Consider the following 57,671-nt stretch of genomic DNA (forward strand, 5'->3'; position numbering starts at 1 on the left):
TGTATGCCATTCAGGAAAAGATTTTCAAACAGAGCCTGCCCGATATATCCCTTGTCTGCACATAGTTTTCCTTTGATGTTTTCCAGAAACTTACCTTGCTTCAACGGTTCCCGGTCATCCACGTTTTCAGGCGTGAACATGAAATTGAGGATCTCTCCTTTATCATTGATTATCAGATGCAGCTTGAATCCGAAGAACCATCCCATTGAACATCTTCCACGCTCGGCAAGTCCCTCAAATGTCTTATGAGTAAGGATTCTTTGGTTACGACAAACACGTAAGGGAGTGGAGTCGACAAAACTGATGCCGGTACAGGTTCCCTGCAGGACTTTCTTGATGAAGATGGTCAGTGGAAGCAGTACTTCCTTCTCCAGTTCCATAAAACGGTTATAAGAAACCTGACGCGGAAAAAGGTGTTTCAGATGTTTACAGACATATTCCTTATAGTAATGCTTGAAACTGCGGAAACCACCGGAGTGAAACAGGATGAGAATAACCATAATCTCAGCATCACTCATACGGTTGGGGTTGTTACGATGATTGGTCTTCTTATCCTTAATCATATATTTTTCCTGTGAAATGTAAATTCCTTGCAAAAATCATCGGCTATACAATAAATCTCTGTAACTTTAGACTCTGGAAACATAGCGGTAATCGTTTAAATGTTATAATTGGACACTATAAATTTAATGACTTTTATCGCTATGTTTCTAATTATAAGTGAAATATATTTATTCTTATATCGAACTCACGTTAATTAGCCCCCCTCATTAAATATTCTGGCGCACAGTTTGCGCATTTTGAATAAAAACCGTATATTTGCACGCAATAAATTTTAAACGCATAGCCCTATGTCATTTATTGCTGATAAGATTGTAATGGACGGGTTGACTTACGACGACGTATTGTTGATCCCTGCTTATTCTGAAGTTTTACCGCGCACTGTCGATCTCTCGACAAAGTTTTCAAAAAACATTGAGTTAAAAATTCCTTTTGTGACGGCTGCCATGGATACGGTTACCGAAGCGAAAATGGCTATTGCCATTGCTCGTGAGGGGGGTATCGGAGTGATTCACAAAAATATGTCTATCGAAGAACAGGCAAGACAAGTTGCCATTGTGAAGCGTGCCGAGAATGGTATGATTTATGACCCTGTAACGATTAAAAGAGGCTCTACCGTTCAAGACGCTTTGGACATTATGGCAGAATACAAGATTGGTGGTATCCCTGTGGTAGATGACGAAGGCTATTTGGTAGGTATTGTTACCAACAGAGACTTACGTTTCGAAAGAGATATGACTAAGCATATCGATCTTGTCATGACTCCGAAAGAAAAATTGGTGACTACTAACCAGTCTACTGACTTGGAGTCTGCTGCCCAGATTCTTCAGAAGCATAAGATTGAGAAACTTCCGATTGTCGGAATGGATGGAAAGTTGATCGGTCTGGTTACTTATAAAGACATTACAAAAGCAAAAGACAAACCGATGGCTTGTAAAGATGCCAAAGGTCGTTTGCGTGTAGCTGCCGGTGTGGGGGTTACTGCCGATACGTTGGACCGTATGCAGGCTTTGGTAGATGCAGGTGCGGATGCTATTGTCATTGATACGGCTCACGGACATTCGATGTACGTGATTGAGAAACTGAAAGAAGCTAAGAAACGCTTCCCTGATATTGATATTGTAGTAGGTAATATTGCTACCGGAGAAGCTGCGAAAGCATTGGTGGAAGCAGGTGCCGATGCGGTGAAGGTCGGTATCGGTCCGGGTTCTATCTGTACTACTCGTGTGGTTGCAGGCGTAGGCGTTCCGCAGTTGTCGGCTGTATATGATGTAGCGAAAGCCTTGAAAGGTACAGGTATTCCTTTGATTGCCGATGGTGGTTTGCGTTATTCGGGTGATGTGGTAAAAGCGTTGGCTGCCGGTGGATATTGTGTGATGATCGGATCATTGGTTGCCGGAACGGAAGAGTCTCCAGGTGATACAATCATCTTCAATGGTCGTAAATTCAAATCCTATCGAGGCATGGGCTCATTGGAAGCAATGGAGAATGGCTCAAAAGACCGTTATTTCCAAAGTGGAACGGCTGACGTAAAGAAATTGGTTCCGGAAGGCATTGCTGCCCGTGTTCCCTATAAAGGTACGCTTTTCGAAGTGGTTTATCAATTGACAGGTGGTTTACGTGCAGGTATGGGATACTGTGGCGCTGCTAATATTGAAAAACTTCATGACGCGAAGTTTACCCGTATTACCAATGCAGGGGTAATGGAAAGCCATCCGCATGATGTGACGATTACCAGTGAATCGCCTAATTATAGTCGTCCGGAATAATAAATATAAACGGTGAACTGTTAACGGTGAACGGTGAACAGGCTGTATGAATCAGCAGATGTTCGCTGCTCACCGTTTATTGTTTGTAAAATGAGAATTGATGATGAAAAGATGTTTGTTGCCGCTATGTGCCTGTCTCTTTGGAATTCTGGCTTTTGCGCAGGAAGATCCTGTGCTGATGCGTGTTAACGGGAGAGGGGTTTCCCGTTCGGAATTTGAATATTCGTATCATCATTATAGGGCAGGTGGGGGGAGGGATCTTTCCCCTAAAGAATATGCACTGCTGTTTTCTCAGGCAATACAGAAAGTTGAAGCTGCTAAGGCTATCAGACTTGATACAACTGCTGCCTTTCGCAAACAACACGAAGAGAATCGGATTAAGTTGATGGAGGATTGTCTGGTTGATAAACAGACGGTAGATAGCTGCGTTCGTGTTTCCTATCAGAAAATGGCACTGAAAGCACGTACTGGGCAAGTGCAAGTAATGCAGATTTTTAAGTATTTACCACAGACAATAACTTCCCGACATTTGGAAGAAGAAAAAGCTCGGATGGACTCTATTTATCAGGCTATCCGGAATCAGCCCGGATTGGATTTCTCTGCTTTGGTGGAATGTTATTCGGATGATAGGCAAAGCCGTTGGATTGGAGGATTGCAAACTACTGTTGAGTTTGAAAATATTGCTTTTGCTTTGTCGAAGGGAGAAATCTCCGAACCGTTTTTTACTCCTGCGGGAATCCATATTCTGAAGGTCATGGATAGGAAGGAGTTGCCTGTGTATGAGGACGTAGTCGATGGAATTGTACAGCGCATATTGCATAAGGAAATTCGGAATCAGGGGATCGGAAAAGTAATAGAGCGACTGAAAAGGGAGTGGAGGTATACTCCGAATCAGACAGGTATAGAGGAACTGTTGACAAAAGGAGATACGGAACGGACATTGTTTGCTATTGATGGGCAGGAGTATACAGGAGGTCGGTTCAAACAATTTGCTGCTTCCCATCCTATGACTGTGAAACGTCAACTTGAGGAATTTGTAGCAAAGTCTCTATTGGACTATGAAAGTAGAAATTTAGATAAAAAATATCCGGAGGCTCGGTACGCATTGCAAAAGGCGGATGAAGATTATCTTATAAAGGAAATGACACGGCAGAAAGTGGAGTTGCCTGCAATGAATGATCGGGTCGGATTGGCTACTTACTTTAAATTTCATTCATCTGATTACCACTGGGATAACCCTCGCTACAAAGGTGTTGTTCTTCACTGTGCCGATAAAAAGATTGCGAAGCGGGCAAAAAAGATGTTGAAGAAGTTACCTGCCGATGAATGGATGGATAAGCTCCGGCAAACTTTTAATACATCCGGAGCGGAAAAGATACAGATTGAACAGGGAACGTTTGCCGACGGAGAGAATAAATATGTCAATAAACTGGTTTTTAAGAGCGGAGATTTTGAACCTTTATTGTCTTATCCTTTTACTATAGTTGTCGGCAAAAAGCAGAAAGGTCCGGATGATTATCGGGAAGTAATAGACCGGGTGCGGAAGGATTATAGAACCTATCTTGACACGTGCTGGACGCGGGAATTGAGGGAGTCTGGTAAGGTTGAAATAAACCAAGAGGTTTTAAAAACAGTTAATAATAACTGATGTAACCGATTATTCACTATCTTCGTACCTTAAATAAGTAGATTTCAGTTGACAATGCGAATATTAGTCCTCTTACTGATTACCCTTCTCGGTTGTGGGGCGTGCAAGGAACAGCGCGACCACAAAGGAAAGACTCCTTTGGTAGAGGTGGACGGTAACTTTTTGTATAAAGAAGATTTGATGTCCGTGCTTCCTGTCGGGTTGTCAAAAGATGATAGTATTCTCTTCACCGAGCATTATATTCGTAGCTGGACGGAAGAAATCTTATTGTATGAAAAAGCGGCAAACAATATTCCGGACAATGTCGATGTGGACAAACTGGTGGAAAATTATCGGAAAGCGTTGATTATGCATACTTATCAGCAAGAATTGATAAACCAGAAGTTGACGAATGATATCTCCGAACAAGAAATTACGGATTATTACGGACAGAACAAGGAACTGTTCAAATTGGAGAATCCGTTGATTAAGGGGTTGTTTATCAAAGTGCCGTTGACGGCTCCCCAACTGAATAATGTGCGCAGGTGGTATAAATCTGATAAACAGGATGCTATTGAAAGTCTTGAAAAATATAGTTTGCAGAATGCGGTGAAATATGAGTACTTTTACGACAAATGGGTATCCGTGACGGATGTGTTGGATATGATTCCGTTGAAAGTGGAAGCTCCGGAAGAATATGTGAATAAACACCGTCAGATAGAATTGAAAGATACGGCATTCTGTTATTTCCTGAATGTGAGTGATTATCGTGGAGCGGGAGAGGAAAAACCGTATGAGTTTGCCCGTCCGGAAGTGAAAGACCTGCTGGTCAATCAAAAGCGGGTAGATTTTATGGAACGAGTGAAGAATGATCTCTATCAGCAGGCAGTAAGCAAGAAGAAGATTATATATAATTATTAAATACAAAGAATGAAGAAGTTTGTGAACTTTAGATTTGTTGTTACCCTTGTCTTGGCAGTATTTGCTAATGTGGCAACTTATGCTCAGGATAATGTGGTTGATGAAGTAGTTTGGGTAGTAGGTGACGAAGCTATTTTGAAATCAGATGTAGAAGAGGCTCGTATGGATGCCCTGTATAATGGACGCAGATTCGAAGGCGATCCGTATTGTGTGATTCCTGAAGAGATTGCCGTGCAGAAGTTATTTTTGCATCAAGCTAAGTTGGATAGTATTGAGGTTTCCGAAGCGGAGATCATCCAGCGTGTAGATATGATGACCAATATGTATATCCAGCAGATCGGTTCAAAAGAAAAAATGGAGGAATACTTCAATAAGACTTCGACACAGATTCGCGAAACTTTGCGTGATAATGCGCGTGACGGGTTGACAGTGCAGAAGATGCAGCAGAAATTGGTGGGAGAGATCAAGGTGACTCCGGCGGAAGTACGCCGTTACTTCAAAGATCTTCCGCAGGATAGCATTCCTTATATCCCGACACAGGTGGAAGTGCAGATTATCACGTTGCAACCGAAGATTCCTATCTCGGAAATTGAAGATGTGAAGAAGAAATTGCGTGACTACACAGACCGTGTGACAAAAGGGGAAATTGACTTCTCTACATTGGCGCGTTTGTATTCTGAGGATAAAGCTTCTGCCATCAAAGGTGGTGAGTGTGGATTTATGGGACGCGGTATGATGGATCCGGCCTATGCGAATGTAGCATTCAGCTTGCAGGATCCGAAGAAGGTTTCCAAGATCGTGGAGTCGGAATTTGGTTATCACATCATTCAGTTGATTGAAAAGCGCGGTGACCGTGTGAATACCCGCCACATCCTGTTGCGTCCGAAAGTATCGGAGAAGGAACTGACCGAAGCTTGCGCACGTCTGGATTCTATTGCTGACGATATCCGTGCGAACAAATTTTCTTTTGATGAAGCAGCAGCCGTTATCTCACAAGATAAGGATACCCGTAACAACCATGGTATCATGGTGAATGTTAATGAGCACTCGGGTATTACTACTTCTAAGTTCCAGATGCAGGATCTTCCACAGGACGTTGCCAAAGTTGTGGACAAGATGAATGTGGGAGAAATTTCAAAAGCCTTTACAATGATAAACGAGAAGGATGGAAAAGAAGTTTGTGCAATCGTGAAGTTGAAAACAAAGATCAATGGTCATAAGGCTACCATTGCGGAAGACTATCAGGACTTGAAAGAAATTGTAATGGATAAGCGTCGTGAAGAGATGTTACAAAAATGGATTCTGGACAAACAGAAACATACCTATGTACGTATCAACGAAAACTGGCAGAAGTGTGACTTCAAATACCCGGGTTGGGTGAAGAAGGATTGATGTTTAACAGCTTGATTTTATATGCTGAAACGAAATAAGAAAGATAAACAACAAGACAGGCATAGATGGCTCCTTATAGGCTTTCTATGCCTGTTTGGCGTATGTCTTGTGGCGCAAAATCCCAAGAAACCGGCAGACAAGAAACAACAACCGGCGAATAAGCAACAGTCGGAAAGTAAGAAGCAGCCGGAAAATAAAAAGACAAAGGTTTATTTGCTTCATGCGGATGAGGGACAGGCGGATAAACTGTCTCGTCCGGACGTGCAAGTACTGATCGGTAATGTGAAAATGCGCCATGACAGTATGTATATGTATTGTGACAGTGCGCTGATTTTTGAGAAAACCAATTCTGTAGAGGCTTTCAGTAATGTTCGTATGGAGCAGGGAGACACCTTATTCATCTACGGTGATTATCTATATTACGACGGAATGACGCAGATTGCGCAACTCCGTGAAAACGTGAAAATGATTAACCGTAATACGACTTTGCTGACGGATAGCTTGAATTATGACCGTCTTTATGATCTCGGGTATTACTTCGAGGGAGGAACTTTGATGGATGAAGAGAATGTGCTGACTTCCGACTGGGGGGAGTATAGTCCTGCTACCAAACAGTCGGTGTTTAATCATGACGTGAAATTGGTTAACCCGAAGTTTGTATTGACTTCCGATACATTAAGGTATAATACAGAGAACAAAATCGCAGTTATTCTCGGTCCTTCAAACATCGTTAGTGACAATAACCATATCTACTCCGAGCGTGGATTCTATAATACATTGACCGAGCAAGCCGAACTGTTGGACCGTTCCATTCTGACCAATCAAGGAAAGAAATTGGTGGGCGACAGTCTGTTCTACGACCGTGTTGCCGGTTATGGGGAAGCGTTCGACAATGTGAAGATGACGGATGCCATCAATAAGAATATGCTGACAGGAGATTATTGTTTCTACAATGAATTGACTGACTCCGCCTTCGCAACAAAACGGGCTGTGGCTATCGACTACTCACAGGGGGATAGCCTCTTTATGCACGGAGATACTTTGCAGCTGGTGTCTTACAATCTGAATACCGACTCGTTGTATCGTTTAATGAAAGCTTATCATAAAGTACGTATGTATCGTACAGACGTGCAAGGAGTATGCGATTCACTGGTTTATAATTCGAAAGATTCTTGTATGACCATGTATACCGATCCGATTCTGTGGAATGACGGTCAGCAGTTATTAGGTGAGGAAATCAAGATTTATATGAACGACAGTACTATTGATTGGGCACATATCATCAATCAGGCATTAACGGTGGAGATGAAGGATTCCATTCACTATAATCAAGTGTCCGGAAAGGAGATGAAGGCTTATTTCATAAATGGTGATATGCGTCATATCGAGGTAGTCGGTAATGTGCAAACGGCTTTCTATCCGGAAGAGAAAGACAGTACCATGACGGGATTTAACTGTTTGGAGGGCAGCGTGCTCCATCTTTATATGAAGGATAAGAAAATGGAAAAAGGGCTGTTTGTCGGCAAATCTAACGGAACGATGTATCCGATGGACCAAATCCCTCCTGACAAACTGCGTCTCCCTACTTTTTCCTGGTTTGACTATGTCCGTCCGTTGAATAAAGACGATATTTTCAACTGGCGTGGCAAACGTGCGGGAGAAACGTTGAAACCGACTACCGACAGGCGTCCAAAGACAGATAAGCGTAACTTAATTAATATGTAGCAGTATGGGAATGTTTAATTCGATGAGGAAACCCCGTGGCTTTAATCATCAATACATTTATGTAGACGAGCGTAAAGAGAAACTCGCCAAGATGGAAGAGAACGCTAAACGCGACTTGGGGATGTTGCCGGAGAAAGAATTTAATCCGGAAGATATCCGTGGTAAGTTTATCGAAGGAACTACCCACTTGAAAAGAAGAAAAGCAAGTGGTCGCAAGCCGATCTCTTTCGGAATCATATTGATTATCATTGCCTTTCTTCTTTATCTGTGGCATTATTTAGCAACAGGAAGCTGGAGTTTTTAATTTACGAAGTATGAGCGATATTATTCATTTGTTGCCGGATTCGGTAGCCAATCAGATTGCTGCCGGTGAAGTGATACAACGTCCGGCGTCTGTAGTCAAAGAGCTAGTGGAGAATGCAATTGATGCGGAGGCGCAAAATATACATGTGCTGGTGACTGATGCGGGAAAAACGAGTATTCAGGTTATTGATGATGGAAAGGGAATGTCCGAAACGGATGCCCGTCTTTCTTTCGAACGCCATGCTACATCCAAAATACGTGAGGCTTCCGATTTGTTTGCTTTGCGCACGATGGGATTTCGAGGAGAAGCTTTGGCTTCCATAGCCGCAGTGGCGCAGGTGGAGTTGAAGACACGTCCGGAATCAGAAGAGCTAGGGACAAAGCTGCTGATAGCGGGCTCTACAGTGGAGAGTCAGGAAGCTGTTTCCTGTTCTAAAGGAAGCAATTTCTCTATAAAGAATCTGTTCTTTAATGTGCCGGCCCGGCGTAAGTTTCTGAAAGCTAATTCCACCGAACTGAGCAATATCCTTGCTGAATTTGAACGGATCGCTCTCGTTCATCCGGAAGTTGCCTTCTCGCTTTACAGTAATGATTCCGAACTTTTCAATCTTCCCGTATCTCCGTTGCGCCAGCGTATCATGGCTATTTTCGGTAAAAAGCTTAATCAGCAACTGCTGAATATAGAGGTGAATACTACGATGGTGAAAATCTCCGGATACGTAGCTAAGCCGGAGACTGCCCGCAAGAAAGGTGCACATCAGTATTTCTTTGTCAATGGACGTTATATGCGCCATCCTTACTTTCACAAGGCGGTGATGGAAGCTTATGAGCAGTTGATTCCCGCCGGTGAACAGATCTCCTACTTCATTTATTTTGAAGTAGATCCGGCTAATATCGATGTGAATATCCATCCGACAAAAACAGAAATCAAGTTTGAGAATGAACAGGCTATTTGGCAGATTCTTTCGGCTTCTGTCAAAGAATCATTGGGTAAGTTCAGCGCTATTCCTTCTATTGATTTTGATACGGAAGACATGCCCGATATTCCGGCATTTGAGCAGAGCACCTCTTCCGAACCTCCTAAAGTTCATTATAATTCAGATTATAATCCGTTCAAGGTTTCGGCTGGAGGCAGTGGTGGCGGTTCATATAGTCGCTCCAAAGTGGAATGGGAAGATTTATACGGGGGATTGACAAAGGCTAGCAAAATGAATAATCCGATGCCCGAGCCTGAGACAGATTGGGAAAACCCTTTTAGTGGTGAACAACAATCGTTTGTCACGGAGAAAGAGGGAGAAACGCTGACATCCATAGCTTCGACCTTGTATGGCGATGAGCCTGTGGTGGAGAAAGGAAACCAACATTTGCAATTTAAAGGGCGCTTCATTCTGACTTCTGTGAAATCCGGTTTGATGCTTATTGATCAGCACCGGGCACATATCCGAGTACTTTTCGACCGTTATATGGAACAGATCCGGCAGAAACAAGGAGTATCTCAAGGCGTTCTCTTCCCGGAGATATTGCAGTTGCCGGCTTCGGAAGCAGCCGTGTTGCAAGGTATCATGGATGATTTGGCGGCGGTAGGTTTCGATTTGAGTAATTTAGGTGGCGGAAGTTATGCTATAAATGGCATTCCATCGGGTATCGAAGGATTGAATCCGGTTGAATTGGTGCGTAATATGCTGCATACGGCAATGGAAAAAGGAAACGATGTAAAGGAAGAAATCCAAAATATATTGGCTTTAACATTGGCGCGTGCGGCGGCAATCGTTTACGGGCAAGTATTGAGCAATGAAGAGATGGTAAGCCTTGTCGATAATCTTTTTGCCTGTCCTTCACCGAATTACACCCCGGATGGGAAAACAGTGTTGACAACGATCAAAGAGGAAGATATCGAACGTTTATTCAAATAAAACAAATTATTTTTTCTATTCATAAAACCTTTTAGTTCGGTTCGTGTTATTTAATTAGTTAAACAAAGAAAAAGATTTAAATAACCACTTAACTATTAGGTATATGAAAAAGATTCTGATGTTGCTGGCTTTTGCCGGCGTTGCGTCTGTCGCTTCTGCGCAGCAGACTATGACGGTAACTGAATACGAAGTGATTCAGGTACAGGATAAATATCAAGTAATAACCAATCCATTCTGGAGCAACTGGTTCTTCTCTGTAGGAGGTGGTGCTCAGGTGCTGTATGGCAACAATGACCATATCGGCAAATTCCGAGATCGTGTCGCTCCTACGTTTAATGTATCTGTCGGCAAATGGGTGACTCCGGGTTTGGGTGTACGTTTGCAATACAGCGGACTGCAAGCTAAGGGATTCACAATGAATGAAACGGCCGATTATGTAGTCGGTGGTCCGAGAGAAGATGGTTCTTACAAACAGAGATGGGATTATATGAACCTTCACGGTGATTTGATGATTAACTTAAATGCATTATTCGGTGGATATAATCCGGATCGTATTTATGAGATCATACCTTATATCGGTGCAGGTTGGGCTCACTCCTATACTCGTCCTCATACCAATTCGGCTACTTTCAATGCAGGTATCATCAACCGTTTCCGCTTGTCGAATGCTGTCGATTTGAATCTGGAATTGAGTGCAACAGGGCTGGAAGGTAAGTTTGACGGTGAACACGGAGGTAAACGTGACTATGACGGTATCTTAGGTGCTACTGTAGGTGTAACCTATTATTTCCCGACTCGTGGATTCCAACGTCCTGTACCACAGATTATCTCTGAAATCGAATTAAGTCAGATGCGTGATCAGATGAATGCGATGGCTGCCGCTAATCTGCAGTTGCAACAGCAGTTGGCTAACGCACAACAACCGGTGGAAATAGAAGACACTGAAGAAGTTGTGATTGCAGATACCAACATTGCCCCACGTACTGTATTCTTCAAGATTGGCTCTGATAAGTTGTCTCCGCAAGAAGAAATGAACTTGTCATACCTTGCTAATAAGATAAAAGAGTTTCCGAATACTACGTACACAATCAATGGATATGCAGACTCTGCAACCGGTACTCCGGCTTTCAACCAGAAGTTGAGTCTGGAACGTGCACAAGTTGTTAAAGATTTGCTCGTTAAGAAGTATGGCATTTCTGCCGATAGACTGAAAGTTGCTGCCGGTGGTGGTGTCGATAAATTCGGTCAACCGATCCTGAACCGTGTAGTATTGGTAGAATCAGCACAGTAACGAAATGATTTCAGCATTCAACGATTCTTTATAGTCGCTTGCTGAAAAAAGAAAAACGGCTGAAAGCGAAACCTGAAAGTAGGTGTTCTCGCTTTCAGCCGTCTTTTTATTAGTTCTCCTGTTGAATACAGTTTTATTTTTCTCTCCTATATTTTTCTTTTAGTTGAATATCGGCAGTGAAACTTTTAGGTTCGGATACAGGTCGCCTAGTTGTTTCAAAAAATCATTTGCTATGATAATGGCTTCTATTGTCTTTTGGGGATTCGTTGGTATTTCTGCAATATTGGTAAAAATCAAGCAGGAGTAGATGATGAGTACGACAGGTTTGTCATCAGTCTGTAGTGATAACTTATAAGCTTTTATGTTATTTCCGCGAGCTTGAGCCTGTGCCTGTACCGAACCGGTCAGTGGAAGTTCGGTAAGTCTGGAATTCTCAAGACGTGCTGCATCGAAGATAAAGTGCCGATCGATCTCACCGTCCGTATCTGTGTCGAATAAATGTAAGTTTTTTCCGCTTAGTACGAGATATTTAGGTGTTTGCACTGTGGTGAAACGTACTGCTCCCAAAGTTGCCATTCCTTTTAATTTATCTTTTACTCCGTCTTTGAGGGCAGAAGCTACCCCATATTCATTGCTGGCATAGTTGAAAGCATCAATCTTTTCCTGTTCCATCGCTTTCTTTAAGAAAGGTAGTTCGGAAGTCAGGAAGTGGTTTTTATACTTCTCGGCATTTGCAAATTCTGCTTTGAAATCAGTGTTGCTGACAATTTGAGCTTGTTGTGAGTTCTTGTTCTTTATATAGAACCAATACCCTAAATATAGGGCGATAAAAACGATGGGAATGAGTGTGTAAATTGACATAATTTATCTTTTTAAGTTATTGACTTAGGCGCAAATATATAAAAAAGTTAAGCAAAAACCATACAATTGTTTGGTTTTTTGCTTAACTTTCTGTCAATGTACACTTTATCAGTGGCTTATCATTTCAGTAATGAGTAAATATAACGGAAATTTTCAGCAAGAAGATCGACATCCAATCCGTTTAAGAATGATTGCTCATAAGACAGACCGAAATACATTTGACGGAACATGGTTGCCGCCTTCTTCACATCTGTATCAGGACGTATTTCTCCACTATCTTTTGCTTGTTGTATAATGGTAGTCCACAAATGATAATCTTGTTCATAAAACTTGGGTATCTGTTTCCGGATATTGGGATAGTACATCCTGACCTGTGTGAAGAAGTGAAAATAGTAAAAATTGGGACAAGAATCATAAGGATTGTTGCCGTCATCTATTAATTCCACCAATCGCTTCATGGTAGCGGTTACACCTTTCAAATACAGTTCGATAAAATCTTTTAAGGTACATTCTTTTACATCGAACTTATTATTCGGATGATGGATTTGAAATACAAATTTGTCTACTACTGCTACAAATAAATCTAATTTGTATGGAAAGTAGTGGATGATGCCTGCCCTTGATAGTCCGCAGGCTTTCGCAATCTCTGTAAAGCTGGCTTTCTCGTAGTTCATTTTGACAAATACCTTAAAGGCCTTTTCCAGCACTTCTTCCCGATTGGTAATCATACTTTTTGTAGGTTTTATGTTTTTATTACGAAGATACAGAATTTTTCAAATTGCTCCTTATTTTTATTGGATAGAGTTTGTTAATTAGCTTTATTCAATTTTTGTATGACTATGGTGAGAAATGTAATACTTAAGACTTACGAAGGTGTAATGAATGATTCTGTTTCTTTTTGAACCAAATAATAAAGCCGGTGACAGGTAACGATGCTCCGATTAGTGCACATACGAATACAATGATTTCCCCGAAGATACCCAAAATTCTTCCATCGTGAATTTCAAGATTCATCCGTCTTAGTTTGTCGGCAGGTGATGCTTCTGTGTATTTTCCGGCATAAGCTCCTGAGCCTTGTAAGGGAGCAAGTGTATATTGATCGAAGAATAAGTTGTCGGTTTTATAATAAGAGCCTCTTTCATGAACTACGCTGACACGTATTACCTCTTCCTTTTTCTGTGGCAGGGCAAAATAAAATGTGGCGGCGTTGGGAGATTCTTCTTTTAATTTCTTAAAGAGGACATTCAGACTGGCTTTTCCTGCTTCGATATGTAAAGTGCCCGATTGCGGAAGTACATAAGGTTTCAGTTCTTTTCCTCCGGAAGTGATGCAATATGTTGCCTTGCTGAACCAATTAAAACTCCATACTAGTCCGGTAGCAGAGAGGACGAACAATACGATGGCGGCATATCCGCCTAAAACATTATGCAGGTCATAATTGAGCCGTGCAAAAGGAGCTTTGATTTTCAGTGTGAAATTACGGAGGGCAGTTTTCTTATTCCATTTCCGGGGATACCAGAGTACAAGCCCTGTTATTAATGTAATTACGAATATTACAACGCTGTACCCGATCATTAATTTTCCCGCCTTGCCGGGTATCCATAATGTTCTGTGACCTTTCAATATAAAGGAGAAAAAATCCGTTTCTCTGGGTTCTTTGCAGACACTGTGAATGACTTTTCCCGTATAAGGATTGATAAAGACAGTGTAGGAAGTCATATAATCAACGAATACCGCATCTGTCGTTTCACCGTAAGTGATAGCGGTGGGAGCATTTTTGCCCGTATGGTTATTGGCAATTTTCAAAATCTCTTCCGGCATTAATAGGGGGAGGGCTCCGGTGATACGAATTTCCAAGGCTGGGTTGCATCGTTGAACTCATCCTTAAAGGCGTAAAGGCACCCGGTGATACATACGATAAATACGACGATACCCGAAAGCAAGCCCAACCACAGGTGGAGTCGCAGACAGAACTTTCTGAAGTTTTTGTGGATGAGATTCATTGTTGTTAATTATTCATTCAAAACACAGGTTATCATGGATTGTTTTTAATCTCTACATAAACCTGCGATAATCTGAGTTTTGATATAGCTGTTAGTTCATTTTAAAAGTGGCAGAGACGAAGTTGCTTGCAACTTTAGCTCCACGTTCGGCAGTCGCATTGTTGATATCGACCTTGTAGAAATAGAGTGCGCCGTCTGTAGCAAGCGGTATATAGAAACAGCCATTCTCAATTACTCCGCTCATTCGCTGACTGCCATCGCCATCATGAACAGGAATTTGAGGAATATCTTTTACCGTTTTCTCTTTTACGTCAATAATACAGGCTTTCAATTCTTTATCTGCCCATCTGGTCATTTCTTCCGATTGCAATGTACTTACTTGAGCAAAGAACTTACCGTTACCCAAATATTGCAAATGAACGGGTTTCAGACCTCTGGCTGCGGTTTCAACGTCAAAGTAATAGTCATCGAATTGGGTTGTTCCTTTCGGGATATGTAAGAATGCGGCTTTCTTTGTACTGTTCTCTGTAAAACCGTTAGCTATGGATGTATTTGAGAACGTGTACATGTCACCTGATTCGGTTTGGAAGATCCCATTGTAAGCATTCCATGAACCGGCTATGGCTGCACGTTTATCTTCCATTGTCGTGATATATTCCAGTTCAGGATAAGAGTATACGGCTACATACGCTTTGTTGATGTAACGTGTCACACTCGGCTTTTTTGTTTCGTCTGTCAAGTAATATGTGATATAAATCTTGTTGTCACTGACAGTCATACCGGTAAGGCGGGGCCAGTCCGAAGTTGACAGTTCATTCACAGGCTTTGTCACCTTTCGAACAAGGTAGCATTCCATCGTGTATATTTGGCCATCCATCCCAGACCAAGTATTGCTTGTCAATACTCTGAGGAACTTTATTGTATTCGTTGGCAGGATCTTCTACATCGGACACTTTGCGTGTCAGTCCGGAGTAGACATGATTTAGTGATAAAGTGTGATACTGATTGAATGTATAGTTCAGACTGGTATTTGTTCTCCATTCTTTGTTATTGATATGGAGTTGTGAGCGCAATCTTTCGCCTGAACTGGTGGAAGCGTTTGGCACCCATTCGCCCTGCCAGTTGTATCGTCTTGGGACAGTATCCGTACTGTTATTGTCAACGTCACTGTAAGAACCGTAAAAAGAAAGTCCCAACCCTTCTATGAACAGGTCTGATACCGACAAATACCATTTAAACATACTTTTTTTCTTTCTTTTCATATCAATCGTTATCCTGAATAGTTTGCGGTGCAAAAGTAGATAAACGGGATATGCCTGGCAATCGTTATATTGGGGTATTTGTATGGCTGCTGTTTGTCGGAGGATTTACGCAATCATTATTTATTGGTATATTTGGAAACCATAGTTTGGAATTTATTCATAGAAATAAAAAGTCCGGGCAAATGAGTCCGGACTTTTTTAGTTGTAGGAGAGTCTGCTAAAACGCAGATTAATCTCTTATTCCTGAGAGAAGCGTTTTACCTGTTCTTTGATCAGTTCTTTATCATCGAAGTAATTGATCTTCATTGCTTTCTTTACATCAGCCAATGTCTCGGCTGCGGTAGCTCTTGCCACTTCGCATCCTTTTCGGAGCATTTCGTAGACAGCAGGAATATCTTTGCTGAATTCTTTGCGGCGATTGCGAATCGGTTCCAGCGTCTCCTGCATGATGGAATTCAGGAAGCGTTTTACTTTTACATCCCCCAATCCGCCGCGTTGGTAGTGAGCTTTCAATTCAGCCAGATTCGGGTAATCCGGTAAATAACGTTCAAAATGTTCCGGACGGCAGAAAGCATCGAGATATGTGAACACGGTATTGCCTTCGATTTTTCCCGGATCCTGCACACGGAGATGTCCCGGGTCGGTGTACATACTCATGATTTTTTTCTGTATTTCCTCCGGCTCTTCCGAAAGGTAGATACAGTTCCCAAGTGATTTGCTCATTTTTGCCTTACCGTCAGTTCCCGGCAAACGCAGGCAAGCGGCATTGTCAGGCAACAGGATTTCCGGCTCTACCAATGTCTCACCATAAATATAATTAAAACGACGGACAATCTCGCGTGCCTGTTCAAGCATTGGTTCCTGGTCCTCACCTACGGGAACAGTCGTAGCACGGAAAGCAGTGATATCCGCAGCCTGGCTGATAGGATAAGTGAAGAAGCCTACGGGGATACTTGCTTCGAAATTACGCATCTGGATTTCCGCTTTAACCGTCGGATTACGTTGCAGACGCGATACACTTACAAGGTCCATGTAATAGAAACTAAGTTCGCACAATTCCGGTATTTGCGACTGAATAAAGATGGTCGCTTTGGAAGGATCGATTCCGCAAGCCAGATAGTCGAGGGCAACCTCAATAACATTCTGACGTACTTTCTCCGGATTGTCTATATTGTCTGTCAATGCCTGCGAATCGGCAATGAAGATAAACATCTTGCTATAATCACCCGCGTCTTGTAACTCCACTCTGCGTTTCAACGAACCTACATAATGGCCGATATGAAGTCTGCCGGTAGGACGGTCGCCCGTCAATATTATTTTTTCTTTTCCCATTGTTATTACCTTATTAATATCTATTTAGCGACAAAGATACGGATAAAAACTGAAAGATGTATCAAAATGGGAACACTTCACTGTAAAAAAGTAGACGTTTCTTTTTGCCATTTGCAAAATATGTCGTTACTTTGCACAAATTTTGGAACCGACAATGAATCAACAGGAAATCAGAAGTAAGTATTATCTACATTCGGATGTTTTGCACCCGGAAACGGCAGGCTTCTTCTTTTTTCTCCAAAAACGATATTTTAGTTCTTTGGTAATGCGTTAATCCTTTTTTGAGGGTAACGCATTTTTTTTTATGGACGAACTTAGAAATAACAACTTATTATAACAACAAAAGAAATGGAAAAGGAAATCAAGAAAGTTCTCGTTTTGGGTTCTGGAGCACTCAAAATCGGACAAGCCGGAGAGTTCGACTACTCAGGCTCACAAGCACTGAAAGCTTTGAAAGAAGAAGGTATCAGCTCAGTATTGGTAAACCCGAACATCGCAACCATTCAGACTTCTGAAGGCATTGCCGATAAAGTGTATTTCCTTCCCGTAACTACTTATTTCGTAGAAGAGATTATCAAGAAGGAACGTCCGGACGGTATTCTGTTGGCATTTGGCGGACAGACCGCGTTGAACTGTGGTGCAGAACTCTATACACAGGGTATTCTTGATAAATATGGAGTAAAAGTGCTTGGTACGTCTGTTGAGGCTATCATGTATACTGAAGACCGCGATCTGTTCGTGAAGAAGCTCGATGAAATCAGTATGAAAACTCCTGTCAGCCAAGCTGTAGAAAGTATGGAAGACGCGATTGCTGCTGCCCGTAAGATTGGCTATCCGGTTATGGTGCGCTCGGCTTATGCGCTGGGAGGCCTTGGTAGCGGTATTTGCGCTAATGAGGAAGAATTTCTGAAGTTGGCTGAAAGTTCATTTGCGTTCTCTAAACAAATTCTTGTTGAAGAGTCTTTGAAGGGCTGGAAAGAAATAGAGTTTGAGGTAATCCGTGACGCTAATGACCACTGTTTTACAGTAGCGAGCATGGAAAACTTCGACCCTCTGGGCATTCATACCGGTGAGTCTATCGTTGTTGCTCCGACTTGCTCACTGGACGACAAGGAACTGAAAATGTTGCAGGAGCTTTCTACAAAATGTATCCGCCATTTAGGTATCGTAGGTGAATGTAATATTCAGTATGCTTTCAACTCTGATACGGATGATTACCGTGTGATTGAAGTAAACGCTCGTTTGAGCCGTTCTTCCGCTTTGGCTTCTAAGGCTACCGGTTATCCGTTGGCATTTGTCGCAGCCAAAATTGCTTTGGGTTACTCGCTCGACCAGATTGGCGAGATGGGAACTCCTAACTCTGCATATGTTGCTCCTCAGCTTGACTATTATATCTGTAAGATCCCTCGTTGGGACTTGACGAAGTTTGCCGGTGTATCTCGTGAAATCGGTTCGAGCATGAAGTCGGTAGGTGAGATCATGTCTATCGGGCGCTCTTTCGAAGAAATCATTCAGAAAGGTCTTCGTATGATTGGGCAGGGTATGCATGGTTTCGTAGGTAATGACGAACTCCATTTCGACGATCTCGATAAGGAACTTTCACGTCCGACTGACTTGCGTATCTTCTCCATTGCGCAGGCTATGGAAGAAGGCTACACTATCGAACGTATCCATGATCTGACAAAGATTGATCCTTGGTTCCTCGGCAAACTAAAAAATATTGTTGATTATAAAGCTAAGTTATCTACTTATAATAAGGTAGAAGATATTCCGGCTGATGTAATGCGTGAAGCAAAGATTTTAGGCTTCTCTGACTTCCAGATCGCACGTTTTGTTCTGAATCCGACAGGAAATATGGAGAAAGAAAACTTGGCGGTACGTGCTCATCGTAAATCTATGGGTATCCTTCCGGCTGTAAAACGTATCAATACAGTTGCTTCCGAACATCCGGAACTGACCAACTATCTGTATATGACATATGCAGTGGAAGGTTATGATGTGAACTATTATAAGAACGAAAAATCAGTAGTCGTGTTGGGCTCGGGTGCTTATCGCATCGGTAGCTCGGTTGAGTTTGACTGGTGTTCGGTGAATGCAGTTCAGACCGCTCGTAAGCTGGGCTATAAATCAATTATGATTAACTACAACCCGGAAACAGTTTCTACAGACTATGATATGTGCGACCGTCTGTACTTCGACGAACTTTCTTTTGAACGTGTGCTTGACGTAATCGATCTTGAACAGCCTCGTGGTGTGATTGTTTCCGTAGGTGGACAGATCCCGAACAACCTGGCCATGAAACTTTACCGTCAGTCGGTTCCTGTATTGGGTACTTCTCCAATCTCGATCGACCGCGCCGAGAATCGTAACAAATTCTCCGCTATGCTTGATCAACTGGGTATCGACCAGCCGGCTTGGCAAGAGCTGACGAGCCTTGAGGATGTCAAAGGATTCGTAGAAAAAGTAGGCTATCCGGTATTGGTTCGTCCTTCTTACGTGCTTTCGGGAGCTGCAATGAATGTTTGCTATGATGACGAGGAGCTGGAGAATTTCTTGAAGATGGCTGCCGAAGTTTCTAAAGAATATCCGGTGGTTGTTTCTCAATTCCTTGAAAATACAAAAGAGATTGAGTTTGACGCGGTTGCCCAGAACGGTGAAGTAGTAGAGTACGCAATCTCTGAACATGTGGAATTTGCAGGTGTTCACTCCGGTGACGCTACACTGGTGTTCCCGGCTCAGAAGATTTATTTTGCAACAGCACGCCGTATCAAGAAGATCAGCCGTCAGATTGCCAAAGAACTCAATATCTCCGGCCCGTTCAATATTCAGTTCTTGGCCCGTAACAATGAGGTGAAAGTAATCGAGTGTAACTTGCGTGCTTCTCGTAGCTTCCCGTTTGTTTCTAAGGTACTGAAACGTAACTTCATTGAAACGGCTACCCGCATCATGCTGGATGCTCCGTACTCACGTCCGGATAAATCTGCATTCGATATCGATTGGATTGGTGTAAAAGCATCTCAGTTCTCTTTCTCCCGTTTGCACAAGGCTGACCCGGTATTGGGTGTGGATATGTCTTCTACGGGTGAAGTGGGATGTATCGGTGATGATTTCTCTGAAGCATTGTTGAATGCAATGATTGCTACCGGCTTCAAGATTCCTGAAAAAGCAGTGATGTTCTCTTCCGGTGCTATGAAGTCAAAGGTTGATTTGCTGGACGCCAGCCGTATGTTATTCGCTAAGGGATATCAGATCTACGCTACTGCCGGAACTGCAGCCTTCCTGAATGCTCATGGTGTGGATACTACTCCGGTTTATTGGCCGGATGAGAAGCCGGGTGCGGAAAACAACGTGATGAAGATGATTGCCGATCACAAGTTTGATTTGATCGTCAACATTCCGAAGAATCATAGCAAACGTGAATTGACAAACGGTTACCGTATCCGTCGTGGCGCTATTGACCATAACATTCCGTTGATTACAAACGCTCGTCTGGCAAGTGCCTTTATCGAAGCATTCTGTGACTTGAAATTGAATGATATTCAGATTAAGAGCTGGCAGGAATATAAATAAAAACTGCTTGAGCGGTATGGTATATTAAACTAAGTAAGACTCCCTCTTTGGCTTGTTCAAGGAGGGAGTTGTAGATAAAATAGGATTCATCATGTTAGTACTTCTATCCTGCGCCAAGACCATGAGTGAGACTTCAAAGGTGAAAGCCCCTTTGAACACAGTTCCGCGTTTTCAAAAAGAAGCGTCCGAGATAGCTTTGCAGATGTCGCAGTTCTCGGTGGACGAGTTGGAACGTCTGTTGCGTGTAAACGCAAAGATAGCTGTGGAGAATTATAAGCGTTATCAAGTCTTTCATGCAGAAGGCACTCCGGAACTTCCGGCCTTGTTGGCTTACACCGGAACCGTGTTCAAGCGTTTGAATGCGAAAGATTTCTCCAAAGAAGAATTTGAATATGCACAGGAACATCTACGGTTGACTTCATTTTGTTACGGCTTGTTGAGGCCGCTGGATGTTATCCGTTCTTATCGGTTGGAGGGGGATGTCGTGCTGCCGGAATTGGGGAATCAGACAATGTTCTCTTATTGGCAGTCCCGTCTGACGGATATATTCATAGAAGATATAAAGAATGCGGGTGGCATACTCTGCAATTTGGCAAGTGATGAGATGAAAAGCCTGTTCGACTGGAAGCGGGTAGAAAAAGAAGTACGTGTCATTACTCCGGGATTTCAGGTGTGGAAAAACGGGAAGTGGGCTTCGGTTGTTATCTATATAAAGATGTCGCGTGGTGAAATGACACGTTTCGTCCTAAAGAATAAAATAGAAAATCCGGAAGAACTGAAACATTTCTCTTGGGAAGGATTCGAGTTTGATGAGTCTCTTTCGGATGAGAAAAAGTTTGTGTTTACTAACGGTAAAGAAATATAACGTATGACAGAAGTAGAAAAAATGCGTAGCAGCCGGTTGGCCGATATGGCTGTGCCGGAAATACAAGAACGTTTTGCGCATGCCAAAGCACTGCTGGCTCGTATGGGAGGAATGAGTACATACGAAGACGGATACAGAAAGCTATTGGAAGAATTGGTGCCCGGGATACCTGAGACATCGATTATCTGTCCGCCTTTCCATTGCGATCATGGAGATGGAATCAAACTGGGCGAGCACGTTTTTGTCAATGCCAATTGTACATTTCTGGATGGTGGATATATTACGATTGGTGCTCATACGTTGATTGGCCCCTGTGTGCAGATTTACACTCCGCATCATCCGATGGATTATCTGGAAAGAAGAGGCTCTAAGGAATACGCTTATCCGGTGACGATTGGTGAAGATTGCTGGATTGGCGGTGGAGCTATCATCTGTCCCGGTGTGACGATTGGCAGTCGCTGTGTGATAGGAGCAGGTAGTGTCGTCACAAAAGATATCCCCGATGATTGTGTTGCAGTCGGGAATCCGGCACGTATAATTCGGAAACAAGCGTAACCGTCGGGAAAAATTGCATGAAAAAAAACTCCTTTATTATTTGCTGATAATCAGTAGATTCGTTTGCCGGATAAAAACTTTCTTGAAAAAAATTATTAGAAATGTTTGGAGGTTTCAAAAAAAGCCGTACCTTTGCATCGCTTTTGAAACGGAAGTGTACGGGCGTTTAGCTCAGCTGGTTCAGAGCATCTGCCTTACAAGCAGAGGGTCGGCGGTTCGAATCCGTCAACGCCCACACGAAAAAAACGAAACACTTCCGGCTCATTAACAAGGGCGTTTAGCTCAGCTGGTTCAGAGCATCTGCCTTACAAGCAGAGGGTCGGCGGTTCGAATCCGTCAACGCCCACACAAAACAGAAGTCTTGCGAAGAAATTCGTGAGACTTTTTTTTATTTCTTACCGCTTTTATACAAACTTTCTTTATCCTTTTGCCTTATAACTCAGGAAAAAGAGTTAATTTTGCGTTCTGATAATTATCTAAGAAAACGTATGGAACTTGATGTATTAACGGCCATATCCCCGATTGATGGTCGATATAGAGGCAAAACGAAAGCTTTGGCAGCTTATTTCTCTGAATTTGCACTGATCAAATACCGTGTACAGGTAGAGGTGGAATACTTTATCACCTTGTGCGAACTTCCCTTGCCGCAATTAAAAGGAATCGATAGCAGCGTGTTTGAAACTTTACGGAATATCTACCGTAACTTCTCAGAAGCGGATGCACAGCGCATTAAAGATATCGAGAGTGTGACTAACCACGACGTGAAAGCAGTAGAATACTTCCTGAAAGAAGAATTTGACAAGATGGGCGGGATGGATGACTATAAGGAATTCATTCACTTCGGACTGACTTCTCAGGATATCAACAATACGTCTGTTCCCCTTTCTATCAAAGAAGCATTGGAACAGGTCTACTATCCGTTGATTGAAGAACTGATTGCACAATTGAAAACATACGCAACGGACTGGGCAAATATCCCTATGCTTGCCAAAACTCACGGTCAACCGGCTTCTCCCACCCGCTTGGGTAAAGAAGTGATGGTGTTCGTTTACCGTCTGGAACGTCAGTTGGCAACATTGAAAGCCAGCCCGATTACTGCCAAGTTCGGTGGCGCTACCGGAAATTACAATGCACATCATGTTGCATATCCCCAGTACGATTGGAAACAATTCGGTAACAGATTTGTTGCAGAGAAGTTGGGGTTGGAGCGTGAAGAGTATACAACGCAGATTTCGAACTATGATAACCTTTCTGCTGTTTTTGATGCAATGAAGCGTATCAATACCATTATGGTGGATATGAACCGTGACTTCTGGCAGTATATCTCTATGGAGTACTTCAAGCAGAAGATCAAAGCCGGAGAAGTTGGTTCGAGCGCTATGCCGCATAAGGTCAACCCGATTGACTTCGAAAATGCGGAGGGTAATCTGGGTATTGCGACTTCCATTCTGGAACATTTGGCCGTGAAACTCCCTGTTTCCCGTTTGCAGCGTGACTTGACAGATTCAACGGTGCTGCGTAATGTGGGGGTGCCTTTCGGCCACATCGTGATTGCCATCCAGAGTTCTTTGAAGGGATTGCGCAAACTGTTGCTGAACGAGCCGGCTATCTATCGTGACTTGGATAACTGTTGGAGTGTAGTGGCAGAAGCTATTCAGACAATTCTGCGCCGTGAGGCTTATCCGCATCCGTATGAAGCTTTGAAAGCTTTGACCCGGACCAACCAGGCTATTACAGAAAGTTCTATTAAAGAGTTTATCGAAGAATTGAATGTAAGCGAAGATATTAAAAAAGAGTTAAGAGCAATCACTCCCCATACTTATACGGGGCTTTAATTGTTTACTAATATAATAAACGTGTTTTTAAATAGGCCGTGAGGCCAAAGTCTAATTTTATTCGAATAAAAAAAATGAGCACAGAAAACGAAGAATGGCGCGAAAATTCTTTCAATGAAGAGAATGCAGGTGCCGGCCGTGATGGTAACAGGTCTTACAACAGAGAAGGTGGAGAACGTCCGTATCGTCCTTCTTACAATCGTGAAGGAGGGGATCGTCCGTATCGCCCGAGATTTAATGCCAACAATGAAGGAGGCGACCGTCCGCAGCGTTCTTACGGTGACCGTCCTCAACGTCCTCGCTTCAATAGCGAAGGAGGTTCTTACGGTGACCGTTCTCAACGTCCCCGCTTCAATAGCGAAGGAGGTTCATACGGTGATCGTCCTCAACGTCCCCGTTTCAATAGTGAAGGTGGTTCATACGGTGACCGTCCTCAACGTCCCCGTTTCAATAGCGAAGGTGGTGACCGTCCTTACCGTCCTCGTTTCAATAACGGTGAAGGTGGCGACCGTCCACAGCGTCCTTACAATCGTGAAGGTGGTGATCGTCCGTATCGTCCCCGTTTCAATAACGGTGAAGGTGGCGACCGTCCTCAGCGTCCTTACAACCGTGAAGGTGGTGACCGTCCCTATCGTCCCCGTTTCAACAACGGTGAAGGTGGCGGCTATCGCAGCAACAATGGCGGAGGTTACCGTCCGAGATTCAACAACGACCGTCAAGGAGGATACCGTCCTCGTCCGCGTACCGCTGATTATGATCCGAATGCTAAGTACAGCGTGAAGAAACAGATTGAGTACAAGGAACAGTTTGTGGACCCGAACGAACCGATTCGTCTGAATAAGTTCCTGGCAAATGCCGGTGTTTGTTCACGCCGTGAGGCTGATGAATTTATTACGGCGGGTGTGGTTTCTGTAAACGGTGAGGTAGTAACTGAATTGGGCACAAAGATCAAACGCTCGGATGTGGTTAAGTTCCACGAAGAACCGGTTAGCATTGAACGCAAAGTATACGTGTTGTTGAATAAGCCGAAAGATACGGTTACTACATCGGATGATCCGCAGGAACGCCGTACAGTAATGGATTTGGTAAAAGGCGCTTGCAATGAACGTATCTATCCGGTAGGACGTCTTGACCGTAACACCACCGGGGTACTGTTACTGACGAATGACGGTGATCTGGCTTCCAAGCTGACACACCCGAAATTCCTGAAGAAGAAGATTTATCATGTTCATCTGGACAAGAATCTGACGAAAGCGGATATGGATCAGATTGCAGCCGGTATCCAGTTGGAAGACGGCGAGATTCATGCAGACGCTATCAGCTATACAGATGACTTTAAAAAAGACCAGGTAGGTATCGAAATCCACTCCGGCAAGAATCGTATCGTTCGCCGTATTTTCGAATCACTGGGTTATAAAGTAGTGAAACTCGACCGTGTATTCTTCGCCGGGCTGACTAAAAAAGGTCTGCGACGCGGAGACTGGCGTTACCTGACGGAAGCAGAAGTAAACTACCTCCGTATGGGTTCGTTTGAATAAGAACGTTAATAAAAGAATAAGTTAAATGGAAAAGATTGGTAGAACAAAAATTGTTGATCTGTTGAAGCGCACGGATATTGGCGCTATGGTCAATGTGAAAGGATGGGTTCGCACCCGCAGAGGTAGCAAACAAGTAAACTTTATCGCACTGAATGACGGTTCTACAATAAATAATTTGCAGGTCGTAGTAGACTTGGCTAATTTCGACGAAGAGATGTTGAAGCAGATCACCACCGGTGCTTGTATCAGCGTGAACGGGGAAATGGTAGAATCAGTAGGTTCCGGCCAGAAGGTGGAAGTGCAGGCTCGTGAAATCGAAGTGCTGGGTACTTGCGACAATACATATCCATTGCAGAAGAAAGGTCATTCCATGGAATTCTTGCGTGAGATAGCTCATTTGCGTCCGCGTACCAATACATTTGGTGCTGTGTTCCGCATCCGCCACAATATGGCGATCGCTATCCATAAGTTCTTCCATGAAAAAGGATTCTTCTATTTCCATACACCGATCATTACGGCTTCCGACTGCGAAGGTGCCGGACAGATGTTCCAGGTGACCACCATGAACTTGTATGATTTGAAGAAAAACGAAGAAGGCTCTATCATTTATGATGACGATTTCTTTGGCAAACAGGCAAGTCTGACAGTCTCCGGTCAGTTGGAAGGTGAGTTGGCTGCTACGGCTTTGGGATCTATTTACACATTCGGTCCTACGTTCCGTGCCGAAAACTCCAATACTCCCCGTCACTTGGCAGAGTTCTGGATGATTGAACCGGAAGTTGCTTTCAACGACATTACAGATAATATGGACTTGGCTGAAGAGTTCATCAAATACTGTGTGAGATGGGCGTTGGATAACTGTGCGGATGATGTGAAGTTCCTGAACGATATGTTCGACAAGGGCCTGATTGAGCGTCTGCAAGGTGTATTGAAAGATGATTTTGTTCGTCTGCCCTATACAGACGGTATCAAGATTCTGGAAGATGCCGTAGCGAAAGGTCATAAGTTCGAGTTCCCCGTTTACTGGGGGGTGGACTTGGCTTCCGAGCACGAACGCTACTTGGTGGAAGAGCACTTCAAACGTCCGGTCATCCTGACTGACTATCCGAAGGAAATCAAAGCCTTCTATATGAAGCAGAACGAGGATGGCAAGACGGTACGTGCGATGGATGTTCTTTTCCCGAAGATCGGTGAAATTATCGGTGGTTCTGAACGTGAATCGGACTACAACAAGTTGATGACCCGTATCGAAGAACTTCACATTCCGATGAAGGATATGTGGTGGTATCTGGATACGCGTAAGTTCGGTACCTGTCCTCATTCCGGTTTCGGACTGGGTTTTGAACGCCTGTTGCTCTTTGTAACGGGTATGTCCAACATCCGTGACGTGATACCGTTCCCGCGTACACCGCGAAATGCTGAATTCTAATATTTCGGTATATTTATGTAAAACTCGCATAATCTTCTGGTTATGCGAGTTTTTTATGAGCTTTCTGTTTCTTTTCTCAAAATAAATCTTTATATTTGGACATACGCATTCGAGAGTGTTAACTAAAATAATACTATCATGAAAAAGCTCTATTTCTTTACCATGCTTTCAATAATGTTGTTGGCGGTAACAGGTGCGATGGCCCAGAAGAAAACAAAATTCCAGTTGGCCGATCTGAAAGGCATTTGGCAGCTTTGCCACTATGTGTCCGAATCTCCTGATGTTCCGGGATCTTTAAAGCCTAGTAATACGTTCAAGGTTCTGAGTGATGACGGACGAATTGTGAACTTCACGATTATTCCCGGTTCCGATGCTATCATCACGGGATATGGAACATGGAAGCAACTGACGGATGATTCTTATAAAGAGAGTATCGAGAAGAATATCCATCTTCCGATGTTGGACAATCAGGATAATATTCTGCAATTCGAAATCAAGGATAAAGATTACTTGCATCTGAAATACTTTATCAAGAACGATTTGAATGGAAACGAACTCAATGCCTGGTATTATGAAACTTGGAAGAGACTGGGAATGCCGGCCAAGTTCCCGGAAGACATCGTGAGATAGTCTAGTCTGTTTAGCTATAAAAAGAACATATATCCAACTAATTAAAATATAATTGAATTAAGGAACACTAGAAAATGAAAGAAAATGGTTATGTAGTACAGGAATATAAAGTTCCGGTGAAAAGGTACTGCCAGACAATGGATTTGAAAGACAACCCCGAATTGATAGCGGAATATGTAAAGCGTCATAGTGAAGCAGAGGCGTGGCCGGAAATCCGGGCTGGAATCCGTGAAGTGGGTATTTTGGAAATGGAGATTTATATATTGGGGACCCGTCTGTTCATGATAGTCGAGACACCGCTTGATTTTGATTGGGAGACTGCGATGGCGCGTCTCGCCACCCTGCCTCGTCAGGCTGAATGGGAAGCCTATATGTCTATATTCCAGCAGGCGGATGCAACAGCGACTTCAGCGGAGAAATGGCAACTGATGGACCGTATGTTCTATTTATATAAATAAAATACATTCCGATAAAGTGAACTGCGTACATTATCCGTGAAAGGATATATGTACGCAATTTTTATATATAGGCGCTAATGCCAATTTGCAATGTCGATAGCTTCCTTTCTGAGACGAGATTGTAAATAATAGTACTACATATACACAAAATCAAAACTTCTTTGGACGATATTAATACCTGTTGATAAGGAATCAATACTGAAAAAATAGATATATAAAGTCCGTCTTTCCGATAATCCCTACTTTTGTCACAAGTAATATCGATTAATTTTAATAGTATGAATCTACGAGAAAGTAACTTTCGCACATCGTTGACAATCTGGGGATTTACAGTTTTCTGTTCTTTGTTTTCCGTGCCGACCCTGGGGGCCCGAGAGTATTCTCCGGCTTGTATTCATGAGAATATGAGACAGACCCCTTATCCGCAAGAGTACCACCGACCCTATCTGAATCCGGCTCCTTTGTTGGTGCCGCAGCAGATGAAACAGGCGGATTTCCTCCAGTTTGCGCTATCCAAAGAGAAAGACTTCTCCGGAAATACGACAGTCGTTTCCAAACCTGTCCCCTGGTGTATGTTCAACCCTCATCAGATATTGAGCAGCGGAACCTGGTATTGGCGTTTTCGTTCGGTAAGTAAGTCCGGTGAGAATATGGCGTGGAGTCCTACTTATTCTTTCACGATAACGAGTGATATCCCCCAGTTTGTAACTCCCTCTTTCGAGGTAGTCCGAAAGAAGATAGTCGGAAATTCCCCTCGTCTTTACTGTTTCTTGGAAGATGACCTGAAGAAGTCGCGGTCGAAAATATATACCCATCCGGAATACAATCTGATGGTTACTTCCGGACGGGAAGGCCTGGCTGCCAACTATGCTACCGACACACTCGTATCCAATCATGTGTCTGCTATGGTTGTCCAATGTGAAAAGTTGCATACGGCTTATACTTTGCTCCAACGGGATGTCTATGCCGATAAGATGGCGCAGTTGGTCCGCTGGCTGCTTCCTTCCCCCGTAACCGACCGTCAGATAGAGAATGACTTTTATGCCGGTGATCTCGCCTATCTCCTTGCTTGTACATACGAGACCTGTTATGACCGTTTTTCTGTGAAGGAACGTGAGCAGATGGAACAACTGATGGAACGGATCATTAAATTCTATAAGCGTCGTTTCTTCGGTGGAACGGAAAATCATATCTTCGACAACCATTTGTGGCAGTTCACTTTCCGTCGTCTGTTGCAGACCTCCTTAGTGCTCTACGAAAAATCTCCCGAAGCGCGTGAGTTTTTTGAATACGCCTACGAGTTATGGACTTGCCGTGCTCCGGCCACAGGCTTCAACCGCGACGGTATCTGGATGAACGGTACTTGCTATTTCAGTGCCAATGCAGTGAGCTTATACTATATTCCGAGCCTTTTTTCTTATCTGGCCGACACCGATTTTCTGCAACATCCCTGGTATCGGGAGGTGGGGAAGGCAATGGTCTATAGCTGGCCGCCTCTTTCCCGGAGTGTGAGCTTTGGCGACGGTCATGAGCAGATGAACGATAAACCTTTGGTGATTCGCAGCGCTTTTGCTGAGTTTCTGGCAAGAGAAACCGGCGACCCTTATTCCGCTTGGTATACCTCCATTGACAAACGATATGAAATGGACGACGAGATGCGTTTGTACCGCATGGTACGGAGTGAATCAAAGAAACCGATAGCCGCACTTCCGGCCGATGAACCTAAAGCTGTCTGGTTTCGTGATACGGGGGAGATGATAGCCAATTCCTCCATGAAAGACTACCGTAATAACCTATGCCTGAGTTTTCATTCGAGCCCTTTCGGTTCCGGCAGTCATACGCACTCTGCACAAAATGCTTTCAATCTGCATTATCGGGGAGTACCGGTATACGGTTCCACCGGTTACTATATGAATTTCTCGGATGCGCATAATCTATTGTCTTATCGTCATACCCGTGCCCATAACACTTTGCTGATAGATGGCATCGGACAGCCTTTCACCACCAGAGCATATGGCAATATCGTGCGTGCGTTCAGTGGCGAACACATCTCATACGCTTTGGGTGACGCGTCGAATGCCTATTGCGGCATTAGCGAGTATCCGATGTGGGTTACGAATTTTGCCAAACAGCATTTGGAACAATCGGTGGAGAACGGATTTGGAGAAACTCCTCTGACTCTTTATAGAAGGCACATTTTCCTTTTGCATCCCGATAAAATCGTGATTTATGATGAGATGGAAGCCAAAAAGCCTGTCCGTTGGGATTGGTTGCTGCATAGTCCTGTAAAGTTTTCTATTGATGAACAGACCTGTAAGCTCGTTACCCGGAACGAAGAGAAACAGTTTACTTCGGTAGCGCAACTGTTCAGCCGACAAGATTGTAAGATTACACAGACCGATCGTTTTGTCGTTCCGCCAAATCAGGAGAATGCTGTTCGCGGGGAAGTCTTTACTAATTCATGGCATTTGACCGCAAGCTTTACTCCCGGTAAGCGCAACCGTATCCTGACTATCATTCAAGTACAGCCTGACGGTAAACAGGCTGTCGGAATACAAAGAGACGGCAATCTTTTTCAATGTGGCGACTGGACGATTGAAGCGGAACTGGATGTGAAGAAGTCGGCGAGTCTGTATATTACGAATAAAACCAATCAAGCAGTGTTCGGTTATGGAAAATCGTCTTTACTGATAAATGACAAATCGTACAGACCGATTGATAAAACGGCCTCTTTGTTGTTTGACAAAATAGATGGCAGTTGGCAGATGCAGGAAAGGATGGATAGAAAGCCACAGCTTACCGGAAGCAATCGATAAGAATACATTTAATCACTAAAGCTATTAATATGAAAATGAAAAGAAAGTTGTATGTAGCGGTTTGGGGAATGAGTCTGCTGACCGCTTGCAGCGCCCCCAAGACGGGTGCACCGGAATGGTTTGAGAATGCGGTAAAAACATCCGATCATCAGTTGCTCTATATGGCTGAACAATTGAAAGATGTACCGGATACAGCCTGTTTCCCGCGCTCAACCAAAGCGGACGGAAGCTATCGTTTGGAAAATGCGAAAGACTGGACAAGCGGATTCTACCCTGGCTCCATGTGGCTGGCTTACGAATTGTCGGGAGATGAGGCTTTGGCAAAAGAAGCCCGTCGGTACACCGACCGTCTGGAAGATATTCAGTATTATACAGGTAACCATGACATTGGTTTTATGATGTATTGCAGTTATGGGAATGCTCTTCGTCTGAAACCGGAGCCGAAAGATAAAGAGATCCTGATTAATTCTTCGGAAAGTCTTTGCGCACGTTTCAGTCCCGAAATCGGTCTGATTCGTTCTTGGGATTTCGGTGATTGGAGTTATCCCGTCATCATTGATAATATGATGAATCTTGAAATGCTTTTCTGGGCGTCCGAGCAAACCGGCAATTCCAAATATCGCGACATCGCCATTGCTCATGCCGACAAGACTTTAAAGAATCATTTCCGTGAGAATATGACTTCGTATCATGTGGTAAGTTATTCCGTTCCGAGCGGAAAGGTAGAGTCAAAGGGCACATTTCAAGGTTATGCCGATTCTTCCGCTTGGGCTCGCGGGCAGGCATGGGGAGTGTATGGCTATACCATGTGCTATCGCTTTACGAAAAATCCGGTTTATCTGGAGGCGGCACATAAGATTGCCCGCTTCATTATGGAGAACCGTCCTTCGGGGAATGATTATATTCCTTATTGGGATTATGATGCGCCCGATATTCCGAATGCTCCCCGTGACGCTTCTGCAGCAGCGGTTACGGCTTCCGCATTGCTCGAGTTATATGCTTATACGGAAGACCAGAGCCTAAGTGATGCGTATATTGAATATGCGGAGAATATATTGAAACAGTTATCCTCACCGGATTATCTGGCAAAGGAGAATGAGAATAAGGGATTTATCCTGATGCATTCTGTAGGCAGTTTCCCGCATGACAGTGAGGTGGATGTTCCGTTGAACTATGCCGACTATTATTATTTGGAAGCAATGAAGCGGTATAAAGACTTGAAGAAATTTTAGTTAGACTATCGGTTTTAAGGTCCCCCGGTGCGAAGACCAAGGCCTTTCAGCGCACAAAACAGTAGCCTTTTAGGGAGCTGGGAAGTCGTCCCGTTATAAGGGGACAATGGTCACCTTATAGAGTGATGAATGGCACTTTGTAAGGTGACCATTGTCACTCTGTAAGGTGATTACCTTTTTTCAAGAGGAGAGAAATTCCTAAAGATACAAAATTAAATAGAGAAAAGCAAGAGTGGGGCAGAAAGAAATGGTATGTAATCAGTATCAGTATTTAGCGGTTTTGATGTATAAACCGCTTTTTATAGGATTTATTCGGATAAGAATGTTTATTAATAATTCTTTTGTAACCATACCCCCAGTAACTTGTCGGATATTTCATATTGATTCTGCTCTTGAGATACCAGATTCTTCTCCTGTAGCCCTTTGAGTGCTGCCTGTACGGAGCTTGGAGTGCTTAGCTTATATTTTTTGATAAACTTTCCGGAAGCGACTCCTGTTGCTTTTCGTTCTTTTCCGATGGCAATCAGTACTTCTTTTTGTTTTTCCGGAAGTCGGGAGAAAATCTCCTGATAGGTGAAATCTTGCATTTGAAGAATATTGGTCAAGGCAGTCTCGTGTAAGGAGCGGTCGCATAATTGCCCTTTTCCGGTCAGTATGTATAGCTCATTAAACATAAGCTGTACATACCAAGTGTGTCCCTCAAAGAAATCATATACCTGTTCTATCAGTTCCGGTTCAATATTTTTTTCGTTTTCAAGGAAGAGCCTTTCCACGAATGGCTTATATGCAATGAGCGGGATACTTTGTAGCTGCATCATGTTGACGCTTTGGTAGAAAGGATGGGCAGGACTGTTGAACATATTCATCATAATATGTTTTTGGCTTCCGGCAAAAATAAAATGAGCGTTCCGGCAATGCTGAACTTTGGTTCTCAAGATGGCTTCTACATTCTTTTCAGCATAATTGCCTATCTGTTGGAATTCATCAATGGCTACGATACAAGGTTTGTCTGCCTGCTCCAGATAAGCAAAGATTTCATCCAATGTGGCTTCCGCCGCATGAATATCTCCCAGACCGATATCAAAAGTCGGTTCGCCTGTAATGGAATCTAACTTGAACCCTGCGCGTAGTGAAGAAATGACAGAGAAGAAGCGTTCGATAAATTTCATGCCTTTAGGCTTGAGTTTCTCAAAAATCTCTTTTCCGAGTGCAAAAACAAACTCCCGCAGGCTGGATGTGGCATAGATATCAATGAAGAATGTATGGTAATGTTCCTTTATTTCGTTTTGATAGAAGCAGTGGCGAATCAAGCCTGTCTTTCCCATACGGCGTGTAGAAATGATAACGACATTTCTTCCGTTCGTAATGTTGCGTATCAACTGTTCTGTTTCTTTTTCCCGGTCACAGAAATAATGAGGAGATATGTATCCGCCTACAATAAAAGGGTTATGAATGGCTGCCATACTGATTATTATAAATACAATTATTGCAAATATAATAATTGTATTTATAATAATGCTGTATCAGCCCCGATATTTAGTGAAGATTGGGGATAAACCGGGTAAATAGTGTCTTTCCGTTTTCCTGATGTTTCTTCATCCATTCGGCTAATAGCTCCCGATGCTGCCGGAGGATATCGGCATATTTCTTTTCGATGGCAAGGTTGCGCATTTCTCCGCGATCTGTCTCCATGTCATAGAGCTGTTCGCGATTTTTGCCGGTATCGTACAATACATATTTATATTGGGAAGTACGAAGCATCCATCCCCGCGTTGAGGCTGTTTGGGCAAAGCTCGTTTCTGTTACGATGTAAGGTTGGTGCTGCTTGTCGGCACTGCCGTTTTCTACGATAGGGCGGAAACTCACTCCTTGACGTTTGCCGGGAACATTGATTCCTGCCCAATCACAAATGGAGGGCATGAGGTCTACCCCGTTGTTGATAAGTTGGGGCAATATCTTTCCGGCATGCTTGCCTTTGGGCAGACAGACGATGAACGGGACATTGGCTACCTCTTCATATAGAACTGTTTTCTGATTCCATTGATGTGCTCCACAGCCGTCACCATGATCGCTGGTAAAGATGATAACCGTATTCTTCCATAAGTCCTGGCGGTCTAGCTCCGCAATGATTTTCCCTATTTCCGCATCTACGGTTTCTACCAGTCGATAGTAAGCGTTCCGGTAACGTCGCCAGTCGTCCGGCGTGTAGTCGTGAGTGGGATAGAGACGGTGGTTTTGTTTTTTCTCGAAGACCAACGCCGTTGCATCGTACGGATTGACGGCAAAGTTAGACGGCAGTCCCGGACAATCCTCCAAGGCCGGTTCTTTGATGGTAGCATACGGAGTGTTCTGTTTGCGGGCATATTCGCAGATATTGTGTGGATTGTCGAAGGAAGCTACCAGAAAGAAAGGTTGGCCTTTCTTCTTGCGTTGCAGGAAAGAGACGGCTGCCTCCGCCAAGCCGAAATCATTGTGTCCGTGCAGGTTCTCGAAACCGAATGCTTGTTTGTCAGGCAGTGAGTTGGTGTGTACGTGCCACTTCCCGGCGTATGCGCAGGTATAACCGGCTTTGTTCATCAGCACACCGAGAGAGGTGGAGTGAAGTGAATCAGGCATAGGAGTCCCGTTTTCCAGCAGGCCGACTTCTCCGGGCATATATCCTGTAAACATGGCGCCGCGTGACGGACCGCTGAGGGGCATGGAGCAATAGGCGTTTGTAAAGCGGATACCCCGTTCCGCCAACTTGTCCATGTTGGGAGTGCGCAGATCGGTATTACCGGCACAGCTCATGGCGTTGGCCGTTTGCTGGTCGGTCATGATGTAGAGGATGTTCGGACGTTCTTGTGCCGACAATGCCGCAGGAAGCATCATACCGCAAAGTAATGTAGGTTTTAAATTCTTCATGATTCAATTTGAGGATTAATGTTTATGTTCACAAAGATAGGAGATTCCCGTATGAACGGAGTTCACTCTTGTGCAGACCTTGTTTGAAAGTCAATATCCGACTTTTGAATCCTATCGAAAAGCTTTTGATTTTGTCCATATCCTATTGTCCGAGTCCTATTGCTCCATATTCTTCCCCTGATTCTTGGCATACTCCGATGGCAGGCAACCTACATACTTCTTGAAGCTCGTCGAGAAATAGGACGGTGAACTGAAACCAATCTTGTTACTGATTTCAGAGATTGAATATCGTCCCTCAAGCAATAGTTTGCAAGCCTTGTTGAAACGGATACGGCGGATAAAGTTGGCGGGTGGCTCTCCCGATATGGAGTTCATTTTGAGATACAATGAAGAACGGCTTATAAAGAGCTTTTCCGCTAAATCATCGGCAGTGAAACTCTCATCATCGATATTCTCTTCCACGATCTGTATCGCTTTGCTCATAAACTCCTCGTCCAGTGCGTTGGACGTCATTTTTGCCGTGTCAATATCAATCGTATTCGAATAATAATACCTTAACCGTTGTTTGGATTTCAGGATATTCGCGATTTTTCCTTTCAGCAAACTCATAGAGAAAGGTTTGGGGATATAGTCGTCCGCCCCGGTCCGGATACCGGTAGTCTGAGCTTCAATGCTACCTTTGGCCGATAAGAGGATGACCGGAATATGGCAAGTCTGCATATTCTTTTTAATCAGTTCGCACAACTTAATGCCGTCAATGCCAGGCATCATCACGTCGGAAAGCACGATGTCCACCTTTTGTTCCTTGAGAATCGCCAAAGCCTCCTCACCGTTTCCGGCAGTCAGTGTGGTGTACTTCGACTTGAAGTTGCTTTTCAGGTAGTCCACCATTTCCTTGTTGTCGTCGACCAACAGAATTGTTTCGGTCGTTTCTCCGGTGGAAGTGTCTTTTTCCTCTTCGTTGATTCCGTTTGTTTCGGAGAACTCTTCGCTTTCAACCATTGTGCCGGTTGTCGGCGATGGAGACGGTGTGATGTCACTGCGTTCTGTTCTCTGTTGATCTTGGTCGAGCAATTCCGTAGCGGCAAACGTATGCAAGTCAGCGGGGAGCTCGATGGAAAACTCTGTACCTTTATCCGGTTCGCTGGATACTTGAATCGTTCCGTGATGTTTTTCAACCAGACATTTTACGAGTGAAAGTCCGATTCCGCTTCCTTTCACGCTTTCGTTGGCTTGATAGAACCGCTCAAAGATACGTGCTAGTTTATCTTGGGGGATTCCGATTCCATTGTCCTTTACGCTAAATCCGAAGCTGTTTTCCTTTCTCCAGACGGAAAGTGTTATCTTACCGCCGTTGCGGGTGAATTTGAAAGCATTGGACAACAGGTTGGTCAACATCATCTCTACGTACATCTTGTCTACCGGGAGTAAATCATCCTTCAGGTCGGACTGATATTCGTATGTGATATTTCGTTTCTGCGCATTCTCTTCGAACATGGTAAAGATATTCTTCGCCAGCTTGTCTACCTGATTCATAGCCACATGAATAGGCAATGCGCCTGATTCCGCTTTACGGAAGTCGAGCAACTGGTTGATGAGATGCAGCAGTTTGCGCCCGTTCCGGTAGATATACGAAAGTTTTTGCTGCTCTTGCAGGTCAAACTTGCTTTTCTCTTCCACCAGCTCTTCCAGAGGAGCCAGTATCAGGCTTAACGGAGTACGCAGCTCGTGAGACATATTGATATAGAAACGGACTTTCTCCTGACTGACTTCTTCCACTTTCATCCGTTCCAGATGCTCGATCTGCACTTGCATTTTCATTTTGGCGCGTGCGATAAAGAAGTAGAGTATGAAAGCGATTCCGCCCAAAGTGAGTAGGACGTAGAGTGTCTTTGCCCACCACGTCTGATACCACATGGGAGTGATATGAACGAAAAACTCGGTAGGAGTGAGGCTCCATCGTCCGTTATTGTTGCACGCCTTTACTCTGAATGTGTATTTTCCCGGTGGAAGATTGGAGTAAGTGACACCTCGTTGCGAGATAGCCTGAGCGGAAGAAATCCAGTTATCATCAAATCCTTCCAATTGGTAGGCGAAGAGATTACGCCTTCCGGAAAGATAATTGATAACGGAAAAGCGGATACTGAACGTCTTCCGGTTGGCGGGGAAAGACATCCCCAGCAGTTTTCCGTTGCTAGCCTGGAAGTATTTGGATACACCGTCCCTGATATTCGTTACCGGCTGGTTCTGGATGGTCGCTCCGGTAATGACGGCGTTCGGAGAATAGGGGTTATCGACAAACTGATAGGGGTTGAAATAAGTGATACCTTTCAGACTTCCCAAATAAATAATACCGTCTTTGGTCTGGCACGCTCCGTATGTATTGAACTGGTTGTGGCTGAGTCCGTCCTTGACGCTATAATTGAGGAAAGTTTGTTCCGACGGGTCAAAGCAGGATAGTCCGTGATTGGTAGTGATCCAAAGCCGTCCCCGTCCGTCTTCCAGGATACCATAGATAAAATTGTTGGGTAGTCCGTCGTAGGTGGAATAACGGGTGAGCGGTCGGGGAGTAGTATTGTCAGACTTGTACAGGCCTACCGAAGAACCGATCCAGATATGGTGATTGCTATCCTCATGGATACAAAATGCCTGTACCAGTGCCGGAAACCGGGAGGTCTCATCTTTCCATTCCTCCAATTTGCCGTCGGCATATACAAACAGGCTTTCTTCAGTGCCAATCCATATCCGCTCCTTGCTGTCGCGATAGAGAACGGAAATGAGCATATTGTTTAAGCGCGGATGTTTTTGCGCTAGCGGGTGTAAAGAGAGAGAACCGGTCTTTTTGTTGAATTGATACAATCCGATGATGGCGCCTACCCAGATAGTTCCGTCTTGTCCGTCGAGCAGCGAATAGCAACTGTTGTTGAACGAGACAGCTCCCGGAAATGTGTAATTCTTTATTTGTCGGGTGCGGGTGGACAGATAGCTTAACCCTCCTCCATGACTCCCTATATAAACGCCATCGTCGTCGGGAAGTACACATTTGATATTGTCCGACTGCAATGCGTGTGCATCCTTGCGGTTGGCCCGGAAGACGGAGAAATGGTTGGTGCGGCGGTTATATTCATTTAGTCCGCCATCGTTGGTTCCGATCCATAGGTTTCCTGTAAAGGGATCTTCTACAATGCAACTGACCGTATTGTCACTAAGTGAATTTTTATAGGCGGAATAAGTCATGGTGTCAAATGCCGGTGCCATAGCATGATAGTAGCTCAGTCCTCCGTAGAATGTCCCTACCCATATGCCGCCTTGATTGTCTTTCAGAAGAGAACGTACGGAGTTGTGGCCTAGCGAGTTTCCGTTTTCATGGGAGAAGGTGTATTTTTCCATTGCTTCGGTTTCCGGTTCAAGGATAAACAACCCGTTGATGGTTCCGATCCACAGATTCCCCTTGTCGTCTTGCGCTAGAGTGCGTACAGTTCCTAACGGCTCTTTTTGTTGTCTGTCTGTATATGGGTAGTGTTTCTTTATCTGGAATTTGTCGTCCATGCAATATACTCCATTTATAAAAGAGCCCATCCAGTAGACACGTTTTCTGGGATCGTAGACGATGGAGGAGATTACTTCGTTTTTCAGTTCCGGAAGCAGCCGGACTATGGAGTTATCTTGTGGCAGGTAATGGTAAATACCGGTGTGAGTACCCAGCAGAACCTCGTCGTTTGCTTTGCGGATGGAATAAACGGTTGTTGCTTGCAGGTGAGGATGTAATTGCATCAGTCCGGTCTTCTTGTCAAAGACCGCCAGTCCGTTGTTCGTGCCAAGCAAAAGCTGTTGCTTGTCTTTGAGTTCCTCAATGGCAAAAATCTGTACAGGCGTTCCTTCGGGTAAAGTATAATTGGTGAAGTTGTTTCCTACGATATTGTATCGCGATAATCCAGTCAGAGTTCCTACCCATACCGTGCCGTCCGCATCTGTGTAGAGAGAGTATATATGACTGTTGCTGAGGCTGGTACTGTCATTCAGATCCTTATGAAAGGGGGCGAATCGGTAACCGTCATACCAATTCAGCCCATCCATTGTTCCTACCCAGATTTTTCCATTATGGTCTTGCGTCAGGGCAAGAACAGTACTTTGAGACATTCCGTCGTTTACCGAAAGTCGTTTGAAATGAATACGACTGGAATTATGGGCTGCCGCTTGGCAGAGAGACAAACAGCATAAGAGACAAATGCTGAGCAGGATGTTTGCGGGCATATTTCGGTTCTTCATAAACGTTGGATAATCAATGTGATTACTGATAAATGCGAAGGTAAAGATAAACATCTTTCATTCAATAGCCAAACATCGTATCGAAATATTGCTTTATCCTGCTCGTTTGCATGGTATTTGTTATTGCGCCATCCGGGTGGAAGCCGGTATATAGTCAGTTTGTTCCGTTACACCGTATTTCCCGTTCGTTTCGTCATAGAGTAGCGAAGAAGAAGCGTATCTACGCAGATAAGTGCTTCCTTCGATTGTCGGGTTACCCGGAGAATAACTGAATACGGTAGGAGTGTTACGGTTAGTCACAATCAATTCTGCCGGTTCCTGCGGATTAAGGATAGCTGTTATGTCCCAGTCGCCACAGTAGAAAGTATCTCCCTGACGGGTAATTGCGGGTACCTGTTCCGTATTCGAAGCTATTTGGATAATGGTCAATATACGGTTCCGTTCGCTTTGCGCGAAAGTACCGGTCAAATGCCATAAGGTTGGATATTGGGGATCAGGCGTTTCCGTTATCGGTATAATGGTCTGGTCGGTTTGCGAAATATCGGAAGATATGTCGCTGAATTGAGAAACTTTAGTATAGAACCCTTTTTCCGTATTTGCTGTCTTCCAACTTTTGCGGGTGTTGTCTATAGAGAATGGGGTGGGACTATGCAACAGCCATTCCCATTGTACAGGCTCGTTTGCTTCCAGTTCGTCGTAGATGAGCATGGTCTGCGGATAAAGTACCAGTATGTGACGTTTGTATTTTTTCAACGGAGTTTTACCGAAACCGTTTTCCGGAGTTTGAGCAATGCCTGCGCTTGCGAATAAATCGGTCCAAGACTTCTCTTCACTGATACCGTTATAGGCTTTCGATGCGTCTCCTAGACAATAAGCGATGTGATTTCCGCCTATGGCCCTCAGTACTTGTCCGTATCCCGTCAAGGAATAAGGTTGTCCGATACCATTCACCAGAATGCTGTTATGACCGCGCGTGTGCCGATACCACAGCAGATTGTAGGGAGTGTTGTTGGCTCCGATGTAATAGCCGCCGTTTCGGAATACGTCATGACCTCGATAGAGCAAGGTGAAACTGTTCTGATCGGCAACGGCATGGCTGTTGGACCCGAATGTACTCGAACGGAAAGCGAGTGAGAGGTTATTGTTTATATGCTGTAAGTCCGAGTGGATGGCCACCTCTCCTGCATCTTTATACCATAGTAACTTGGGAGAATAAGACGGCAACTCCTCTCCCGAATAAATTTTCGGACTGATCATACGATACAGACGCATATCTACGTCTGTGACTAATGTCTCGTCGCATTGCTTGGCATACCAAGAGGCGTATGCGTCCCCCGTCTCCCGTGCGAGGAAGTCGGCGAAAGCTACCCGTTGCCGGTCGGGGGTACTTGCTTTCTCGTTGCCGTCTCCGAAGCTGGTGCTCTTGGATTGAGGAGGCCAGGCGTATACAAGTGCCTGACCGGCATTCCGATACCACGGATGAGTAAGGAAATTACTGCCTGTCAGTGTGGAAAACAGCGACGGCATATAAAAAAGAGTTTTCACATTGGCGGTGAAGTATCCCACACCGTTTTTCCAAAGCCCGCTACGGTTGTATCCGGCGTCCGGAGCGCGGGCTGTCCAAAGCTCGTAATAATATTCAAGCATTTCGGAACATTCTTCCGTATATGCGTCTTTGTCGAACAGGACGAGTGCGGACTGGAAGAGAATGCGCATATTGTGTTGCCAGAAGTGGTTATCGAAGAAGCGGTTTTCCTGCATTCCCCGATACATCTTATAATAGTGGCGGGCAATCTTCATCAATAGCTCTTCAATATCTCTTTTCTCCTCTGCGGAAAGCTCGTTGAAAGCGATGTCGTATATTTCGATAAAGATAATGGCAATGTTGGTGGAGCCGAAGTTGGTTGCGAACAGCTCTTTATCGGTGAGACTTGGAAGCTTTTGTCGCATATATCTTAGAATCTCTTTCATCTTGTCCAGATACTTTGTATTCTGCGTCAGATGATAGGCTTGATAGAGCATATCTACATGGAGCTTTATGTCTTCGGTGCTCTCAAAGTCGAACGGGTTGGGATAGGCGGTAGTATAATCGATCCCTGCTGCGGTATTGGCACGTCCGGTCAGAGCCTTATATTCCCGGTGCTTGGAGGCGTTTTTGCGTGCCTGTTCCAAGTAGTTGTCCAGAAAACAGTATAAACGGGGATGGGTGTGGGGGATATTAAGAAAGAATGTATCGAAAGTCGGTGTTACAAATTTAGGAGTGTCATCCTTTATCTCGAATGAGTAGGTAGCGCTCCAGGACTGTGGCGTGCCGGAGACGATGGAACGGAAACGCCAGTACCAGGTACCGCTGTTCATTATTTGGTGTGGATTGAACATACACCACGGCTTTGGTTCGGACACGATGGTTTCCGCATCCGGAAAGTCTTCTTTTTGTGAGAGGGAAAATTGAAGCTGCTCTCCGGTCATCATATCTTGGGGCACGATGAACGGGGCAGGGTTAATGAATATTTCATTGTCCGCTTTGGGGTATGGCTTCTCGCGAATCTTGTCGTGCCATGCATCGGGAGATTCGGTACTGTCGGCTATTTCTTTGTTGTCTGTCATGGGGAGGGAATCATCGCTGCATGAGGTAGCTAATATCCCTGAACAGATAAGGACGTAAAAGAGGTCCCGGAAGCGGAAGTATGTTTTCATAAGATGGTTTGATAAAAAGTGAATGAAAAGAAGTAAAGGATAAGCAAGGCATTGGGGGGCCTTGCTTATCTTGACTTGATTATTGTGTTCGCTTTTGACTGTTTATTCTAAAATGGTGAGGATAGGACGGATTTGTCCTTGTACACCGGCTTTGTCGGGGGCTGTGTTGAAAATGGGCTGAATTTTGGTATTAGCGTCCAATACATTATTAGTAAGTGTGATAGGACTGATGGATTTGTTGCTGACACTGCTGGAAAGTAAGTAGCGTGCCGATGTTGTGGTATGAACAAATAGGTTAGCGCCTTCTATTGCGTTTATGGCATTGACAAATGTCTCGTTTTTAGCAGTCTCTTCGAAACCATAATATCCGATTGTCATTTCTTTTAATTGATTGATGGAAGGTATGTACCATCCGCTTGACTTTTCAGGAGTAGGCGTATTTGTTTTGAAAGCAAGGTATTTCTCAATTACGGGATATTTGTCTGTATTATTGGTATAACGTTCATCTGCAAAAAACGCCTTTGTATTTTCATATCCAGTTTTGTTTAACTCCATTCCTGTGAAATCAATATCACTACCTTTAGCACAAAATTCCAGACGTGTATTAGTCGGTGCGCTTTCCAGTGCGACTACATATCCTTTAATAGCCGTATATTCGCTACCGTAGTTAGATGCTACATCTCCATCCAATGGTGTTGTTGCGAATACGATACCGACACACGGATTCTCTGCATCCTCTTTCAATTCTGCGGAATATGTACCGTCTTTATAATAGAAATCACCAATTTCCGGATTTACTGTCGGTACGACAGGCTCGAGGTCTCCACCGTCTATGTCCGGATTCCATTCTCCGAAGTCTGTATCAATTTGTGTGTTTGCAGAAGATTCCGCTATGAAATATCCTCTGACTTGTGTACGTGTATTCTTCTTGACAGGCACATTGGCGGGGATAGCAACGGTGCGTCCGCCGTCCTCTGTTACAAAAGTCAGGGCTATTTCTCCTAAAACATCGTCTTCTGCGAAGACATAACAAGAGAAAAGTTGCAAATCGGTTGTCTCACCGGCAGTCTCGCCTGTTCCGATTGGTTCGGTAGCTGACATGATGGCGTCAATCATCTCCGTAGAAACCTTGCCTGTTGAAACATTAAAAGCGGCTGGAATCTTCTGGCTGACAGCTACTGTCTGGCATTTGTCGAAGTTTGCCTTGCTCTTGTCCGAAACAATCAGTTTGGCGAACGGGCGGGTCAGGGTGACATTCAGCGGGTTCTCTAAAGAAGCTTGGCTCTTTTCAAAAGAACCTTGACCGGAGAAAGCGTCGCAAGCGTCACTATTGTAGAGCAGGCTTGCATCTTTGATTGTGACTTTGGTAAGGTCTTCCGTATTGTAGAACTTGTCGGCGTAGCGTCCGGTTACTTGGTCTTTGCTTTGTCCCTCAGCGGGGATAAAGTCCGCCCACATCATATAATTATAAGTCCCGGCGTTTTCGAGTGCAAAGGTGAAAGAAAGCTTTCCGTTAGTGGCTTCGGTTCCTAATTTTTCTTCCCGATAGACCTGATTACCATCTGCATCGCTGATTTCGAGGATACAACGCAGGTAGTGGTCGGTCACTTCGGGGATAGCACGTGTTTGTGCAAATTCAGAGGGTAATTCAGCCGAGATGTTGACTAAATTGTTAGAGCTACTTGAAGCTCCCGGAGCTTCTTCTTGGCTACATGCGGCAAACAGCCCCATGAGCAGCGTGATTGCGAAATAAATAAAGTTCTTTTTCATAATGGTAATGATTAAAGTGTATTATAATTATTATTCGGTTGGAGTGATGGGAGTAACATCGATAATGATGTCCTCGTCCTCAAAGTCAGGATCGAAATCAATACCCGGACTGGCGGTCATAAAGTGTCCCCGTATATTGGTCTCCTTGTTCCGTTCATAGGGTATTTTCAGATTTTGGTAGCGTGCCACGACTTTCTTGCTCTCATTGGTTATCTCGATAGTCACCGGGACAGAAGCTGTGCTCTCGTTATTGATGAGCAGATAGTCGAATCCGATAGTGAACTCGTCCTTGTTCTCTAATCCTCGTAGTGTTGCTAGTTCAACCGTCTTGTTATATTCCATATATTGCAGGGAACGCTTCAACTTTCCGGTGAGTGCATCGAATGCGGTGGGCAGATAGTAGTTGTACTTCACGGTAATAGTAAACTTCTTTCCCGTGATTTCTTTCTTGTCCACTTTCTGTAGGAACTTTTCGACATCTGTGGCTATCAGGTTGTAGCGTGCCATCGGACGGATCATTTCGATATCTGTCGGCACGGTGACATTCCATTGGTCACGATAGGCGCTTAAATCCAGCGAAGTGCTTCCGTAAAAAGCGTCATAATACTTGGAGTTGGCTTTATAAGGAGTGGCTCGCATGATAAATCCTTTGTCTTCCGCATTGTAGAAGAGTTGGTAAGTGTCTCCTGTTTTACCTGTATAGTCCGCCCATACGGCAATCTGATACTTGCGGGCGTGGAGCTTCAGTCTGACGGGTATGCTGATGGTGGTTTCTCCTGTCTGCACCTTTTGGAAAATAACTTGCGACGCTACTTTCTGTGTACCCTCATAGGCAGAAACCGTGAAACGATGCAGGAATTCAGTTTCTTCTTCCGCACGGGTGTTGCGGCTGATGTCTATCGGGTCGAAGGGTGTTTCCAAAATCAGGTTGGTCATGATATTGACAGCGGTAGGGTCTACTCCGATTTCTCCGTCAGCCGTCAGCTCCGGATCTTCATGAATACAGCTACTTGCAAATACCGGCAATAACAGCAGGCAACCCAGCGTACGAATAATAGAGGTATATGTATTTCTTTTCATAATCGAACTGGCTTAAAAGTGATAAGACAATGACAAACCGAGACGGGTAATTCCCCAATAGTTACGGCTTCGGGTTTCTATTTGAGCTCCGTTGTCTATATTATAATAGGTGTTGTACTTCATATTGGCATATCCGGCGCCTAAGGTAAACTCCGCTCCCCAATGGCGGGATAAGGGAAGCTTATATCCATAACTTACACCTGCTCCCAATAGTGGGCGGCCGGTATCCTGATAACGGTTCTCGTCCCATTTCACATTGAAGAATGCCATGTGGGCGTGTACTCCGAAGAAATGGCCTGTTCTGGCTTTTTTCAACCACCAGCGTCCTTCGGGCTGGATAGCGAAGGTACGGACTGCGTGTTCGCTACTGATATCCCAGCCACTGAACATGACGGGCAGTTCAACGGAAATATGTTTGCTGCACTGTATTTCGAATGCAAGGTTCGGCACAGCAATGGCATCGTAGGCAATATTCGTTTTGAGTGCCATATAACGTTCGGAAACTTTGCGTTGCCGAGAGACTTTAGTCTTAGGTTGCCGGGACTCTTTTTTCGCTTCCTTTTTCTTAGGAGAATCGTTCACAACTGTTTGCCCTTGTCCGGTAACGGGCTTGAATACGATTTCTTTTTCGCTCGCCGATGTCTGTATGCGCGGGCGTTTCCCGTTTTGTTTCTGCGGTTCCTGCGGGTGTTGTGTTCCTTCAGACGGAGAACCCGCCATTGCTGTCAGAGAGCAAAGTAGCAACAGGAAGCCTTGTACCAAGTATCTTTTTGTTTTCATATCTTTCAGGTTGTTTTTAGATTTCCAGTTCAGGCAATTTGTCTACTAAAGTCGTTTCGTAACCGTCTTCGCGTACGATGGTAGCTCCGCCTTTATAAGTAATGTTCACATCTTCCCCTTTTCGGGTGGAACGGATGAAGAAAGACGGAGTGCCTTCTGATGATATGTTCACTTTGATAATCCAGCTACCTATCTTGATACGTCCGTCGGGCAGTATCTGCGGGTCGGCGGCAGGCTTGTTCAGCGCATGTGTGTTGATGACCGTTGCGAAACGATATATTTGTTTCTTTTCGGAAGTAGCCTTGAAGTGCCAGTGGTTGGGGTAAGGAGCGAACTTGCCGTTTGCATCCGCCCGTAGCCAGTTGACGGCGGGAACGAAGAACTGACTGGTGGTATCCGTTTTCAATGCACCGCTTGAAAAGAGGTAAGCGTCGGAAGCGCCGTTCTTGTTGGTGGCCTGTATGTGTACGAACTTATCTTTCTTGGTAACACTCATCGGCTTGATGACTGTGTGCAACAGATAATCCCAAGTGACAGGCTTGTCCGCTTCCAGTTCGTCGTAGATAAACATCAGTCCCGATTTGCCTAAAGCAACCGTATGTCGTCTGAAAGTTTTCAGATGATTCTCGTCCCAGCCGTTGGCGGGAGTATATTCAATGCCGCCCTCTTTGCCACGTTCCAGCCAAAGGGGGGAAACCTCTTTTCCGTACGCATTGGAAGCGTCACCGAGCACATAGCCGATTTTCTCGCCTACATAATAGCGTGGAATCCAGCCATAACCCTCTGTACCGATACGCTGCCCCATACCATTCACGAGGATTGTGTTGTGAGCGCGGGTGGAACGGTGGCAAAGGATACTATGCTTGTCTACAAAGGCGATGTGATGACCGCTGCTGTAGAAGAGCGAGTTTCCTCCGAAAAAGGTGTTGAACGCATTTTGGTTGGCTATGGCGTGTGACGTGCTGCCGTAAGGACTGCTGCGGAAGCTGAACATGGCGTTGCTGCCTACGCGATCCCAGTTGGTCATGAAAGAGGCAAGACCGCTCTGAGGAAAGACATATCCCATCGGGAGTGAGGTGAGTCCTTCTCCTGTCGGCAAAGGTTTGTCACATTGGAGACGGAACCATGCCAGGCTACCGGATTTTACGGTTATAAGACGCTTGTGATAGTCGGGAGTAGTGGCGACGCGACGTACATAATCGGCTGCGTATGTATTGCCGGTTAGTCGTGCCAATGCGTCCAGATAGCCTACACGAATCGAATTCGGTTTTAGGTTGCCTTGATGTCCGCTACCGTTTCCTCCGGATTTGGAAAAAGGAGGTTGCTGGTACATGGTGTACATGACAGAACCTTGATACCATGGATCACTGAAGAAATCGAAACCGGTAACGGTACTGTAAAAGTAAGGAACTTCGATGAGTGTGCGGAAGTTGACAGCGAAATAACTGTCGCCATTGTGCCAGGCACCGTCCTTGTTCAGACCGGGGAATCGTGCCAGCCATACATTGTAACAGTAATCCGCCCATACCGTTGCTTCGGGAAGATCACCATACACGCTGAATGCGGCGAATGTGAAAATGCGAAGTGTCATTTGCCAGACATGGTTGTCAGCAATATGGTTCTCCAGCCGGTTGTTGAAGTTCGCATAGAACTCACTTCCGCGTCTTTTTATTTCTTTCAATAAATTCTGTTTTTGCGGCCCGGTCAGCAGATCATAGAATGAGTCGTATGCCAGTGAACTGAGTGAAAGCATAGTAGCGGCATTGAAGTCCCCCATCACGTTTTTGTTTTTATCCCAACTAAGCATTTCCATGATGCGTTTGATAGCCTCTTTGCTGTAACGGGTATCTTTGGTCAGCAGGTAGGCGCGTATCAGGAGTTCCACGTTACCCTCTTCTTTGTCGATGATGCGGCGGCTTTCACGGGTTAGCATGGCGCTGCGCTGCATCTCGCTCTTCAGTCCTTTGGCAAGGTCGGCTTTGATGTCATTAACGGATTGCATCGGAATTGTCAGAACCTTGTCTGCACGTTCCAGATACCATTGATGTTCGGGCTTGGACTTGCTGTTGTTCATAAAGTCCGTCCATTTATCTTTCTGTACCAGGATGCGCGGATGATTCTTAGGCAAACGTGTCTGCATCGTCTTGAATGATGGCGGACAGAATTTGTCCGGATTGGCTTTGACGGTGAATTGCAGGACAGGAGACCATAAAGTATTTCCGTCTTCTACATATCCGTACTGCCAATACCATACACCGGCGTCCAGATCCTTTTTCGGGTTAAAGAAAGGCCAACGGCTTTCCACCTGCACAACATTGCTCTTCATAGCTGCATCCTGTGAATAGCGTAACTGGTATTTCAATTGCGCCTTGTCTATTTTCTTCTTGGTGGATTTCATTCCGTCCAATACCTCTTCGGAAGTATCTACATCTGCATGAAGCGGCCATTGGAACGAAACGGCACGGTCGTTTACCGTCGCTTTGTCCAGCGGGGATGGGGTGGAGCGCATCTCGTGCATGAGAGTTACCTCGTTCAACTTGATCCGTGCGGACTTTTGCTGTGCCTGCATTCCGGAGATTGCCGCCAGGCAGCAGAATAGTATGGTGCTAACTGATCTTTTCATGGTACTATTAATAATTAGGGTTGTTCTTATTTTCTAACAGCGGGTTCAATTGCAATTCATCCAATGGGATTGGGAACAGTTCGTGCTTTCCTTTTTGGAAATTCTCTCCGGCAGGGTAGGCGGTTGTGGTACTTGTGTTCACTTCCGAACGGTTGCCAAACAGCGACAAGGCATCTTTGATAATGCCCCAACGGATAAGGTCGTATTTGCGTTGTCCTTCAAAAGCTAACTCAAAGCCACGCTCCCAAAATAATGCCGTACGGAACTTGCCTGCATCATCGCTGTCGGAAATAAACCGTAGCTTGTAGACTTTCTCTTTCATCAGTTCCTGATAGTTCTCCGTTGTGATTTCCCGCGCACCGGCACGTTTGCGCACACTATTGAGCAGCTTCCAGGCTTCGGCGGTGTTTTCTGTCTCGTTATAGGCTTCGGCAGCCATCAATACTACGTCGGCATAGCGCAGGTAGCAGAAGTTGACATCGGTCACGTTCGGGTCTTTGTATCCGATAGGCATCCATTCACGGCGCCATTTGCCCGGATACCAGTCTTTTCCGCTTTTATTGACTACTTTCTTGTGATTGTATGCCTCTTTATCCCAAGTGAATTTGTAGTTGCAAATCATCACGTCACGGCGTTCGTCACCTTTGATGATATTACCATCCTCGTCTTCTTCCTGCACATCAAAGAAATCTCTCCATTCGGGCACTGCACGGAACATGGCGCTGGCACGTCCCATGAAATGACTTACTTCCGTCACTTTGATACTGGGCTGCGCTACGGATGGTCCGATATAGGTTCCCCAATATCCTTTGGCTCCGCTCTTCCCGTCGGCACTATAGAACGCTACTTCAAACAGGCTTTCTTTGGAGTCAATCGTTCCGGCGGAAAAGCCTTTGAACAGCTCCGTATAACCGCCGGGATAGAAATCGTGGTATTTGTTCTCCTGAAAGGCTTTCCATTCTTCAATAACGTCTTCGAAGTATTCCTTGCGTTTCGCGTCATCGGGGCGGGTTATGCTTCCGTCCATTTGCAGACTATAACCGGCACGTTGGAGCAGGACACGCATCAGAAGTGCACGGGCAGCACCCTGGGTCGCTTTTTCGGGGCTGGTGGCTGCGGTAGCCCAAGGGAGATGATTTTTGGCGAAGTTCAGGTCATCGATCATCTGGTCGTAGATGAGTTCACGGCTGACACGTGGCTGATAAATATCTTTATTCACATTGGTAGAGGTCGTTTTGAACGGCACGTCTCCCCAATAGCGCACAAGGTTGAAAGCATACAACGCTCTCAGAAATTTTGCTTCCGCAACCAGTGACTGCAAACCTTCATCTCCCTCGTAATTCTCCATACCCTCGATTCCTTCGATGGTATAGTTGGCACGTTCGATTCCGGTATAATTGCCTTGCCATACACTATTTACCCACGTGTTGGAGCTGGTCAGTTTATAATGGGCGATGTCGCGTCGTCCTTTGTCGGCGGTTAAGCCGGATACATAGTAAGTATCGTCCGAACATGGAAATGCCATATCCATATAACTGTAAAGTGTCGGAAGTTCATCGTATACCCCGACGACCGCCATTGCCGCTTTCTCTTCACTGGCAAATATTTCTTTCTTTTCGTAATAGGAACTCGGGTCTTCCGTCAATAGGTCGGAGCAGGATGTGGTGGATAGTCCGCCTGCCAGCAAGAGACTTAATATATAAATATAGGTATTACAGCTTTTCATCTTATCTTGTTTTTGAATGAATTAGAATGTTATGTTCAGACCGAATACGAAGCTACGGCTTCTCGGATAAGCTCCGAAGTCTACGCCGGGGGTTAAGTTGTTTCCTTTGGTAGATACTTCCGGATCGAATCCGGTGTAGGGAGTCCATACGAACAGGTTGCTGCCTGTGGCGTATAGGCGGAGTTTCTGGATGGACGCTTTCCGTATCCATTGTCTGGGGAAGTTATATCCGATGGTTATATTACTCAGACGAAGGTAGGACGCGTCTTCTACAGCCCATGAATGGATGTAGGTATCTCCTTGTTCCATATCGTAAACGGCTGCTACGCTTTTGCCTGCATTCAACGCTGCAAGTTCCGCTGGGTCGGTGATGATATCTCCATTGGCGTTGATGGTCATCCAGCGTTTATGGCTATTGGCGACATCCAGTACGTTATAGTTGGATTTTCCGGCTTGTGTATTGGTCAGTTTCGTGGCATTCAGTACTTCTCCACCGTATGAGAAAGTGAAGAACACACTCAGATCAAAGTTTTTGTACGTGAAAGAGTTGTTTAATCCACCATAGAAGGTGGGGTTGGCGTTGCCTATGACTGTCTGGTCATTCTCATCGATTACATTATTATGATCCGTATCGGCGAATTTCCACATACCTGGCTGTATATCATTGCGTGAACCTCTGTATGGAATGCCTTCTTTCAGGGTATATTTCTTTGTGTTCGGGTCGTAATTGAAATCTTCTATCTGGTAGAGTCCCAAAGTACGATATCCGTAGAACTGCCCGATGGGTTTGCCTACTTCTATTTTATGGGTCTTCTGGTTATATCCGAATTTTGCTTCTTCCAAGAAGAACTCTTCACCGGAGAGGGCTTTGATTTTGTTCTTATTGTGGGAAAGGTTCAGGCTGGTGTTCCAGGTAAAGTTCCTTTTCTGGATATTGACGGAGCTGATTGTCAGGTCTACACCTACATTCTGTGTTTTTCCGATGTTGCGTACCATGTTGCTGTAACCGGAAGAACTGGGGATACGTGAGTTTAAAAGCAGGTGTGTACTTTGGTTGACATAGAATTCCGGCGAGATGGTGAGTCGCTGTTCGAGGAATCCAAGGTCTATTCCGAGATTGAACGTATTATTCGATTCCCATTGCAGATATTCATTCGGAATGGAGGCCGGCACATATCCCGGTGTGTAATTTTCACCGTTGGGATACTTTATGGAATTCAGAAGTTCCAAAGAAGCGTAGCTGCCAATGCGGTTGTTTCCTGCCATACCGTATCCTGCGCGTAGTTTCAGATCGGAGAATATGCCTAGTTTCTTGATAAATTCTTCTTCCCCCATACGCCATGCCGCTGAGAAAGAGGGGAAGAATCCCCACTTCTTGTCTGCGCTGAACTTGGAAGAACCGTCCGCGCGCAGGGTGGCTGTGAACAGGTATTTCTCTCCTATATTATAATTGAACCGTGTGAAGAAAGACAACAGCTTGTCGTCGTCGTTGAAGTTGGAAGTGATGGAGCCGGGAATTCCCAAGCCCATATCATTCAGGTTGATATCGTTGTTAGGGAAATTGGTAGCGCTCGCTCTCATATTACGTGTCCGGCGTGATACCCATTCCTGTCCGAGCATGGCGATTAATTTGTGTTTCTTCCTTTTGTATTCGTAGTTAAGTACGTTGGAAGTCTGGAAACTGCTGTTTTCCGCATATTGGATGTAGCCGTTGGCGTTGGAACGTTTACCGAAACTGGAACGCTCGCCATAAAAAATGTCATTACGTACCGTCTGGTAACGCATTCCGGTATTGTTGCGGAACGTCAGGCCTTTGAATATCTTAAACGTTAGTCCTCCGTTTGCTTGAAAGGTACGCAATTGCTTGTTATTGATTTCTTCCGATGCGGAAATCAACGGGTTCTGCATCGGGTTGGAGTCGTCGTCCTCTATGGTATCTTCGCTATTCCGAAAGTCCTCATCGCTTTTATATATACCGGCTGTGGGACGATACTGGAGAATATGTTCCATCTTATTAAAGCGGGTGGATTCTTCGGAAGTTCCCATACCATAAATACGAGATTGGTTATAATTCACACGTGCATTGATGGAAAGGCGCTTGGTGGATTTGTGGGAAATGCTGAATGATATGTTGTGCTTGTCGCTACCGCTATATACCATTGCCCCGAGATCCTTGAAATAACTGTAGTTAAGAGAATATTTCAAGTCTTTGTTGCCACCGGATATGTTGATACGGTAGTTTTGTGAAGTCGTTGTCCTGCCTAAAGTCTCTTCTTGCCAGTCAATGCCGGGACGGCTTCCGTAGTTTTCGTCAATGTCGAGGAATGAACCGTATGTGTTTTGGAAGTTTTTTACTCCGGATTCGCCGTCAAACTGTAATCTGCGTTCATAGTCGAGCAATACAAACTCTTTGGTGGAGAGTACCGGAAGCTTACGCGCCAATGTCTTTACACCGACATAGCTGTCAAAGCTGACCGACATTTTACTATCGTCCTTGTTTCCTTTCTTGGTGGTAATGACTACTACTCCGTTTGCTCCGCGTGCACCGTAAATGGCTGTTGCCGAAGCGTCCTTCAGGATATCAATGGTTTCGATTTCCGCTGGGTCGAGAGTTGACATCCCGTCTTCGCTGGGGAAGCCGTCGATGATATAAAGGGGGTCGTTGCTTTGGGTAATGGAAATACCTCCACGTACACGAATGGATATTTCAGAACCGGGGGCTCCTTCGCTTTGCGTGATTTGCACACCTGCCACTCTTCCCGCCAATGCTTGGGCGACATCGGAGGTAGGCATTTTCATTAGGTCTTCACTCTTTACGGAAACGACGGAGCCTGTCAGGTCACTGCGCTTGCTTGTTCCATAACCTACTACTACCACTTCATCCAATGCTTTCGCATCACTTTGCAGCGTCACGTTGATGACCGCTTTCCCTTTAACGAGGACTTCTTGTGTTTTCATTCCTATATAAGAAAATACAAGGATAGCCTTGGCGGCATTGTCGACTTTCAGCCTGTAATTTCCGCTTAAATCACTGATTGAACCGACACCGGAAGCACCTTTGAGGGTAATGTTGGCTCCAATGACTTCCAAACCTTCCGCATCAATCACCTTTCCGGTGACCGTCAGGCTTTGGGCTTGAACCGTAAATGCGGTGCAAAGACAAACCGCAAAAAAGAGAATTCTTTGAATGTTTTTCATATCAATTCTATTCGTTGTTTTCTGAGTTAAGAATCTATGGCAAAGGTATGGGCCTTTCGTATAAATGTTGTTTCCCTATTGTCTTTCCTTTATTTGAAAACTGATAATGGGCTTTAGAATTTATGTAAAAACCTTTAGGATTTATCTATTATGAGTGATTGAATATTTGTATTTGTGGTAGTTGTAATAGATACCTATTGTTGTTTGACTTTGAAACTGAATGCCAAAGCTTCTTTTTTTAAGTCTTTAGGCAGTGTAACTGTTACTTTACCGTTCTCACAAGTGTATTTCACTCGTGCTCCATTCTGTAACAATGTCATCTTCCCGGTGGGTTCGTTACCTTCCCATTCGATGGTTGACGGCAAATCTTCTCCTTCGGGCAGGGTATAGATGGCGTACAAAGTCTTCTTGTCTTTGTTGGCTGTGAACCATACATTTCCACTATGGTAGTTAGGAGTGGGGCGTGTCGCATAGATAGCTGTGCCGTTTTTCTTTAACCATGCTCCTATGGTCTTCAGGCATTTTATGACTTCCTCTTCGATGACGCCTTCTCCCGTTGGTCCTACATTCAGGGCTAGACATCCACCTTTAGCAGTGACCTCTGCTAAGGTGTTGATAACCCATGCTGCAGATTTAAGCTTTGGCTTAGGATTCCATCCCCAGCTATTGCTGATGGTGATACAGCTTTCCCAGGGATGATTTAGCTGGGTCTTGGGAATAGTAAGTTCCGGTGTCTGATAGTTTTCGTTTCGTCCGGGGACAGTCCTGTCTGCGACAATCAGACCGGGCTGTTTTTTGCGGGCATTATCAACGATTTCATCCAGTTTGATGCTCTGTTGAGGCTTTCTTACCCAGCCTCCATCCAACCAGAGGATGTCTATGCTACCATAGTTAGACATCAATTCATCGATTTGGTTGGCTGTGTATTGCTGATATTTAGCCCATTTCTCCGGATATTTTTTGATATCGTAATTCGGATTTCGTGTCGGGGTGGACAGATATGGATCCCAATAATCCTCGCAGTGCCAGTCCGGCTTGGAAAAATAAGCGCCTATCATAAATCCCTCTTGTCTGAATGCGTCGAACAAGTGATAGGCAACATTACTATACTTCCCATCTTTGTAAGGACCTTTAGCAATATTGTAATCAGTGTATTTGGAGTCGAACATACAAAATCCGTCATGATGCTTGGTCGTAAATATAAGGTATTTGAAACCGGCGTCTTTCATAATGGAAGCCCATTCGGAAGGTTCAAACTTGGTAGGATTAAAGGAATCTGCAAGTCCCCAATACCATTTCTTGAAATCTCCATAGGTTGTGCCCGGACGAATCCTCTTACGTCGTGCCGTAAATTTGTCTTCCGAGCAAAGTGCCCATGATTCCGAGATTCCGGGAACGGAGTAGACGCCCCAGTGGAACATAATTCCGAACTTACGGTCTTGCCATTCGTCCAGTTTCTTTAGTACTTTAGGATCAGTAGGCCATTCGTATTGTTTGGATGCGCTATGTACAAAACCGTGATCCTTGGTTGAAAAATTCTTTTGTTGCGCATGCAGTGTCAGTGAAAGACCGATCCCTGCGATTAGAAATAAAATTCTTCTCATGTTTTTAATGGTTAGATTAGCATTGAGTCTTGACTTTGAAATTTTGCCGCTAATTTATCGTAATTCTTGCATTCGGTCGTTGAATTATGTCTTTTATTCTTTATGGAAACAGGTATAAAGCTTTTGAATTCGTCTAAAAGCTTTTTGATTTTATCCCGATACCCGACAGAGGGCTTGTGGAAGGGGTGGAAATTGTACTTTTTTCCTCGGTGCCGGAGCCTGTGTTCTTCGGTGGAGAACCATGCCTTCCCCGGTGCCGAACGGTGTCTTTCCCGGTGCCGGACTTTTGTATACCTTATTATCTACTCCTTGTCATTCAACCGAATAAATCCAAAAAAAGGAAGAATTTGTTTGCCAATTCAAAGAAAAGCCGTACTTTTGCAAGCCGATTATTATCACAAAATGATAAGAGATTAATTCATAGCGAGTTAGTCGTCCTTTGTCCGGGGAGGACTAATAAGTGGTGAAGAAATTTTAGTAGTAACATTTAAAAACAAATTTAAGAGTGGATACTTTAAGTTACAAGACCATTTCTGCAAACAAGGCAACCGTAACCAAAGAATGGGTTATTGTTGACGCTACAGACCAGACTTTAGGTCGTCTGGGAGCAAAAGTTGCAAAATTGCTGAGAGGAAAGTACAAACCGAACTTTACTCCTCACGTAGACTGCGGTGATAACGTTATCATCATCAATGCAGACAAAGTAAAACTGACTGGTAACAAATGGAATGACAGAGTGTATTTGTCATATACTGGTTATCCCGGTGGTCAGAGAGAAATGACTCCTGCCCGTTTGATCGCTAAACCGAACGGTGAAGAGAGATTACTGAAAAAAGTAGTGAAGGGGATGCTTCCTAAGAACATTCTGGGAGCTAAATTGCTGAACAACTTGTATGTTTACGCTGGTAGCGAACACAAGCACGAAGCTCAAAGCCCGAAAATGATTGATATTAATTCATATAAATAAGATATAATGGAAGTAGTAAATGCATTAGGCAGACGTAAACGTGCTATCGCACGCATATTCGTAAGCGAAGGTACAGGAAAGATTACTATTAACAAGAGAGACCTTGCAGAGTACTTTCCATCAACTATTCTTCAGTATGTTGTAAAACAACCATTGAACAAGATTGGTGCTGCTGAGAAGTATGACATCAAGGTTAACTTGTGTGGTGGTGGTTTCACAGGTCAGTCTCAGGCTTTGCGTCTGGCAATCGCCCGTGCACTGGTGAAAATCAACGCTGAAGACAAAGCTGCTCTTCGTGCTGAAGGCTTCATGACTCGCGACCCGCGTTCTGTTGAACGTAAGAAACCGGGACAGCCGAAAGCTCGTAGAAGATTCCAGTTCAGCAAGCGTTAATGGGTTGCCTGACAGAGGAATATGTTTAGTATCTAAACTACTGGGACTCTGCTTGCGGACTACCCGGCGGTTGGTTTAGAAAAAACAAAAAAGAAAGTAAACGATTTAAAGAAAAACAAGATGTCAAGAACAAATTTTGATACATTATTGGAAGCTGGTTGCCACTTCGGACACCTTAAGAGAAAGTGGAATCCTGCAATGGCTCCTTATATTTTCATGGAACGCAATGGTATTCACATCATTGACCTCCACAAAACAGTTGCAAAAGTAGACGAAGCTGCTGAAGCTTTGAAACAGATTGCCAAATCCGGCAAGAAAGTTCTTTTTGTTGCTACTAAAAAACAAGCGAAACAAGTTGTAGCTGAGAAAGCTCAATCTGTTAATATGCCTTATGTAATCGAACGCTGGCCGGGTGGTATGTTGACCAACTTCCCGACTATCCGTAAGGCTGTGAAGAAAATGGCTACTATCGATAAATTGACTAACGATGGTACTTATGCTAACCTTTCTAAGAGAGAAATCCTTCAGATCTCTCGTCAACGTGCAAAATTGGACAAGACTTTGGGCTCTATCGCTGACCTGACTCGTCTGCCATCTGCTTTGTTCGTTATTGACGTGATGAAAGAAAACATCGCAGTTCGCGAAGCTAACCGTTTGGGTATCCCTGTGTTCGGTATCGTTGATACTAACTCTGATCCTACAAACATCGACTTCGTAATTCCTGCTAACGATGACGCTACTAAATCTGTAGAAGTTATCTTGGATGCTTGCTGCGCTGCAATGATCGAAGGTTTGGAAGAAAGAAAAGCTGAAAAGATCGATATGGAAGCTGCTGGTGAAGCTCCTGCCAACAAAGGCAAGAAGAAATCAGTGAAAGCTAGACTCGACAAGTCTGACGAAGAAGCTATCAACGCAGCTAAAGCTGCTGCTTTCATCAAGGAAGACGAAGAGGCTTAATATATAAATGTGCCAATTTGCTAATGTGCAAGAGTATACTTATACACTTGTATCTTGATTGGCAGATTGGCACATTTTTTGTTTAGGAAATTATTATTCATTTAAATAAAGGAAATTATTATGGCTGTAAGTATGGCTGATATTACCAAGCTGCGTAAAATGACCGGAGCTGGTATGATGGATTGCAAAAACGCGTTGACTGAAGCTGAGGGCGATTTCGACAAGGCAATGGAGATTATCCGTAAGAAAGGACAAGCTGTTGCTGCTAAGCGTTCAGAACGTGAAGCTTCTGAAGGTTGCGTTTTGGCTAAAACTACCGGTGACCGTGCTGTTATCGTTGCTTTGAAGTGTGAAACTGACTTTGTGGCTCAGAACGCTGATTTCGTGAAGTTGACTCAGGATATTCTTGATCTTGCTGTGGCTAACAAATGCAAGACTTTGGATGAAGTAAAGGCATTGCCTATGGGTAACGGTACTGTACAGGATGCGGTGACTGACCGTAGCGGTATCACAGGTGAGAAAATGGAATTGGATGGCTACATGACTGTAGAAGGTGTAAGCACTGCTGTTTACAACCACATGAACAGAAATGGTCTTTGCACGATTGTTGCTTTCAACAAGCCTGTTGACGAGCAACTGGCTAAGCAGGTAGCTATGCAGATTGCTGCTATGAACCCGATTGCTATTGATGAGGACGGTGTTTCTGAAGAAATCAAACAGAAAGAAATCGAAGTTGCTATTGAGAAGACAAAAGCTGAACAGGTACAGAAAGCTGTTGAGGCTGCTCTGAAGAAAGCTAATATCAACCCGGCTCA

General features: G+C 44.4%; 40 protein-coding genes, 2 tRNA genes and 1 pseudogene (1 of these 43 running past the window's edge). 24 read left to right on the forward strand and 19 right to left on the reverse strand.

Annotated elements, in window-relative coordinates; translation table 11 throughout:
- A pseudogene (locus tag H8S63_RS16410) lies at positions 1–646 on the reverse strand (IS982 family transposase); the annotation flags it as partial.
- A gap of 205 nt (positions 647–851) precedes the next feature.
- Here H8S63_RS16410 and guaB point away from each other — a divergent pair.
- From guaB to H8S63_RS16450, 8 genes are all read left to right on the forward strand, one after another.
- Positions 852–2,330 carry an IMP dehydrogenase gene (guaB, locus tag H8S63_RS16415; RefSeq protein ID WP_007749555.1) on the forward strand — a complete coding sequence of 493 codons (1,479 nt, stop codon included), beginning with the start codon at positions 852–854 and terminating at the stop codon, positions 2,328–2,330.
- A 100-nt stretch (positions 2,331–2,430) separates the two neighbouring features.
- The gene (locus tag H8S63_RS16420) at positions 2,431–3,978 is read left to right on the forward strand and encodes a peptidylprolyl isomerase (RefSeq protein WP_186927397.1); all 1,548 of its coding nucleotides are present in this window, start codon (positions 2,431–2,433) and stop codon (positions 3,976–3,978) included.
- A gap of 54 nt (positions 3,979–4,032) precedes the next feature.
- Positions 4,033–4,878 (forward strand): hypothetical protein, encoded by an 846-nt coding sequence (locus H8S63_RS16425; RefSeq protein WP_007749550.1) that lies wholly within the window; start codon positions 4,033–4,035, stop codon positions 4,876–4,878.
- Between the two features lie 9 nt (positions 4,879–4,887).
- Positions 4,888–6,270 carry a peptidylprolyl isomerase gene (locus H8S63_RS16430; RefSeq protein WP_007749541.1) on the forward strand — a complete coding sequence of 461 codons (1,383 nt, stop codon included), beginning with the start codon at positions 4,888–4,890 and terminating at the stop codon, positions 6,268–6,270.
- A gap of 21 nt (positions 6,271–6,291) precedes the next feature.
- Positions 6,292–7,995: an OstA-like protein gene (locus H8S63_RS16435; RefSeq protein ID WP_007749538.1), complete on the forward strand. Its 1,704-nt coding sequence runs from the start codon at positions 6,292–6,294 to the stop codon at positions 7,993–7,995.
- Between the two features lie 4 nt (positions 7,996–7,999).
- Entirely contained in the window at positions 8,000–8,299 is a 300-nt protein-coding gene (locus H8S63_RS16440) for a hypothetical protein (protein WP_007749535.1), read from the forward strand.
- Between the two features lie 10 nt (positions 8,300–8,309).
- Positions 8,310–10,211: a DNA mismatch repair endonuclease MutL gene (gene mutL / locus H8S63_RS16445; protein WP_186927398.1), complete on the forward strand. Its 1,902-nt coding sequence runs from the start codon at positions 8,310–8,312 to the stop codon at positions 10,209–10,211.
- Positions 10,212–10,314: 103 nt separating this feature from the next.
- Positions 10,315–11,502 (forward strand): OmpA family protein, encoded by a 1,188-nt coding sequence (locus tag H8S63_RS16450; RefSeq protein ID WP_186927399.1) that lies wholly within the window; start codon positions 10,315–10,317, stop codon positions 11,500–11,502.
- A 159-nt stretch (positions 11,503–11,661) separates the two neighbouring features.
- Here the strand turns inward: H8S63_RS16450 and H8S63_RS16455 are convergent, their stop codons facing one another.
- From H8S63_RS16455 to trpS, 7 genes are all read right to left on the reverse strand, one after another.
- Complete coding sequence (locus H8S63_RS16455; protein WP_186927400.1) at positions 11,662–12,363, reverse strand: hypothetical protein; 702 nt, start codon at positions 12,361–12,363, stop codon at positions 11,662–11,664.
- Between the two features lie 119 nt (positions 12,364–12,482).
- Positions 12,483–13,091 (reverse strand): TetR/AcrR family transcriptional regulator, encoded by a 609-nt coding sequence (locus H8S63_RS16460; protein ID WP_007749526.1) that lies wholly within the window; start codon positions 13,089–13,091, stop codon positions 12,483–12,485.
- A 130-nt stretch (positions 13,092–13,221) separates the two neighbouring features.
- Positions 13,222–14,220 carry a PepSY domain-containing protein gene (locus H8S63_RS16465; protein WP_255467673.1) on the reverse strand — a complete coding sequence of 333 codons (999 nt, stop codon included), beginning with the start codon at positions 14,218–14,220 and terminating at the stop codon, positions 13,222–13,224.
- Positions 14,184–14,366, reverse strand: coding sequence for a PepSY domain-containing protein (locus H8S63_RS20210; protein ID WP_255467674.1), 183 nt, complete (start codon positions 14,364–14,366; stop codon positions 14,184–14,186). Before H8S63_RS20210 ends, H8S63_RS16465 begins: the two co-directional genes overlap by 37 nt.
- Positions 14,367–14,457: 91 nt before the next feature.
- The gene (locus H8S63_RS16470) at positions 14,458–15,186 is read right to left on the reverse strand and encodes a hypothetical protein (RefSeq protein WP_186927401.1); all 729 of its coding nucleotides are present in this window, start codon (positions 15,184–15,186) and stop codon (positions 14,458–14,460) included.
- Positions 15,179–15,628 (reverse strand): hypothetical protein, encoded by a 450-nt coding sequence (locus H8S63_RS16475; RefSeq protein WP_186927402.1) that lies wholly within the window; start codon positions 15,626–15,628, stop codon positions 15,179–15,181. The genes H8S63_RS16470 and H8S63_RS16475 overlap by 8 nt, the downstream gene beginning before the upstream one ends.
- 237 nt (positions 15,629–15,865) lie before the next feature.
- Positions 15,866–16,960, reverse strand: a complete 1,095-nt coding sequence (trpS, locus tag H8S63_RS16480) for a tryptophan--tRNA ligase (protein ID WP_186927403.1) — start codon at positions 16,958–16,960, stop codon at positions 15,866–15,868.
- Between the two features lie 348 nt (positions 16,961–17,308).
- Here trpS and carB point away from each other — a divergent pair, with 348 nt between their 5' ends.
- From carB to H8S63_RS16540, 12 genes are all read left to right on the forward strand, one after another.
- Complete coding sequence (gene carB / locus H8S63_RS16485; RefSeq protein WP_007749503.1) at positions 17,309–20,530, forward strand: carbamoyl-phosphate synthase (glutamine-hydrolyzing) large subunit; 3,222 nt, start codon at positions 17,309–17,311, stop codon at positions 20,528–20,530.
- 91 nt (positions 20,531–20,621) lie between these two features.
- Positions 20,622–21,395, forward strand: a complete 774-nt coding sequence (gene yaaA / locus H8S63_RS16490; protein WP_032839283.1) for a peroxide stress protein YaaA — start codon at positions 20,622–20,624, stop codon at positions 21,393–21,395.
- Positions 21,396–21,398: 3 nt separating this feature from the next.
- Positions 21,399–21,950 (forward strand): sugar O-acetyltransferase, encoded by a 552-nt coding sequence (locus H8S63_RS16495; RefSeq protein ID WP_143868404.1) that lies wholly within the window; start codon positions 21,399–21,401, stop codon positions 21,948–21,950.
- A gap of 160 nt (positions 21,951–22,110) precedes the next feature.
- Positions 22,111–22,185: transfer RNA gene (locus H8S63_RS16500), tRNA-Val, on the forward strand.
- Between the two features lie 36 nt (positions 22,186–22,221).
- Positions 22,222–22,296, forward strand: a tRNA-Val gene (locus H8S63_RS16505).
- 142 nt (positions 22,297–22,438) lie between these two features.
- Positions 22,439–23,785 (forward strand): adenylosuccinate lyase, encoded by a 1,347-nt coding sequence (gene purB, locus H8S63_RS16510; protein ID WP_007749493.1) that lies wholly within the window; start codon positions 22,439–22,441, stop codon positions 23,783–23,785.
- Positions 23,786–23,859: 74 nt separating this feature from the next.
- Complete coding sequence (locus H8S63_RS16515) at positions 23,860–25,323, forward strand: pseudouridine synthase (protein WP_186927404.1); 1,464 nt, start codon at positions 23,860–23,862, stop codon at positions 25,321–25,323.
- Between the two features lie 25 nt (positions 25,324–25,348).
- On the forward strand, positions 25,349–26,752 hold the full coding sequence (gene asnS, locus H8S63_RS16520; protein WP_007749485.1) for an asparagine--tRNA ligase: 1,404 nt from the start codon (positions 25,349–25,351) through the stop codon (positions 26,750–26,752).
- Between the two features lie 138 nt (positions 26,753–26,890).
- Positions 26,891–27,382, forward strand: a complete 492-nt coding sequence (locus H8S63_RS16525; protein ID WP_022275079.1) for a DUF4488 domain-containing protein — start codon at positions 26,891–26,893, stop codon at positions 27,380–27,382.
- A gap of 74 nt (positions 27,383–27,456) precedes the next feature.
- A complete protein-coding gene (locus tag H8S63_RS16530) occupies positions 27,457–27,840 on the forward strand; it encodes an L-rhamnose mutarotase (RefSeq protein ID WP_007749483.1) in 384 nt (127 codons plus the stop codon).
- 404 nt (positions 27,841–28,244) lie between these two features.
- Positions 28,245–30,656: a DUF4962 domain-containing protein gene (locus tag H8S63_RS16535; RefSeq protein WP_229102259.1), complete on the forward strand. Its 2,412-nt coding sequence runs from the start codon at positions 28,245–28,247 to the stop codon at positions 30,654–30,656.
- A gap of 35 nt (positions 30,657–30,691) precedes the next feature.
- Positions 30,692–31,888, forward strand: coding sequence for a glycoside hydrolase family 88 protein (locus tag H8S63_RS16540; RefSeq protein ID WP_186927429.1), 1,197 nt, complete (start codon positions 30,692–30,694; stop codon positions 31,886–31,888).
- Positions 31,889–32,217: 329 nt separating this feature from the next.
- Here H8S63_RS16540 and H8S63_RS16545 read toward each other — a convergent pair whose 3' ends face one another.
- The 11 genes from H8S63_RS16545 to H8S63_RS16595 all read right to left on the reverse strand — a co-directional run bounded on the left by H8S63_RS16545 (position 32,218) and on the right by H8S63_RS16595 (position 54,539).
- Positions 32,218–33,351 carry an ATP-binding protein gene (locus H8S63_RS16545; RefSeq protein WP_186927406.1) on the reverse strand — a complete coding sequence of 378 codons (1,134 nt, stop codon included), beginning with the start codon at positions 33,349–33,351 and terminating at the stop codon, positions 32,218–32,220.
- A 73-nt stretch (positions 33,352–33,424) separates the two neighbouring features.
- On the reverse strand, positions 33,425–34,792 hold the full coding sequence (locus H8S63_RS16550) for a sulfatase (RefSeq protein WP_186927407.1): 1,368 nt from the start codon (positions 34,790–34,792) through the stop codon (positions 33,425–33,427).
- 156 nt (positions 34,793–34,948) lie between these two features.
- Positions 34,949–39,061 carry a two-component regulator propeller domain-containing protein gene (locus tag H8S63_RS16555; RefSeq protein WP_333558401.1) on the reverse strand — a complete coding sequence of 1,371 codons (4,113 nt, stop codon included), beginning with the start codon at positions 39,059–39,061 and terminating at the stop codon, positions 34,949–34,951.
- Between the two features lie 120 nt (positions 39,062–39,181).
- A complete protein-coding gene (locus H8S63_RS16560) occupies positions 39,182–41,758 on the reverse strand; it encodes a DUF4962 domain-containing protein (RefSeq protein ID WP_186927408.1) in 2,577 nt (858 codons plus the stop codon).
- A gap of 102 nt (positions 41,759–41,860) precedes the next feature.
- Positions 41,861–43,528 carry a DUF6562 domain-containing protein gene (locus H8S63_RS16565; protein WP_186927409.1) on the reverse strand — a complete coding sequence of 556 codons (1,668 nt, stop codon included), beginning with the start codon at positions 43,526–43,528 and terminating at the stop codon, positions 41,861–41,863.
- 30 nt (positions 43,529–43,558) lie between these two features.
- Positions 43,559–44,608 carry a DUF6562 domain-containing protein gene (locus H8S63_RS16570; protein ID WP_022275070.1) on the reverse strand — a complete coding sequence of 350 codons (1,050 nt, stop codon included), beginning with the start codon at positions 44,606–44,608 and terminating at the stop codon, positions 43,559–43,561.
- Positions 44,609–44,620: 12 nt separating this feature from the next.
- Positions 44,621–45,388 carry a DUF3575 domain-containing protein gene (locus tag H8S63_RS16575; RefSeq protein WP_186927410.1) on the reverse strand — a complete coding sequence of 256 codons (768 nt, stop codon included), beginning with the start codon at positions 45,386–45,388 and terminating at the stop codon, positions 44,621–44,623.
- A gap of 16 nt (positions 45,389–45,404) precedes the next feature.
- A complete protein-coding gene (locus H8S63_RS16580) occupies positions 45,405–48,011 on the reverse strand; it encodes a DUF4962 domain-containing protein (protein WP_186927411.1) in 2,607 nt (868 codons plus the stop codon).
- A gap of 7 nt (positions 48,012–48,018) precedes the next feature.
- Positions 48,019–49,737 (reverse strand): RagB/SusD family nutrient uptake outer membrane protein, encoded by a 1,719-nt coding sequence (locus H8S63_RS16585; RefSeq protein ID WP_186927412.1) that lies wholly within the window; start codon positions 49,735–49,737, stop codon positions 48,019–48,021.
- A gap of 21 nt (positions 49,738–49,758) precedes the next feature.
- Complete coding sequence (locus tag H8S63_RS16590) at positions 49,759–52,935, reverse strand: TonB-dependent receptor (RefSeq protein ID WP_186927413.1); 3,177 nt, start codon at positions 52,933–52,935, stop codon at positions 49,759–49,761.
- A 194-nt stretch (positions 52,936–53,129) separates the two neighbouring features.
- Positions 53,130–54,539 carry an alpha-L-fucosidase gene (locus H8S63_RS16595; RefSeq protein WP_186927414.1) on the reverse strand — a complete coding sequence of 470 codons (1,410 nt, stop codon included), beginning with the start codon at positions 54,537–54,539 and terminating at the stop codon, positions 53,130–53,132.
- A gap of 505 nt (positions 54,540–55,044) precedes the next feature.
- On the opposite strand from H8S63_RS16595, the gene rplM reads away from it, so the two are divergent.
- The 4 genes from rplM to tsf form a co-directional block, all read left to right on the forward strand.
- A complete protein-coding gene (rplM, locus tag H8S63_RS16600; RefSeq protein WP_007749464.1) occupies positions 55,045–55,506 on the forward strand; it encodes a 50S ribosomal protein L13 in 462 nt (153 codons plus the stop codon).
- 6 nt (positions 55,507–55,512) lie between these two features.
- Entirely contained in the window at positions 55,513–55,899 is a 387-nt protein-coding gene (rpsI, locus tag H8S63_RS16605) for a 30S ribosomal protein S9 (RefSeq protein ID WP_005679151.1), read from the forward strand.
- A gap of 120 nt (positions 55,900–56,019) precedes the next feature.
- Positions 56,020–56,856, forward strand: coding sequence for a 30S ribosomal protein S2 (gene rpsB / locus H8S63_RS16610; protein WP_007749457.1), 837 nt, complete (start codon positions 56,020–56,022; stop codon positions 56,854–56,856).
- Between the two features lie 120 nt (positions 56,857–56,976).
- Positions 56,977–57,671, forward strand: partial view of a translation elongation factor Ts gene (gene tsf / locus H8S63_RS16615; protein ID WP_186927415.1) — the 5' portion only. It continues 298 nt past the right edge of the window; only the first 695 of its 993 coding nucleotides appear in the window; its start codon is at positions 56,977–56,979; its stop codon lies beyond the right edge, outside the window.

Source organism: Bacteroides sp. NSJ-39 (assembly GCF_014287315.1).
Classification (GTDB): Bacteria; Bacteroidota; Bacteroidia; order Bacteroidales; family Bacteroidaceae; genus Bacteroides; species Bacteroides finegoldii.

What these genes read in the sequence shown, in the direction of transcription:
- guaB (WP_007749555.1), top strand. Translation starts at nt 852, where the DNA reads ATGTCATTTATTGCTGATAAGATTGTAATGGACGGGTTGACTTACGAC.
- H8S63_RS16420 (WP_186927397.1), top strand. Translation starts at nt 2,431, where the DNA reads ATGATGAAAAGATGTTTGTTGCCGCTATGTGCCTGTCTCTTTGGAATT.
- H8S63_RS16425 (WP_007749550.1), top strand. Translation starts at nt 4,033, where the DNA reads ATGCGAATATTAGTCCTCTTACTGATTACCCTTCTCGGTTGTGGGGCG.
- H8S63_RS16430 (WP_007749541.1), top strand. Translation starts at nt 4,888, where the DNA reads ATGAAGAAGTTTGTGAACTTTAGATTTGTTGTTACCCTTGTCTTGGCA.
- H8S63_RS16435 (WP_007749538.1), top strand. Translation starts at nt 6,292, where the DNA reads ATGCTGAAACGAAATAAGAAAGATAAACAACAAGACAGGCATAGATGG.
- H8S63_RS16440 (WP_007749535.1), top strand. Translation starts at nt 8,000, where the DNA reads ATGGGAATGTTTAATTCGATGAGGAAACCCCGTGGCTTTAATCATCAA.
- mutL (WP_186927398.1), top strand. Translation starts at nt 8,310, where the DNA reads ATGAGCGATATTATTCATTTGTTGCCGGATTCGGTAGCCAATCAGATT.
- H8S63_RS16450 (WP_186927399.1), top strand. Translation starts at nt 10,315, where the DNA reads ATGAAAAAGATTCTGATGTTGCTGGCTTTTGCCGGCGTTGCGTCTGTC.
- H8S63_RS16455 (WP_186927400.1), bottom strand. Translation starts at nt 12,363, where the DNA reads ATGTCAATTTACACACTCATTCCCATCGTTTTTATCGCCCTATATTTA.
- H8S63_RS16460 (WP_007749526.1), bottom strand. Translation starts at nt 13,091, where the DNA reads ATGATTACCAATCGGGAAGAAGTGCTGGAAAAGGCCTTTAAGGTATTT.
- H8S63_RS20210 (WP_255467674.1), bottom strand. Translation starts at nt 14,366, where the DNA reads ATGAATCTCATCCACAAAAACTTCAGAAAGTTCTGTCTGCGACTCCAC.
- H8S63_RS16475 (WP_186927402.1), bottom strand. Translation starts at nt 15,628, where the DNA reads ATGAAAAGAAAGAAAAAAAGTATGTTTAAATGGTATTTGTCGGTATCA.
- trpS (WP_186927403.1), bottom strand. Translation starts at nt 16,960, where the DNA reads ATGGGAAAAGAAAAAATAATATTGACGGGCGACCGTCCTACCGGCAGA.
- carB (WP_007749503.1), top strand. Translation starts at nt 17,309, where the DNA reads ATGGAAAAGGAAATCAAGAAAGTTCTCGTTTTGGGTTCTGGAGCACTC.
- yaaA (WP_032839283.1), top strand. Translation starts at nt 20,622, where the DNA reads ATGTTAGTACTTCTATCCTGCGCCAAGACCATGAGTGAGACTTCAAAG.
- H8S63_RS16495 (WP_143868404.1), top strand. Translation starts at nt 21,399, where the DNA reads ATGACAGAAGTAGAAAAAATGCGTAGCAGCCGGTTGGCCGATATGGCT.
- purB (WP_007749493.1), top strand. Translation starts at nt 22,439, where the DNA reads ATGGAACTTGATGTATTAACGGCCATATCCCCGATTGATGGTCGATAT.
- H8S63_RS16515 (WP_186927404.1), top strand. Translation starts at nt 23,860, where the DNA reads ATGAGCACAGAAAACGAAGAATGGCGCGAAAATTCTTTCAATGAAGAG.
- asnS (WP_007749485.1), top strand. Translation starts at nt 25,349, where the DNA reads ATGGAAAAGATTGGTAGAACAAAAATTGTTGATCTGTTGAAGCGCACG.
- H8S63_RS16525 (WP_022275079.1), top strand. Translation starts at nt 26,891, where the DNA reads ATGAAAAAGCTCTATTTCTTTACCATGCTTTCAATAATGTTGTTGGCG.
- H8S63_RS16530 (WP_007749483.1), top strand. Translation starts at nt 27,457, where the DNA reads ATGAAAGAAAATGGTTATGTAGTACAGGAATATAAAGTTCCGGTGAAA.
- H8S63_RS16535 (WP_229102259.1), top strand. Translation starts at nt 28,245, where the DNA reads ATGAGACAGACCCCTTATCCGCAAGAGTACCACCGACCCTATCTGAAT.
- H8S63_RS16540 (WP_186927429.1), top strand. Translation starts at nt 30,692, where the DNA reads ATGAAAAGAAAGTTGTATGTAGCGGTTTGGGGAATGAGTCTGCTGACC.
- H8S63_RS16545 (WP_186927406.1), bottom strand. Translation starts at nt 33,351, where the DNA reads ATGGCAGCCATTCATAACCCTTTTATTGTAGGCGGATACATATCTCCT.
- H8S63_RS16550 (WP_186927407.1), bottom strand. Translation starts at nt 34,792, where the DNA reads ATGAAGAATTTAAAACCTACATTACTTTGCGGTATGATGCTTCCTGCG.
- H8S63_RS16555 (WP_333558401.1), bottom strand. Translation starts at nt 39,061, where the DNA reads ATGAAGAACCGAAATATGCCCGCAAACATCCTGCTCAGCATTTGTCTC.
- H8S63_RS16560 (WP_186927408.1), bottom strand. Translation starts at nt 41,758, where the DNA reads ATGAAAACATACTTCCGCTTCCGGGACCTCTTTTACGTCCTTATCTGT.
- H8S63_RS16565 (WP_186927409.1), bottom strand. Translation starts at nt 43,528, where the DNA reads ATGAAAAAGAACTTTATTTATTTCGCAATCACGCTGCTCATGGGGCTG.
- H8S63_RS16570 (WP_022275070.1), bottom strand. Translation starts at nt 44,608, where the DNA reads ATGAAAAGAAATACATATACCTCTATTATTCGTACGCTGGGTTGCCTG.
- H8S63_RS16575 (WP_186927410.1), bottom strand. Translation starts at nt 45,388, where the DNA reads ATGAAAACAAAAAGATACTTGGTACAAGGCTTCCTGTTGCTACTTTGC.
- H8S63_RS16580 (WP_186927411.1), bottom strand. Translation starts at nt 48,011, where the DNA reads ATGAAAAGATCAGTTAGCACCATACTATTCTGCTGCCTGGCGGCAATC.
- H8S63_RS16585 (WP_186927412.1), bottom strand. Translation starts at nt 49,737, where the DNA reads ATGAAAAGCTGTAATACCTATATTTATATATTAAGTCTCTTGCTGGCA.
- H8S63_RS16590 (WP_186927413.1), bottom strand. Translation starts at nt 52,935, where the DNA reads ATGAAAAACATTCAAAGAATTCTCTTTTTTGCGGTTTGTCTTTGCACC.
- H8S63_RS16595 (WP_186927414.1), bottom strand. Translation starts at nt 54,539, where the DNA reads ATGAGAAGAATTTTATTTCTAATCGCAGGGATCGGTCTTTCACTGACA.
- rpsI (WP_005679151.1), top strand. Translation starts at nt 55,513, where the DNA reads ATGGAAGTAGTAAATGCATTAGGCAGACGTAAACGTGCTATCGCACGC.
- rpsB (WP_007749457.1), top strand. Translation starts at nt 56,020, where the DNA reads ATGTCAAGAACAAATTTTGATACATTATTGGAAGCTGGTTGCCACTTC.